We start from the raw sequence: 54870 nt of genomic DNA on the forward strand, positions 1-54870 counted from the left end.
CTGATGTTCACCGAGCGCCTGGCCGCTGAGCTTGGCGCTGCAGGCTTCACCATCGTCTCCGGCCTCGCCCGCGGCGTCGACGCGGCCGCCCACAAAGGCGCACTCGCGACGGGCACCGTCGCCGTACTCGCCGGCGGTCTCGATCACCCTTACCCGCCGCAGAACCTCAGACTGCATGAAGCCATCTGCGAACAGGGCGCCGTGATCACCGAAGCGCCGCTCGGCACGATCGCACGCGCCCGCGACTTTCCGCGCCGCAACGCGATCATCTCCGGCGTCTCGCGCGGCGTTGTCGTGATCGAAGCCGCCTTGCGTTCAGGCTCGCTCATCACCGCCCGCGCCGCCGCCGATCAGGGCCGCGATGTCATGGCCGCGCCCGGCTCGCCGCTCGACGTGCGCGCCCGCGGCTCGAACGCGCTCATCAAGCAAGGCGCCACACTCATCGAAAGCGCCGAGGACGTGATCGCAGCCCTCGGCGAGGTCACGCCCGCGCGGCCGCTTTCGGCGGGGCCCCTGTTCGACGACGCCCTAGAAACGCCGCCCCCGTCCAGCAAACTTCAAAAGCAAATCCTCGATCTGCTTTCGCCCACACCCGTGCACGTCAATGATCTGGCGCGCTTGTTGGAGGCGCCCACCGGCGCGGTCGCCGCCGCGCTGACGGAATTGGAACTCAATGGCCGCGCCGCCTCGCTCCCCGGCGGCTACGCTGCATCGTCGGGCTCGGCGTTTTCCTGAGCTTGGCGTTCGGCTTCGCGCGCGGCCTCCTCCAACAACTGGCCCAGCTTGCCCAGACCCATGGCGCGGGCCATATGCGCCAGCTGGGCGGCGACATCGCGGACATACCCCGCCACGTCCTGGGGCGAGATTTCATCCAGCCGCCCGTGATTGTTGTCTGACATTAGAATCCCCGCCAAACACAACCATGCTAGGTTGTCTATCGCACCTTACAGTTGCAATCGCTACAGATTCGCCGATTGTTGCAAGGGTCTAAATTTGAAGGGAAAATTAGGGCCATCGGCGCATAAGCGGGCGCTGCGCCATATCCGGGCGCGTTGACACGAGCCGGGTCGCCCCCCAGTTTCCGGCCCCGCTTCGGCCCTCAAAGCCACGAGAAATTCCGCCACACATGAACGTCGTCGTCGTCGAATCCCCGGCTAAGGCCAAGACAATCAACAAATATTTGGGCTCGGACTATAAGGTCCTGGCCTCGTACGGCCATATCCGCGACCTGCCGCCTAAGGACGGTTCGGTGAAGCCGGACGAAGACTTCGCCATGGATTGGGAGATCGATCCAAAGTCCCGCCAGCGGGTCAAAGACATCGCCGACGCGCTCAAGACCGCCGACAATCTCATCCTCGCCACCGACCCGGATCGCGAAGGCGAAGCCATCTCCTGGCACGTGCTTGAGGCCCTCAATCAAAAGAAGGCGCTGAAGGGCAAGACGGTAAAGCGCGTCACCTTCAACGCCATCACCAAGCCCGCCGTGCAAGCCGCGATGGCCGCCCCGCGCGACATCGACATGGAGCTGGTGGACGCCTACCTCGCCCGCCGTGCGCTCGACTATCTCGTCGGCTTCGGCCTCTCGCCGGTGCTCTGGCGCAAACTCCCGGGCTCACGCTCAGCCGGCCGCGTGCAATCGGTGGCGCTGCGCATCATTGTCGACCGCGAAGTCGAGATCGAGCGCTTCAAGCCGCAAGAATATTGGTCCGTTGATGCGGCGCTCCAGAGCCCGCGCGGCGAAAGTTTCAGCGCGCGCCTCTCGGCGTTCCAAGGCAAAAAGCTAAAGCGCCTCGACATCGAAAACCAAGCGACGGCCTTCGCCGCGCGCGACGCGATCAAGGCCGGCAAGTTCATTGTCAGCGCGGTGGAAGCCAAGCCGACTAAGCGTAATCCGCCGCCGCCGTTCACGACATCGACGATGCAGCAGGAAGCCGCGCGCAAGCTTGGCTTCAACGCCTCGCGCACGATGCAAACCGCGCAGCGTCTCTACGAAGCCGGCCACATCACCTACATGCGGACCGACGGCGTCAGCATGGACGAAGGCGCGATCCGCGACTTGCGCACCGCAATCGGCAAACAGATGGGCAATAATTACGTGCCCGCCGAGCCGCGCAAATACGCATCGAAGATCAAGAATGCGCAGGAAGCGCACGAAGCGATCCGCCCGACCGATCCGTCGAACACGCCGCAACAGCTCAGCCTCGATGGCGATCAAGCGAAGCTCTATGACCTGATTTGGAAGCGCGCCGTCGCCTCTCAGATGGAAGCGGCCTCGCTCGAACGCACCAGCGTCGATTTCACCGAGCCGACGGGCAAGGTCGAACTCCGCGCCACCGGCCAAGTCATTCTCTTCGACGGCTTCTTGAAGCTCTACCAAGAAGGCCGCGACGACGAGGAAGACGAAGAAAACCGCCGCTTGCCGCAGCTTAAGCAAGGCGAGAGCGTCAAGGTCGAGGACGTGAAGGCTGACCAGCACTTCACCGAACCGCCGCCGCGTTACTCGGAAGCCTCGCTCGTCAAGAAACTCGAAGAACTCGGCATCGGCCGGCCTTCGACCTACGCGGCCATCCTCGAAAAGCTGCGCGAGCGCAATTACGTCACGATGGATAAGAACCGCTTCATCCCGGATGATCGCGGCCGCATCGTCATCGCCTTCCTCGAAAATTTCTTCGGCAAGTATGTCGAATACGATTTCACCGCCGACCTCGAAGAGAAGCTCGACGAAGTCAGCGCCGGCGAACTCAATTGGAAAGCGCTGATGCGCGACTTCTGGAAAGATTTCAGCGGCGCCATCGCCGACACCGGCGATCTGCGCATCACGCAAGTGCTCGACACGCTGAACGAGGTGATGGGCCCGCATATCTTCCCCGCGAAGGAAGACGGCTCCGATCCGCGCACCTGCCCGCTCTGCGGCGTGGGCCAGCTTTCGCTGCGCCTCGGCAAGTTCGGCGCCTTCGTCGGCTGCTCGAACTACAACGGCGATCCGCCGTGCAAATACACGCGCCAACTCGCAGGCAGTGAAGACGCCGAGCAAGCTATTCCGTCCGACGGTCTCATCATTGGCGAAGGCCCCAACGGCCCGGTGGTGTTGAAGAACGGTCGCTTCGGCGCCTATTTCGAAACGCCGAATCCGAACGATCCCGACAAGCCCAAGCGCGCCAGCGTGCCGAAGGGCCGCGCGCCGACGGACGTCGATCTCGAAACCGCGATCAAATTGCTCTCGCTGCCGCGCGAAATCGGCATGCACCCGAGCGAAAACGAAATGATCGTCGCCAATATCGGCCGCTTCGGCCCGTACATCAAAATGGGCAATCTCTATGTGAATCTGCCCGGCGCCGACGACGTGCACGAAATTCAAATGAATCGCGCCGTCGCTTTGATCGAAGAAAAGAAAGCCGGCGGCGGCAAAGGCCGCTTCGGCCGCGCAGCGCCCGCGCCATTGAAGGAGCTTGGCGAAAGCCCCGTCACCGGCAAGCCGGTGCGCGTGCTGAGCGGCCGCTACGGCCCCTACATCAATGACGGCGAAACCAACGCCAACGTGCCGAAGGAAAAGAAGCCCGAAGACGTCACCTTCGACGAAGCCCTCGCCCTCCTAGCCGCCCGCGCCGAAGCCGGCGGCGGCAAAAAGAAAAAGAAAGCGCCAGCGAAGAAAGCCGCCGCGCCAAAGGAAGCCGCGCCTAAGAAGGTAGCCGCCAAGAAGGCGGCGGCTCCGAAGAAAGCGGCCGCGAAAAAGCCGGCGGCTAAGAAGGCTGCGAAGAAGGCGTGACACTGATCTCCCTTCTCCCGCATGGGCGGGAGAAGGTGGTCCGCCGTAGCTTGGCGAAGGCGGACCGGATGAGGGTGGGACTTCGAGATGAGCCCAATCCTGCAACCTCACCCCCTCACCCGCTCGAACAAGTTCGAGCGACCTCTCCCCCTCGCGGTGGAGAGGTGACACACTGAGATTCATGGCGTCCAAAAGTGCTCGCCTCTTTCAGGTCTTTGCGCTCTGGGCGGCTTTGTTCGTCCTATTCGGCGTGAGTGCTGGATTTGTCGGGGCAGACTGGCCCATCCTGATCCCATTGATCGGCGCATTTGTTCATTCGCTGATCGTCGCCACTAGCAAACGATAACATGCCCAAACGCCCACCCACCTTCCCTGAGCCCCTGACCCGCGAGCGCGTGCTCGAGGCGATCCGCAAATCTGGCGGCAAGGCGCAGAAACGCGACATCGCGCATGAATTGGGCATTGGCCCCGAGCAGAAGAAAGAGCTCCGCCACATCCTGCGCGAGCTGGAAGAAGAAGGCGCGCTCGGGCGCACCGGGCGTAAATCCTACGCCGACGCGAACGCGCTGCCTGAATCCGGCGTGATGGATATTGTCGATCGCGATCCGGACGGCGAATTGCTCGCGCGCATGCGGGGCCCAGAGGGCTATTTCGGCCCGATGATCCGCCTCGCCCCCGGCGAAGCGCGCCGCATGAAAGGCGAAGCCGCGATCGGTGTGGGTGATCGCGTACTGGCCCGCATCGCACGCGAAGAGAGCGGCGAATTCGTCGCCCGCGTCGTCAAGCGCCTCGGTCAAAGCGCGCACCGCATCTTGGGCGTCTATCGCGCCAACAAGGACCCGCGCGCCAAATTTGGCGGTGGCCGCGTCGAACCCGCCGACCGTAAAGCGCGCTACCCGCTGCTGATCGAACAGCAGCATGTCGGCGAAGCCGAAGACGGCGACCTCGTCTTCGTCGAACTGGCGCCCGAACGCGGCCGCGCGCATGGGCCGAAGCGCGGCATCGTCAAAGAGGTCATCGGCCGTGAAAGCGATCCGCGCGCCGCCTCGATCCTGGCCATGCACACGCACGGCATCAGCGAAGGCTTCTCACCGGACGAGGAAGCGCAAGCCAAGGCGGCGCAAAAGCCCACGCTCAAGGGTCGCACCGATCTGCGCGACGTTCCGCTCATCACCATCGACCCCGAAGACGCGCGCGATCACGACGACGCCGTCTATGCCGCGCCCGATACGGACGAGAAGAACAAAGGCGGCTGGCGCGTCTGGGTCGCCATCGCCGACGTCGCCGCTTACGTACAGCCCGGCTCGCCGCTCGATCGCGGCGCTTGGCGGCGGTCGAACTCCACCTATTTCCCCGATCGCGTGGCGCCCATGCTGCCGGAATCGCTGTCGGCCGATCTCTGCTCGCTGCGTGAGAGCGAGGAACGCGCCTGCTTGGCCGTGGAGATGATCTTCAACCGCGACGGCCAAAAGATCCGCCACAAATTCGTGCGCGGCCTGATGCGCTCGGCGGCGAAGCTCTCGTACGAACAAGCGCAAGCCGCGATCGACGGCAAACCGAACGACAAAACAGGCCCACTACTTGAGACGATCCTGAAGCCGCTGTGGGCGGCCTATGCGTGCGTGTGGGCTGGCCGGCAAAAGCGCCAACCGCTCGAGATCGACGCACCCGAGCACAAGATCATCTTCAAGGACGGCAAGGTCGCCGGCGTGAAGCGGCGCGAGCGCTTCGATGCGCACAAGCTCATCGAAGAATTCATGATCCAGGCCAACGTCTGCGCGGCCGAGACCTTGGAGCAGAAGAACCGCCCGCAAATCTACCGCGTCCACGATCGCCCGAGCGACGAGAAGATCGCCTCGCTTTCGGACTTCCTGCCTACTGTCGAGATGAGCTGGACCAAAGGCCAAAACGTCACCGCCGCGCGCTTCAACCGCATTCTACATCTGGCCGAGACGTCGCCGAACAAGGACATCATCAACGAGGTCGTGCTGCGCACCCAATCGCAGGCCGTGTATTCACCCGACAATATCGGCCATTTCGGCCTCAACCTCGCGCGCTATTCTCACTTCACCTCGCCCATCCGCCGCTACGCTGACGTCACCATCCACCGCGCGCTGATCCGCGCGCTGAAGCTGGGCGATGATGGCGCGACGGATAAGGAAGAGGCGCGCTACGTCGAGACGGCCGAGCACATCAGCGAAATGGAGCGCAAATCCATGGCGGCCGAGCGCGACGCCACGGCGCGCTATATCTCCGCCTTCCTCGCCGATCGCGTCGGCAACACATTCGAAGGCCGCGTCACCGGCGTCACCCGCTTTGGCCTCTTCATTCGCTTGGACGAAACCCAAGCGGACGGCCTCGCGCCCATCTCCACGCTCGGCAATGAACGCTGGGTGCACGACGAAGCCGCGCACGCGCTCGTTGGCGAACAAACCGGTCAACGCTTCCCGCTCGGCATGCGTGTCGAAGTGCGTCTGGATGAAGCGACGCCAATCAGCGGCGGCTTGTTGTTTAGCGTGCTCAGCGATCCGCTCGAAGCGATCCCCGGTTGGCGCAAATCACGCATGAGCCGCCAAGGCCGCGGCGGCGGTGGCGGGTTTCGCGATCGTGATACCAAACGCGGCAAGCGGCGGCGCTAATCCGGTTATGGAGGTTGAGCATGTCGATTGAGCGTTGCGCGATCACGTGCATAAGCGCCCTCGTTCTATTTGGCTGCGAGCAATCCTCACCGCCAACGGCGCAAACGCCATCCACGCCCGTAGTCTTGGAACCGACAATCGTACCTGGGCAGCCCGATGGCTTCACAGATATCGACGACACCCCGCTGACGCGCGCAGAGGTTATCGGCATGTGGGGCCTTAGAGCGGGTTGCGGACAGCCGTACGTCTTCAGTGAGGACGGCACTTTCGCCGACTACGCCGGCGCGAGCGGCAATTGGTCGATTGAAAACGACGTGCTCACTCTTACGTACGCCAACAGAATATCCGCGCAGCCCGTGAACCAATTGAACGACAATACCTTTGCTGCCGGTGATCCCAACGGCCTTATGGTCATGTATCAGCGGTGCTGAAAGCGGCGGCGCCGAAGCCGGGAACAGCGGAACAGTCGTGACAACGCAGCGTTGATCCAGGCGAAGGATCAGCCCATGCGCAATCTCGTTTACACCACATTCTTGATCGCCAGCGCCTCCACCGCAGCGTTGGCGCAAGCCGACGACAAACGCCCCGCCGAACCCGCGCCAATCGCCGCAGCGCCGTTCGAAGCGCGCGAAGCTTGGTGCCAGGACTACGTCGCATGGTTCGTCGGCGAAACGCCCGTCGCGCGCCCGGCTCCAGCTGACGTGCGCCCCACGCATCGCCTCGAGGTCGAACTCAATTCCTGCAAGCTCGATCCGCGGGAGTACGAACGCCAAACGCTCGCCGAGTTGCCGCGCCCTGAGCGCGCGGGCTAATCAGTCTTCCTAAACGGCGTGTGCTCGGCCAACACCTCAGCTTCGTTCACGATCGCGGGCGTCTCGGCGTTGAGATAGTGCGCGATCGCGGTGCGCAGGCCCGGATGCGCGATCCAGTGCGCGCTATACGTCGGCGCCGGCACGTAGCCGCGCGCGAGCTTGTGATCGCCCTGGGCGCCGGCTTCGACGCGCGGAAGCTTGAGCTCGATCGCCACGTCGATAGCTTGATAATAGCAGAGCTCGAAATGCAGGAACGGCACGTCGGCGACGCGCCCCCAATAACGCCCATAAAGCGCCTCACCGCCGATCAGGTTGAGCGCCGAGGCGATCGGCGCGCCGTCACATTCGGCGACGAAGAGCACGCACTTGTCGCCCATGCGTTCGCCAAGCAAATCGAAGAATTGGCGATTGAGATAGGGCGAGCCCCATTTGCGCGAGCCCGTGTCCATGTAGCAGCGGAAGAAGAAGTCCCAGTCGTGGGCTTTGATGTCGTCGCCTTGCAGGCGCTTGATGCGCACGCCTTCGCTGGCGCGTTCGCGCTCGCGCCGGATCGTCTTGCGCTTCTGCGAGGAGAGGTCGGCGAGGAAATCGGCGAAGCTGGAATAGTCACGGTTGAACCAATGATATTGCAGCCCGACGCGCGTCAGATAGCCGAGCGGGGCGAGGCGCTGGCACTGCGCTTCGCTGGCAAACGTGGCGTGCACGGACGACGCGCCGGCGCGCTGAGCAAGCCCGATCGCGCCCTGCGCGAGCGCTACTTCAACGGCGGCGTCGCGCGCGAAGATGCGCCGGCCCGGCACCGGCGTGAACGGCACGGCGCATTGCAGTTTGGGATAATAGGCGCCGCCAGCGCGATGCAACGCATCGGCCCAGGCATGGTCGAACACGTATTCGCCGTAGGAATGATCCTTGGCGTAAAGCGGCATGGCGCCGACGATCGCGCCGCCCGCCTCGCGCGCGATCAAATGCGCAGGCTGCCAGCCGCTGGCTGCCGTAGCGCAGCCGCTCTCTTCAAGCGCTTGCAGAAAATCCCAGCAGAGGAATGGATCAAACGGTGCTTCGGCTGGATTGGCCAAGCCGTCCCAGACAGCGCGCTCGATATTGGCGAGGTCGCCAATTACGGAGATCGAAAGCGCGTCCGTGCCGTCCATTCAACTATTCTAATTCAAAAATCCCATCGACTTCGACTGCGAAATCCAGTGGCAAATTGGCGACGCCCACGGCCGAACGCGAATGCCGGCCCGCGTCGCCGAACACAGCGACCATGACGTCCGAGCACCCATTCACGACCTGCGGGATTGGGCTGAAATCGGCCGTCACATTGACGAAGCCGCTCAGCTTCACCACGCGCTTGACCCGATCCAAATCGCCGCCGCACGCCGCCTTCACCTGCGCCAGCAGATTGAGCGCACAGAGCCGCGCGGCCGCCTGGCCTTCCTCGACCTCGATCGCGTCGCCCAGCTTGCCCTTGATGCCGCCGCTCGCGTCGACCGAGACTTGGCCGGACACATATACGAGGTTGCCGGAAACGACGTACGGCACATAGGAGGCCACCGGCGCCGGCGGCGTCGGCAGCGTGATGCCCAATTCCTGCAAGCGCGCGTCAACCCGGCCCATCTGATGCTCCCTCAGTGCGTTACATCTCTACTAGCGGCACCAACCTCACTCGTCATCCCAATCCGCTTTCAGCGCCCGGCCGGTTTGCACGGCGTCCTTGCCAAACTTGCTTCGCGCCTTGGCGATGGCCGCCTCGGCGGCGGCGCGTTTGGGGGTTTCGGTGTCGAGCATGTCGCCTTTGTCGGCGGCGGCCGCGTCGCTGAAATCGGAGAGGCCGACGCCGATCAGCCGATACTTGGTGCGGCCATCCGCATCGCCCGCCAGCAGTTCGCGGGCGGTTTCGAAGATGCGGTGCGCGAGCAATGTCGGCTCCGGCAATTGGCGGCGGCGGGTGATGATCTTGAAGCGCGCATCTTTGAGCTTCAGCGTCAACGTGCGGCCCGCGGTTTCGCTGGCGCGGCAGCGCGCGGCGACCTTCTCGCAGAGCGGCCAGAGAATGTCTTCGAGCGCTTCGATGGCCGATATGTCCTCGAAGAACGTGGTCTCCGACGAGATGCTTTTGCGTTCGCCGTGCGGATCGACCACGCGCGGATCATCGGCCATCGAGAGCGCAAAGAGATGCGCGCCCCAATCGCCGTAAAGCGCACGCATGCGCTGCGGGCCGACGAGCCGAATGTCGCCGATCTTCTTCAGGCCATTGCGTTCGAGCGCGGTCGCGCCCGCGGGGCCAACACCGGGCAGCGTGGAGACGGCTCGGCTCTCGAGGAAGGCAAGCGCCTCGCCGCGCCCGATCACGGAGAAGCCGCGCGGCTTGTCGAGATCGCTCGCGGTCTTGGCCAGGAATTTATTGAAGCTGAGCCCGATCGAGACGGTGAGCCGGCGTTCTTCCCAGATTCTGTTCTGCAGCTTGATCAAGGATTGCGCGGGCGAGCCGCCATGCAGCGCTTCGGTGCCGCTTAAGTCCATAAACGCTTCGTCGATGGAGAGCGGCTGCACCTGCGGCGTCAGATCTTCCATCATGCGGCGGATGATGCGGCCTTCCTCGACATATTTGCGCATCTCGCCATGCACGACTTTGGCTTGCGGGCAGAGCTTCAGCGCCTTGAACATCGGCATGGCCGAACGCACGCCATAGGCGCGCGCGACATAGCAGCAGGTGGAAACAACCCCACGCTTGCCACCGCCGACGATGACCGGATGCGCCTCCAGGCTTGGATCGTCGCGTTTTTCGATCGAGGCGTAGAACGCGTCGCAATCGAGGTGGGCGATGGAGAGCTGGTTGAGTTCGGCATGCTCCACCGGCAAATCCCCGCCGCAGACGCAGCGTGCGCCTTCGATGACGCGCGCGCAGGCGCGGCAGAGCATCATCTCAGGCCGCTTCCTCCGGCGTGAACAGCCAGGCGGCGCCCCGCACGCCTGAGCTATCGCCGTGCATGTTCTTGACCACTTTCGTTTTCACCACATCCGAGAACACATGCGCGATCAGCTTGCCGCGCACACTTGGATATAGGCGCTCGACGTTCGAAACGCCGCCGCCGAACACGATCACGTCGGGATCGATGATGTCGATCACCACCGCGAGACAGCGCGCGATCTTGTCGGCGAGGTGATCGAGCGCGACGATCGCTTTGGCATCACCAGCCTGCGCGGCTTCGTCGGCCTCGCGCGCGCTCATGCCGGCCCAGCGCTTGAAGCCGGTGCCGGAGACCCATTGCTCCAGGCATTGCCAGCGGCCGCACCAATCACGCACGGGCGTTTCGTCGGCCCGGGCCCAAGGCAAGGGCGTGTGACCCCATTCGCCGCCGACGCCGTTGACGCCTTCGATGGTCTTGCGATCGACAACAACGCCGCCGCCGCAGCCGGTGCCAAAGATCGCGCCAAACACCACGCGTCCACCAGCGGCCGCGCCGTCCACGGCCTCCGAGAGCGCGAAGCAATTGGCGTCGTTCTCCACGCGCACAGGCCGCGCGAGCGCAACCTTCAAGTCCTCCAGAAAGGGCTTGCCGTTGAGCCAGGTCGAGTTGGAATTGCGCACCATGCCGGTGATGGGCGACAGCGAGCCGGGCATGGCCACGCCCACCGCGCCGGCGCGCTTGCCTGTTTCCTGTTCGATTCGCGCCGTCAAATCGGCCACCGCACGCACCGCGTCCGAGTAATTCCCAGGATTTGGCACGCGCTGGCGGACAAGGATTTCGCCATTGGAATCAAGCAGCGCCCCCTCGATCTTGGTGCCGCCGAAATCCACGCCTAGCCGCATACTGCAATCCTTAAGGTCTTCTTAACAATACTGGCGAGATTGCTGGTATTGCGATGGGTTGTTAAGGCCTCGGCGCTATAAGGCCGTTCTTCAGCCTATCTGGGCTCTCGGGGCCGCAAAAGCGAAGCGGGTAAATGGCCAAAACGGTTCTCATCGTCGAAGACAGCGAACTCAATATGAGGCTGTTCAACGATCTGCTGGAAGCCTTTGGCTACCGCACCGTCAAGACCAAAGACGGTCGCCAAGCCTTGCCGCTCGCGCGCGAACACAAGCCCGACCTCATCATCATGGATATCCAGCTGCCGGAAATCTCCGGCCTGGAAATCACCGATCGCCTGAAGAAGGACGAGGCGCTGAAGCACATTCCGGTCGTGGCGGTGACGGCGTTCGCGATGCGCGGCGACGAGCAGAAAATCCTCGCGGCCGGTTGCGACGCCTACCTTTCCAAGCCGATCTCGGTGACCACCTTCCTCGAAACCATCCGCAAGTTCATCGGCTAGGAGGCTCGCTTTGAGCGCGCGCATCCTCGTTGTCGACGACCTGGAAGCGAACCGACGCTTGCTCGAAGCGAAGCTGACGGCGGATTATTATGAAGTGCTGATGGCGCAGCGCGGCGAAGAAGCTGTGCAATTGGCCAAGCGCGAACGCCCTGACCTCATTCTGCTCGACGTGATGATGCCCGGCGGCATCGACGGCTACGAAGCCTGCCGTCGCCTCAAGGCGATGCCTGAAACGCGGCACATTCCCGTTGTGATTCTCACCACGCTGGACGATCGCGACAGCAAAGTGCGCGGGCTTCAAGCGGGCGCGGAAGAGTTTCTGACCAAGCCGATTGATGACGTGCAGCTGATGGCGCGGGTGAAAAGCCTGCTGAGCTTGAAAGTCGTCACCGACGAATTGCGCGCGCGCGAGGCGAACGGACGCCGCCTCGGCGTGATCGAGGAAGAACTGCGCCCCGATCCGCTGGAGCAATTGCGGCTGAGCGCCGGCAACGTGTTGATCGTTGATGACAATCCAACCCAAATCAAAGCCATGCAGGCCGCACTCGGAATCGAGCATCGCGTCAGCCTGCTGGGCGAGGAAGCCCCGGCTGGCCCGCCGGACCTCGTCGTGGTTTCGGTGGCGGCCAAAGGCTTTGACGGCTTCCGCGTGATCGCGCGCATGCGCTCGGGCGAGCCGACGCGGCATCTGCCTATACTGGCGATCGTCGATGCGGATGAGCGCAAGCGCGCCGTCCGCGCACTGGAGCTGGGCGCCCACGACATCATCACCCGGCCAATCGACGAGGAAGAGATCATCGCGCGCGCGCGCACCTTGATGCGACGCAAACGCTACATGGATGCGCTACGCTCGCGCCTGGACCAAAGCCTCGAACTGGCGATCACCGATCAGCTCACCAATCTCTACAATCGTCGCTTCATGAACGCGCAACTCGGCCCGCTGGTGCAACGCGCGCAATGCGGCGGCGATGCGGTGTCCGTGATGGTGATCGACATCGACCACTTCAAACAATGCAACGACACCTATGGCCATGACGTCGGCGACGCGGTGTTGCGCGAATTCGCCGTGCGGCTCGCGACCAATACGCGGCCGTCTGATTTCGCCTGCCGCATGGGCGGGGAAGAATTCATTGTCATCATGCCACGCACCGCAGGCGACATCGCCTGCCTTGCCGCCGAGCGCCTGCGCCGACACATCTGCGCCGCGCCCTTTGGCGTCCCAGGCGTGCCCATGCCGCTCGACATCACGGTCTCCATCGGCGTCGCCTGCGCCGAGCGCAACGACGACACCGCCGACACCGTCGTCAAACGCGCCGATGAAGCGCTCTATGAAGCCAAGCGCGCCGGGCGCAACCGCGTAATCGGCCGCACTGGCGCGCAAGCCGCTTGATCACTGATCCAGGTTCCAGGTGAAGACGCCGAAATTGTCGGTCTGCATCTGCACGAACTGGCGGACCTCCTGGCCGGCGGCGCAGCGGTCGGAATTGCTGCTCCAGAAATTGAACGGCCCGGGATAAACCACGCACAGCGGGAAATCGCCGGCCCAAAATCGCGTGCTGTCGTTCACGACTTCCGCATAAGCGTAGAAATAGCCATTGGCGGTTTCGGCTAGGTCGCTGCAGGCGCGCGACTGCACCGTGAACCAGCCCTGGTTGTAGAATTGCCGCTGGTTGACCGGCTGATACGAGATCGAGACGTTGGCGGGGTCGTTAGTGTTGTTGCAGACCCTGATCGTGATGACCTGCCCGCCACCGCCCTTCTGCGCAAACGCCGGGGCCGGCCCCAGGCCGAATGCCAGACAGAAAACAAATAAAACCAAGCGCTTGATCATCAGCCGTGCTCCCACCCGTCCTCGCTCGGCTAAGACAGCACGCCGCGTTCGGCGCCGACACCCCCAATCGCCTGCCTTTCCAAGCCTTCCTATGTTACGATCACGCCATTGGAGATCAGATGAGTTTCGTAGACGCGACCGACGCGCCAGAGCGCAATATCGGCCAGATCAAATTGTACGACCGCGCCACGGCCTTCGCGGGCATGGCCAAGGCTGGCCGCCTCGCCGCCGAATGCTTGGACATGCTGGTGGGGGAAGTGCGCGAGGGCGTCACCACGGGCCGCATTGACGACCTCGCCCGCGAATTCGTGCTCGATCATGGCGCATTGCCGGCTTGCGTCGGCTATCGCGGCTATCGCCACACCGTGTGCACCTCGCTCAACCATGTCGTGTGCCACGGCATTCCGGGCGATCGGGTGCTGCGCTCGGGCGACATTCTGAACATCGACGTCACCGTGATCGTCGATGGCTGGCATGGCGACACGAGCCGCATGTACGGCGTCGGCGAAGTGCCGCGTAAGGCCCAGCGGCTGATGGACGTGACTTATGAATCGTTGATGCGCGGTCTTGCCGTGATCAAGCCGGGGATGAAGCTCGGCGATCTCGGCCACGCGATCCAATCCTATGCCGAAAGCGAACGCTGCTCGATCGTGCGCGAATTCTGCGGCCACGGACTTGGCCGTGTCTTCCACGACGCGCCGAACATTCTGCATTTCGGCAAACCCGGCCAAGGCGAGGAAATTCGCCCCGGCATGCTCTTCACTGTGGAGCCGATGCTGAACCTCGGTTCGCCCTCCGTGAAAGTGTTGGGCGATGGTTGGACGGCGGTGACGAAGGACAAGTCGCTCTCGGCGCAATACGAGCACTCCATCGGGGTGACCGACGACGGCATCGAGATTTTCACGAAGTCTCCCGCTGGGCTCGATCAACCGCACGCGCTGACGGCCTGACCGATGGCGGGCGGGGGCAAATCGAAAGCCGATCCGCCACGCGCCGTCGAAGACAGCGAACTCTTCCCGTTTCAGCTCGATGGCCCACCGATTAAGGTCGCGCGCCCCGCCGCCGCGGGCAGGAAGCCCACGCCGGACAAGCCGCACTATCACGACCACCGCGCGCGTCTGCGGCAACGCTTCGATGAGGCCGGCGCCGGCGCGCTGGCGGATTACGAGTTGCTCGAGCTCATGCTGTTCCGCACTACTCCGCGCCAAGACACAAAACCTCTCGCCAAGGCGCTGTTAGCGAAATTCGGAAGCCTATCAGCTGTGCTTGCGGCCCCTGTGCAGCGTATCGCTGAGGTGAAGGGCGCGGGCCCATCGGTCGCGCAGGATCTGAAGATCGCCCAAGCGATTATGGAGCGTGCATCAAGGGCCGACCTGGCAAAGCGCACCGTAATTACCTCTTGGTCGCAGTTGGTGAATTATTGCCGCTTGAGCATGGCGCACGAGCCGCGCGAGCAATTCCGGGTTCTCTTCCTCGATTCCAAGAACCAGCTCATCGCAGATGAGATCATGAATGAAGGCACCGTCGATCACGCGCCCGTTTACCCGCGTGAGGTCGCACGCCGCGCGCTCGAACTCTCGGCGGCGTCGCTGATCCTGGTGCACAATCATCCAAGCGGCGATCCCAAGCCGTCAGCGGCCGATCTGGCGATTACTCGCGAAATCGTAGCGGCGGCCGAGGTGATCAGCGTCAATGTGCACGACCACCTCATTATCGGCCGTGACGGCGTGGCGAGCTTTAAGAACCTCGGCCTGATCTAACCCTTCGCAATTCAATACTTGCCGCCCCCGCGCGAGCCCATACAGTGCTGTCTGGAACGAGGGCGAACGCCCCGCCGAGCGGGAGGGACATGCATGACCGACGCCACAGCGCCGGCCTTTCAGGGGTACGCGACCAAGGGCTACCGCGCCTATGTCTTAGGCGCCCTGTTGGTGGTCTACACCTTCAATTTCATCGACCGCGTGGTCATTGGCATCATCCAGGAACCGATCAAAGCCGAATTTGGCTTGAGCGATTTCCAACTCGGCCTGCTCGGCGGCCCCGCTTTCGCGATCCTCTACACATTGCTCGGCATTCCGATCGCGCGTTTCGCGGAGCGGCACAATCGCATGACCATTCTCGCCGTTTGCCTCGGCCTCTGGAGCGCAATGACGGCGGCGTGCGGCTTCGCGATCAATTACGCCACGTTGTTTGCGGCGAGGGTTGGCGTTTCCATCGGCGAAGCGGGCTGCACGCCCCCGGCGAATTCCGTGATCTCGGATTATTTCCCGTCCGATCGCCGCGCCTCGGCGCTTTCGATCTATGCGCTGGGCATTCCGATTGGCTCGATGATCGCCGCCGTCGGCGGCGGTTGGATCGCGACACACGTGGGCTGGCGCGAGGCGTTTATCTGGCTGGGGGTGCCTGGCGTGCTGCTTGCGGTGATCGTAAAGCTCACGGTGAAGGAACCGCCGCGCGCGACCGCAAAGGCTGAGGCGCCGAGTTTCGTGTCCGCCGTGGCCGCGCTCGCGAAGAAGCCGACCTTCTGGCACGTGGCCTTTGGTTCGGCGCTGGCCAGCTTCGTCGGCTACGGCGTCGGCCAGTATCTGACCAGCTTCATGATCCGCACGCACGGCTTCTCACTGTTCGAAGCCGCCACCATCATTGGCGTTGTGCTCGGTCTCTGCGCCGCCATCGGCACGTTCACTAGCGGCTTCCTCGCCGACCGTATTTCCAAGCGCCATCCGAACGCGCTGGCGTGGCTGCCGGCGCTGGGCTTCTTTATCGCCACACCGCTCTATCTGCTTTCGTTCGTCCTGCCGAACATCTGGATCGCCATGCCGGCGCTGATGATCGCGGCGATCGCCCATTATTTCTATCTCGGGCCGATGTACGCCGTGACCCAAGGGGTTGTTGAGGCGCGCATGCGCGCGACCGCCGTGGCCGTGCTGCTCTTCGTCGTCAACCTGATCGGCTACGGCATGGGCCCGCCCGTAATCGGCGCGCTCTCGGATTTCCTGGCGAACGGCCAATTGGCCAGCGCCGGGCTCACCACCGAAGCCTGCGCCACGTTGACCGGCAACGCCTCCTGCACGGCCGCCGTGGAAGTGGGCCTGCGCTGGGCGATGATGATCGGTGTCTGCGGGTATCTGTGGGCCGCGCTGCATTTCCTGCTATCAGCCCGGACCTTGCGCCGCGACTGGGTGGCGTGACGGGACCGCCCTTGGGCGTTAGAAGGCGCCCATGATTCCGCGTTACGCCCGCCCCGACATGGTGGCCATTTGGGAGCCCGAGAGCCGCTACGGCATCTGGCTCGAGATCGAAACCCTCGCCATGGAGGCGATGGCGGAGCTCGGCACCATTCCGAAGAGCGCGGCCGACGAATACCGCGCCAAGGGCAAGTTCGACGTCGCGCGCATCGATGAGATCGAGCGCGAGGTGAAACACGACGTGATCGCGTTCCTCACCAGCGTGGCGGAGCACGTGGGACCAGAATCGCGCTTTGCCCATCAAGGCATGACGTCGAGCGACGTACTGGACACCTGCTTGGCCGTGCAGCTGGCGCGCGCGAGTGATCTGCTCATCGCTGGCTGCGAACGTGTGATGGCGGCGCTGAAGCAGCGCGCGTTCGAGCACAAGACGACGCCGACAATCGGCCGCTCGCACGGCATCCATGCCGAGCCGACGACGTTTGGTTTGAAGCTCGCCGGCCATTACGCTGAGTTCGCACGCAATCGGGAACGCTTGAAAGCGGCGAAGGCGGAGATCGCCACCTGCGCGATCTCAGGCGCCGTCGGCACATTCGCGCAGATCGATCCGCGCGTTGAGGCTTATGTCGCTGAGAAGCTCGGCCTCGCCATCGAGCCGGTTTCAACCCAAGTGATCCCGCGCGATCGTCACGCGGCGTTCTTTGCGGCGCTCGGGGTTGTCGCCAGCGGCATCGAGCGCCTGGCGACGGAAGTCCGCCATCTGCAGCGCACCGAAGTGTTAGAAGCGGAAGAATTCTTCGAGCCCGGCCAAAAGGGTTCGTCGGCGATGCCGCACAAGCGCAACCCGGTGCTGACGGAAAACCTCTGCGGCCTCGCGCGCTTGGTGCGCAGCGCGGTGACGCCGGCGATGGAGAACGTGGCGCTTTGGCATGAGCGGGATATTTCGCACTCGTCCGTCGAACGCGGCATCGGCCCAGACGCCACCATCCATCTCGATTTCGCGTTGCACCGCATGGCGATGGTGATCGAAAAGCTGGTCGTTTATCCCGAGAACATGGCGCGCAATCTGGCGCTGCTCGGCGGCTTGCACAATTCGCAACGCGTGATGCTGGCGCTGACGCAAGCGGGGGTCACGCGCGAAGACGCCTACCGTCTCGTGCAGCGCAACGCGATGGCCGTGTGGCAAAGCCCGCCGCCGCGCCCCGCCACCGCGCTGATCGACCGCCTGAAAGCCGATGCCGAAATCACCGCGAAGCTCGACATGAACACGATCGACGCCTGCTTCGACGACGCCCATCATTTCGCCCGCGTCGATGCGATCTTCCAGCGCGTCTTCGGCTGATCGTTCCGGCGCTTCAACGCTCCGCGTCCCCGCTTGCGCGTTTGCGCGAAGCATTGGAAGCCTTGGCCATCCAGATTCCAGAAGGGGATGGGCGATGAGCGAATTCGAGCCGGAAAATGACGAATGGGATGAAGAGGTCATGCTGGACCTCCGTCGCTTTGCTTTTGAACAGGCGCTGACCGCGCACGTCCATAAGCGCGATTCAAAGGTCGATCTCGGCGAAGTCTTCAAAGACGCCGACCGCATCGTGAACTACACGATCGGGCACCTGAACCCCTGAGGCTACATTTCTCGCCGCGCCCGCCACAGGAGCGCGGCGAGAACGCCTTTGACGCGCGGCAACAGGACCAGCGCGAGCACCAGAGCAAACAGCAAGGCGGGCGCGAGCATCAGTTCGGCGTACTCTCCCGCGTGCATCGCGAGCGCCAGGATCGGCGGCATGCCGATCAAACCAATCAGCATCACCGTCACGTAGGGCGCGACGTCGGCGGTTTCCGAGCGCGAAAAATCGGCCCCGCAGGCAGGGCATGTCTCGTTGAGTTTGAGGTAGGCGCGAAACAAGGTCCGCGCACCGCATGCGGGGCAGCGCAAGCGCACGCCGCGCCAGAACGTCAGCAGGACGGAGGCCCGCCCCGCTTCGGCGCTCACTGCCCAGCTTTCACCGACGCGCGCGCCTCGTTCAACGCCTCTTCCATCTTGGCGCGGACCTGGTGGTCCGACAGCTGGACGGCGTGCAAGTCGAGATCGGCGCGAATTTTGCGGAAGAGGTCTTCCACGCCCGCTTCCTCAAGGTCGGCCATCACGACGGACTTGGCGTAAGCTTCCGCCTCTTCACCGCTCAGGCCGATGAGATTGGCCGCCCAAAGACCCACGATCTTGGCCCGGCGGGCTTGCGCCTTGAATTCCTGCTCTTGGTCGAGCTGGAACTTCTTCTCTTCCGCGCGCTCACGATCGTTAAATTGGCTCATTTTCCGCCTTTCAGGGTAGTTGCTGGCATGAATAGTGAGCCCCGCGCAGCCAATCAACCGCATCTGGGCGCCTGCGCCAATTGTGGGCGCCCCGCTTTGCCCTTAAGTTCTGGACTTTAGAGGCCGCCGGGCGATTCCGCGGCCTTGGAGGCATTTCCGGGCAATATCCGGTTACCGCCTCAGGAGGGCGCGCATCATGTCCCGTCGCAAGAAGATTTACGAAGGCAAAGCCAAGATTCTGTTCGAGGGCCCCGAGCCGGGCACCCTGATCCAGTATTTCAAAGACGACGCGACGGCCTTCAACGCGCAGAAGAAAGCGATCCTTGAGGGCAAGGGCGTCATCAACAACCAGATCTCCGGGTTCATCATGCAGAACCTGAACGCGATCGGTGTGCCGACCCATTACATCAAGACGCTCAATATGCGCGAACAGCTCATTCGCGACGTTGAGATCATTCCGCTCGAAGTGGTCTGCCGCAACGTGGCGGCCGGCTCGCTCTCCACGCGATTGGGCATCGAGGAAGGGACGCCGCTGCCGCGCTCGATCATCGAATTCTATTACAAGAAGGATGAACTCGGCGATCCGATGGTCGCTGAAGAGCACATCACCGCGTTCAATTGGGCCTCGACCCAAGAGATCGACGACATCATGGCGCTGACGCTGCGCATCAATGATTATCTGTTCGGCATGTTCGGCGCCGTCGGCATCAAGCTCGTCGATTTCAAGCTCGAGTTTGGCCGCCTCTATGAGGGCGATATGGTGCGCACCGTGGTGGCCGACGAAATCAGCCCCGACAGCGCGCGCCTGTGGGACGTGCAGACCAACGAGAAAATGGACAAGGACCGTTTCCGCCGCGATCTCGGCAACGTCACCGAGGCGTATGTGGAAGTCGCACGCCGCCTGGGCATCGTGAAACAAGCGGCCGCTGGCGGCGAGAGTGTCCACTGAGTTTGAAGAATTGAACGAACCCGCCTCGCCGGTTTGCTATGCCGGCGAGAGCGGCGCGAGGGGGACTAGTATGAAAGCGATCGTGACCGTCGGCCTGAAGCCGGGCGTGCTGGACGTGCAAGGCAAGGCCGTCGCCGGCGCGCTGAAGGAGCTGGGCTTTGGCGGCGTGCACGACGCACGCGTGGGCAAGCGCATTGAGATTGAACTCGATGGCGACCTCGACCCCGCCACCGCCGAAGCGCAGGTGAAAGAGATGTGCGAGAAGCTGCTCGCCAACACGGTGATCGAAAGCTACCGCGTGGAAATCGCGCGCTAGGCTCCCGCCACGACAAGCTTGTAAGCGTACAATGAAGCTCTAGGCTTTCCTCAAAACATAAGAGGAAACGCCAATGCTGACCTGGGGTGACGATTATCCGATCCACCAGACGCCGGAGCCGATTGCGTTCTCCGGCAGCGACCGCAATTTCTACGATCGCTATTTCTTCAACGGCTATAGCGCCGACGGCTCGGTGTTCTTGGCGGCCGCGCTGGGCGTCTATCCGCATCTCGATGTGATCGACGCGGCCTTCTGCCTGCTCGTGGATGGCAAGCAGCACAATGTGCGCGCCTCGCGACGGCTGAACAGCGAGCGCATGGATTTGCGCGTGGGGCCGATCGAGGTGCGCGTGATCGAGCCGTTGCAGAAGCTCGGGCTGCGCGTCAGCGACAATGACGGCGGCGTGCGCGCCGATTTGGTGTTCGACGCCCGCCATCGGCCGATCGAGGAGCCGCGATTCACCCGCCGCGTCGGGCCGCGCATGTTCATGGATTACACGCGCATGACGCAAAACGGCGCCTGGAGCGGCGAGGTTTCGTTGCAGGGGCAGAAACTCGATGTGGCCGGCGCGCTGGGGACGCGGGATCGCTCGTGGGGCATTCGCCCCGTGGGCGCGGCGGACTCGCAGCCCGCGCCGGCGCCATTTCAATTCTTCTGGCTCTGGGCGCCATTCAATTTCGGCGACCGGGCGGTGTTCTTCCACACGAATGACGATGAGGCTGGGCGGGCTTGGAATAGGCGCGCCGTGGTGGATGTGATTGGCGCGTCGCGCACCGAATTCGAGGCGCCGCAAACAGAGCTGATCTACCGCTCCGGCTCGCGACGGCTGCAGAAGACGCGCGTGCGCTTGGCCGAGAATGGACCGGAGTTGAGCATTGAGCCGACCGGTGCGCACTTCTACATGAGCGGGCTTGGCTACACGCATCCGACGTGGGGGCATGGCCGCGACCATGGCGAGTTTGAGACCGCATACGATGTGATCGATACGCGTGAGGTCGACGATAGTGCACCGGGGCAAATACACATCCAGGCACTCGCCCGCGCCACGCTCAATGATGGCGGCAAGACCTATTCCGGCGCGGGTGTGCTGGAGCAATTCCTGATTGGCCCCCATGCGCCCAGCGGATTCACCAGCATGCTGGATGGCGCCCCATGACCACGCCATCACACCCCGACGCTTTCACGCACGCCTGGCTCGAACAAAAACTAGGCGCGCCAGCCGGTTCGCTTGCTGGCTTCAGCGCCAAATCGATCGGCACCGGACAAATGAGCCTGAGCTTCCGCGTAAGACTCGATTGGAAAGGCGGCGAAGGCCCCGCTTCGATCGTTGCCAAATGTCCCTCCGCCGACGCCGGTACGCGCGCCATAGCGGCCGCACTCGGGTCGTACGCGCTGGAATTAGGCTGGTATCGCGAGTTGGCCGACAAGATTGGCGTCGCTTGCCCAAAATGCCTGCATCTCGAAGCCAATGCAGATGAGAGCGAATTCGTATTGTTGTTGCAGGATTTGGCGCCGGCGCAGCAAGGCGACCAACTTGCGGGCGCGTCGGTGGCGCAGATTGAGGCGGCGCTGAAGCAAGCAGCGAGACTGCATGCGCCGTATTGGGGCGATCCGCGGCTAGACGATATCGCCTGGCTGCAGCCGAAGCCCCAGGTTGACGCGATGGTTAGGCAAATGCTCGCGCCGCTCTACGCGCAATTCCGGGAACGTTATGCGGCGCGGATCGCCCCGGACCTGCTTGCCTTGGGCGGCGAACTGGTCGCGCGGACGGCGACTTATTTCGAGACCAGTCCCAAAGCGCGCACCATCCAGCACCGCGATCTGCGCATCGACAACATTCTGTTCTCTCCAGATGGCGGCGCATACGTTGTCGATTGGCAGACGCTCGGGCTGGGCGCGGGCGCTTCCGATGTCGCCTATTTGATCGGCACAAGCGTCGCTGACGCGGGCGTCCGCGCGCAGGAGGAAGAGCGCTTGGTGCGCTTCTATGTCGACGAGCTGCGCACACTGGGCGCGGATGCAGACTTCGAAGAGGTGTGGCGCGAATACCGGCTCTACGCGTTTGCTGGAGTCATCATGGCCATCATCGCGTCCATGAACGTGGAGCGCACCGAGCGCGGCGACGAGATGTTCGCGGTCATGTTCGAGCGCCCCGCGCGACAAGCGCTGCATCTCGACAGCCTATCGATGATCTAGCCCTCGCCGAAATCGGCGTCCCCGTCATGATCAGCGTCGCCAAGCGGAATGATCGGGCCGCCGTCACGCGATCGTCGTCGGCGAGTTGGTTCTCGCATCGAAACCAGCGCGATTAGCACCAAAGCGCCTATGCCAATCGCCACCGCGAATGCGCCGGTCGGAAGCATAAAGCATATATAGGGACGCCGGACCGGCAGCGCAGGCCGGGCGCCGCCTGAGGCAGCGCCCGGTTGTAACGATTATTCCGCGGTGGGCGCTTGGCTGGAAAGCGGACGCGCCATCACTTCGGTGATGTTGACGCGCGCTTCTTGATGACCGCCAAACGCCGTCCCGGCGGTGCGCTCGCGCACGCGGGTTGTGAGCGCCGTATAGACGTCGTCCGGCAACGCGACGTAGCCGACTTCGCGCGCCAAGCGACTGGCGTTCGCCACGTAATACTGCGCGAAGCGCTGGACTTGTGGCCGGCGCAAGGCTTCCGCGTTGATATAAACGAAGATCGGCCGCGTCAGCGGGTAGCTGCCATTGGCAATGGTCTCCGCCGTCGGCGCCACACCGTCGATAGTCAGCGCCGCGAGGCGTTGTTGGTTCTGTTCGTAATACGCAAAGCCGAAATATCCGATCGCATTCGGGTTGCCGACAACACCCTGAACCGTGACGTTGTCATCCTCAGTCGGCGTGTAATCCGTGCGCGAGCTCTTCGCGGTGCCGACGACAGCTTCGGTAAAGAAGTCGAACGTTCCCGACGCGGTGCCGGCGCCAAACAATTGCAGCGTTTGATCCGGCCAAGACGGGTTCACTTGACGCCAATTGGTGACCACCCGCTCCGCAGCCGGCTCCCACATACGGCGCAATTCCGCGATAGTGACGCTGCGTACGGGGTTCGACGGATGGACCACGACGGTCAAACCATCGAAGGCGACCGGCAATTCCACGTACTCGACGCCGGCCGCGGCGCAGGCGGCCATCTCCTCAGCGAGGATCGGGCGCGACGCGCCCTGCACTTGCGTTTCGCCACGGCAGAATTTGCGGAACCCGCCGCCCGTTCCGCTTTCCCCAACGGTGACGCGCGCGGCGCCAGTCTGCGAGGTGCTGAAGGCTTCAGCCACCGCCTCCGAAAGCGGGAAGACGGTCGAGGAGCCGTCGATTTGGATCGATTCCGACGAGGAGCCGCCCGCCGGCGCTTGGTTTTCGCCGCTGCCGCATGCGGCGAGCGCGACAGCCGCCACGGCCAGCGCGGCGCGCCTCAAGACCTTCGTGTTCATGTTCGTCACCTTTTGTCCTCGGTTCGGCGCTCTGGACCGGCCCTCCGGTCCGCTTGAGACGGGCGAACGTGATTCCGCCGCTTGGCGGTCGGCGCGCTTTTGGCTCGGTTTTGTGACAGGCCTGTTACATTAACGACATTAGTCGCCGCCGCCACCGTCGCCGCCGCCATTATCACCGCTTTCGGCTTGACCATCGGGGTCGCGCCGGTCGCCGCCGACCGCCGGGATCATCGCGCCGGCTTCGCCCCTGGCGACCGTGTCGCGCACGCTCTTTGCGTTGACGCGCTGAAGGATCGCCACCAACCCCGCCGTGATAGCGATGGCGCCGAAGATCGCGATCAGAATCCATGTGGCCATGGACGCTCCTTAGCACATTCGGCCAAGAAACCACGACGGACTGCCTCGGAACGCCCGCAGGCCGTCTCTGACGCCTTTAAAACGACGGCGACGCAGCTTATGGAAGCCTCATGAAATCAGCCGTCATCGTCTTTCCGGGGTCCAATTGCGACCGCGACGCCGCACGCGCCCTTGAGCGCATCACCGGCAAGCCTGCCTCCATGGTCTGGCATAAGGACACCGCGCTGCCTGAGGGCCTCGACCTCGTTGTGCTGCCGGGCGGCTTCTCCTACGGCGACTATCTCCGCTCAGGCGCGATGGCCGCCAAGAGCCCGGTGATGCGCGCAGTGATCGCGCACGCGGAACGGGGCGGCCTTGTACTCGGCATCTGCAACGGCTTTCAGGTGCTGACCGAAACGCGCTTGTTGCCAGGCGCGCTCGCCCGCAATGCAGGCCTGAAATTCGCCTGCAAGGACGTGCCGCTGGCCATCGCCAACGGCAACACCGCGTTCACACGCGCTTATCGTGAGACGCGCGAAACGGAGATCCCGATCGCGCACGGGGACGGCCGCTTCGTCGCCGATGACGCCACCCTCGACCGGATCGAGGGTGAAGGCCGCGTCGTGTTTCGCTATCTCGATAATCCCAACGGCTCAGCCCGTGATATCGCTGGCATCATCAATGACCGCGGAAACGTCATGGGCATGATGCCTCACCCGGAACGCGCCTCTGACCCCGTGCTTGGGCGGATTGGCGGGCGCGCCGTGTTCGAAAGCCTGATGGAAGCGGCATGAGCACGAAGAAAACGCCAGCCGCCCCGGCGTCGGGTTTCGATGCCGAGGTCGATGCAGCGCGCAAGCGCCTGGAATCCGCTCTGAACCAAGAAGACGGGTTTGACGATCTCGCGGCGCTGCAGGCGCTCGCGCCCATCCTCGAACAGAAGATTTCCTCGCGCCGCTTGGCGTTCGCGCTCGGCGAGGAGGACGACGAGGAGACTCAGATCGCCGTCATCCACGTGCACACCGACGAGGAACTCGGTTTCATCTTCGCTGATGAGGGCGAGTATGTGTTCGAGTCCAACCACCCTGACTATTTCGACGATTTCGTCGATGACGACGCCGAGCGCTTTGTCGAGCGTCTCTATGAGACCCTGCGCGCCGACCTTCCAAAATACGAAGTCGAGAACAAGGGCTGAGAACAAGTCCAGGCCCCAAAAGAAAGGGCCCCCCGCGCTTCCGCGGAGGGCCTCTCAAGGGGCTATGGATTAGATCAGCGGATCGTCGCGACCTCCGCTTGCGCGCGGACATTCGCGTCCTCTTCGCGCAGCGCCGCCATGGTGCTTTGCATGCGCGGATCGGAGAGTAGCGCGTTGATCCGCGCCAGGGCTTCCACGCTCTCGGAGGAAGCGCCGAACAGGCGCTCAAACGCCTTGAACGGATTTTCCGCCGCCGGGAAGTAGCGCAATTGCACACGTTCGTCATCGCCGATGCCGGCCAGAGCGCGGGCGCGCGCCACGGCGACCGAGAAGCCGCCGAGGTGGTCGACCAGGCCGCGCTCGAGCGCTTGCTGGCCCGTCCACACCCGACCGCCTGCAACCGCACGCGCTTGCTCTGGCGTCATCTCGCGGCCCTCGGCGACGAGGCCGATGAAAGTCGCATAGGTGCGATCGATAAAGCCTGCAAACGCGGCGCGCTCGGCTTGGTTGAATGGCCGCTCGCTGGTGAACATTTCCACCATCGGCGAACCGACTGTGATCGTCTCCGTATTGGTCGAGAAATAATGCTCAAGGGCCGGGCCAATGATCAGCTTGCCGCCGAACACGCCGATCGAGCCGGTAATGGTCGACGGCGAGGCGACGATCTCGTCCGCATGGGTGGCGACGTAATAACCGCCCGACGCGGCGACATCGCCCATTGAGATCACAACCCGCTTGCCGCGTTCCTGCGCCGTACGCAACGCCGCCAGGATCTGGTCCGAGGCGACCACAGAACCGCCCGGGCTCGACACGCGGAAGACAATCGCGGCGACATCCTCATCCTCGGACGCGTCCAGGAGCGCGCGCGCAATGCGGTCGCTGTTCATGGTCTCGTCGTCACCGAAGAAGCCGTCTTCCGGCGGACCCGAGACGATCGCGCCTTCGCCCTGCACCACCGCGATCACACGACCACCGGTTTGCGGGCGCGGACGATACTCGTGGATGTCGACGATCTGAGCGTCCTCGTTGTCGGCTCGCGCCAAGGCGGCGCGCTCCGCCTCTTCAGGACGGCCAAACTGGTCAATGAGACTCAGTTCGCGCGCACGTTGGGCGGTGAACGGTGTGGTTTCCACTGCGGTGCGGGCTTGCGCCGGCGTGATGCCGCGGTCGGCGGCGATGTTGGCCAGCATGTTGTCATAAATGCCGTTCATCAACGACAGCGTCGCCTCACGGTGGGCGGGTGTGAAATCACGCTGTGTGATCGTGTTGGGCGCGTTCTTGTAATCCTCACGCTGCTCGAACTGCGCCTGCATGTGGTAGCGCTGGAGCGTGCCGGCGAGGAACGTCACCTCCGCCGAGAGCCCCATCGGCATGAACTCGCTGGCTTCCTGCAGCCAGACCTCGTCGGCGTCGGCGACGGCCATGTAGCCCGGCATCGACATGCGAACGCCGTCGGTTTGCAGGTGCGCGATCACGAATTTTCCGGATTGACGGAAACTGGCGATCGCGGCGCGCAGCTCTTCTGCTTGCGCTGCGGACATGCCCGTCGTGTTGCCGCGGATGAAGAGCCCCTTCACGGCATCGTCTGTGCGCGCGGATTCGATCCGCGCGAGGATCTCAAGCAACGCATTGCCGCCGCCAAGGGCCGCAAAAGGGTTGGCGGGGCGCTGGTCGGTCATCTCTTCGCGGAGATCCAGCGACAACACCATGTGTGAGGGTTGCGCCGGAGGCGCCGTCATCGACGACAGCGCCCCGATCAGGATGAACGGGCCTATGAACAAGAAGAGCAAAAGGCCGACGAGAACGCCGCCGACGGTGATCAAAAACTGCTTCACGAGACGCTACTCCACCCCTTGGCTCGGGTTTATCGATAAATGATATGGGCAAATCGAGAAGGCAAGCGGATTTTATCGAAAAATGATAAATGACACCCCTGGCTACCGCCGTCGATTTTTCTAGCGCGTTGCTGCCGCTGCTTATTTCCGGCCCCGTGAGGCTGCTGCATTATGCACGTCTGGAGAGGGTGCGCCGATGCCGGATTCCCGCAGGTCGCCAGCGTTCGCGACCGACGACTGGATGTTTGAACAGCAGGTGCGGGCCGAGCTTGAGGCCGAAGCCTGGCGTCGGCTGCGTGTGCAATCGCGCCAGCCTCTGCCGCCGCCCGCCGATGCCGCGCCGGCCCAAACGCCGGTCGAAAGTCCGCACCGGACCGGCAGCACGATCCTCAAGGCGTTAGTGCGCTTTACCATGGGCGCGGCGGCTTCGTATCTCGCCTTCATCGCTGCGCTGGATAGTCAGCTGGGCGAGTTCGAAGCCTGGCTTGCGGTCGGCGCGGCGTTCATCGTCACGCTAGCGCTTTCGATGTTCAGCCCGCTACGCGGCGCAGTGCACGCCATGGCGGAAACGATGCGCTGGGTTCTTGTGGTCGCGCTCGGCGTCGGCGGCCTTTGGATGTTCTTTCAGCTGAGCGCTTAGCGCTTCGGTCCGAACAACATCGCCCGCAAGCCGCCGTCCGCGAAGAGCGTATAGCCGACGCGATGCACCTCATCCCACACACGGCGGAACGGCAATTGCCAACGCGGCAGGATCGGGCGGTCAGTCTGTTTCTCGATCCACGAACGCTTGCGCGAGACGCCTGTGTCACGAGTGGTCGCCACCGGCTGCAGGCCCACGATCATCGGCGTCAGCGTGCGCACGCGCAAATGCATCAGGTGGCCCTGATCGCAGGCCCAATCGATCATGCGGACGGCCGGAATGAGATGTTTCAGCATCCGCTCGCCGGCGCGACGATTGATCATGTAGCAAGTGGTGCCAGCGTGGCGGGCGACGAACGAACAGAGCCTTACGCCATCGCCGTAATCACGGCGCGTCACCATCGGGCCCGGGTGACGCGCGTGCAGCTTCAGAATGTCCCATTCATTTGGATCATTTAGGGCATGCGTCACGAAGGGGATGAAGTCCGGGCCAAAAGCGGCGTCATCCTCGAAGATCAGGCCAAACGGCTTGTCCTGCGCGAGGAAGGCCTGGATCGCGTAATAGTGGCTCAGATAGCAGCCGATGTCGGCGGGCGTGGGATTGCGGTGGTGGCGGCGCATCCACTTTTTTACATCGACCAGCCGACGCATCTCGGGCTCGTCCATGTTGAGCTTGCGGCCCTCCACGGCTGAGAAGCGCGTGTAGTCGAGCCCCGCCGCTTTGAGATACGCTGACACGGTCTCCAATCGATCGGTGCTGCGATCGAGGTTGATGACTTGGGTGAACACCTGCGCGTTGAAGCGCTGCGCAACGTCCTCAGCCAAGGCCTACGCCTCCAAGTGGCGCGGTGATGAAGCGCTCGCCGAAGCCCTCGATCAACGGCCGCGCTTCGCGGATCGCAGCTTGCACTTCGGGCAATTGCAGGGAGGCGGTGTGTTGGGCCTCGGTATCCCAGACCTCTGTGATCCAGATGGCGTTCTCGTCCGTCGGATCCGCGGCGATGATGAATGAACGGCAACCGGGCATGGATTGCGCGCCGGCGAGCAAAAGACGCACGAGCGCGCCACGCTGGCCGGGCTTGGCGATCATCTTGCCGATCAGGCCGTACATGCCTTCCTCCGAACCACAGGCCGCCAGCGCCGTGCTTGCACACAGGCCAAAAGCGGCCCCCATCACGGATCTGCGGTGAAGCGTCATTTTGGCAGCGTCATCGGGATTCGCCGCGAGAAGATGATGGTCGGAGTAGCAAGATTCGAACTTACGACCCCCACGTCCCGAACGTGGTGCTCTACCAGGCTGAGCTATACTCCGAGGAGGCGGGCTTATAGCGGCAGGTTCGGGTCAACGCAACGCCGCCCGTCGCGCCCGACCTGAACAAAGTTGGCTGCCCTGCCTGGCCCCCATTGCATCGGCGGGCGGGCGCCTCTATCTAGCCGCTTCGCCGGTTTTGGGGTGTCGCCAAGCGGTAAGGCAGCGGTTTTTGGTACCGCCATTCCTAGGTTCGATCCCTAGCACCCCAGCCAGCCTTCGCTCGACGAAGGCTGCTCCCCGGAACCAACACAAGACGCTGAGTTTCGCGGCATCAACGCACATGCGCACGCGCGCAGCACTAAGTCGCTTGCCAAGCGCCCCTGTTCGCGGCTCTAGAGCCTGACGGAGCGAAGAATCGATGACGACGAGAAAGTCCTACATTCCAGGTGATTTCCAATTGCGCGTGGGCCGCTCGGCGACAGGCCTTGGCCTCTACGCGGATAGCCCGATCCCGAAGGGCGCGTGCATCATCGAATATACGGGCGTCGAGATCACGAAAGAGCAGGAAGAAAAGAGCCGCTCCAAGTACCTGTTCGAAATCAATTCCAAAAAGACGATTGATGGCGCGCCGCGTTGGAATACCGCGCGCTACATCAACCATTCATGCCGCGCCAATTGCGAACCCAACATTCATAAGGGCCGCGTGTTCATCCATGCCCTGCGCAACATCAAGCCGGGCGAAGAGCTGAACTACGATTACGGCAAGAACTACTTCAATCAGTACCTGAAGGACATTTGCGCTTGTCCGAAGTGCGCAGCCAAGCGCACCGCGGCGGCCGCACAGAAGGCGACAGTGAAAAAGGTCGTCGCAAAAAAGAAGACGCCGGCGAAGAAGAAGGCCGCCAAGAAGGCGGCCGGCTCGAAGCGCGCGAAGGCGGCTTAGATCTCTTTCACATCGACGCCCTTGGCTTTGCCAAGGATCACGACATGCGCCAGGCCGATGAAGAGGCCGTGCTCCACCACGCCTGCGATCTGCTGCAGCAGCGCGGCGAGCGCCGTCGCATCCGGAATGCGCTTGGCGTGCGCATCGATGATGTAATTGCCGCCATCGGTGATAACGGGCTCGTTGGCTTTGCCCGCCACGCGCAGCGCGACGTCAACACCCTCACAGCCCGCCGCCTGCAGCGCCTCCTTAATGCGCTGCGCCGTCAACGCAAAGCCAAAGCGGGTGACTTCGACTGGCAGCGGAAACGCGCCCAGCGTTTCGACCCATTTGGTGTCGTCCGCAATCACGACCATGCGCTTTGACGCGGCCGCGACAATCTTCTCACGCAGCAATGCCCCGCCGCCGCCTTTGATCAAACGGAACTGCGGATCGATCTCATCGGCGCCGTCCACATCGACGTCGATGGAGGCCACTTGACTAATCTCAATCAACGGCACGCCCACCTGCTCAGCCAGATTGCGCGTCGCTTCCGACGTCGGCACGCCTTTCACGCGCAATCCTTGGCGCACCTTGTCGCCCAGCAGACGCACGAAATGCGCCGAGGTCGAGCCCGTGCCGAGGCCGACGACCATGCCATCCTTGATGTAGGCGAGTGCTGCTTGCGCGGCGTTGAACTTGGCGAGGTCTGAATCGCTCATTTCGTGTCCTTCGCCTTCTGCTTCTTCGCGCGGTTCTTGTCGGCCCAGCCGTCGATGTTCACTTGGCGCGAACGGCCGACGCCGAGCGCGCCGTCAGGCACGTCTTTGGTGATGACGCTTCCAGTGCCGGTGTAAGCGCCTTTCCCGATGGTGACGGGCGCGACGAGGGCTGTGTCGGAGCCGATGAAGGCGTCCTCGCCGATCGTGGTGCGATATTTGTCGAAGCCGTCGTAATTGCAGGTGATCGTGCCGCAGCCGAGATTGGCGCGCGCGCCGACATCGGCGTCGCCCACGTAGGTGAGATGGCTCGCCTGCGCCTTCGGGCCGAACGTGGCGTTCTTGATCTCCACGAAATTGCCGATCTTCACTTGAGCGCCAAGCTTGGTGCCGGGACGCAAGCGGGCGGACGGGCCGATCTGCGCGCCCTCACCGATCTCCGCGCCTTCGATGTGGCAGAACGCCTTGATACGTGCGCCTTTGCCGATTTTGACGCCCGGGCCGAAATACACACTTGGTTCGATCACCACGTCGTTGGCGATTTCGGTGTCGTGACTGAAAAAGACGGTGTTGGGATCGATTAGCGTGACGCCAGATTCCATCGCGGCGCGGCGGCGACGGCGCTGGAACGCAGCTTCCGCTTCGGAGAGTTCCACGCGTGAGTTGACGCCGAGCACTTCGGTTTCGTCGCCTTCAACGATGTGCGTGAAGAAGCCCGCCGAGCGACCGAGGCCGACGACGTCGGTCAGATAATATTCGCCTTTGGCGTTCTCGTTCTTCACCATCGAGAGCAATTGGAAGAGCGCCTTGGCGTCCGCGCAGAGCACGCCGGAATTGCAGAGATTGATGGCGCGCTCTTCCGGTGTCGCGTCCTTCTCTTCAACGATGCGCTGCAAGCGGCCTTCGGCATCGGTGATGAGGCGGCCATAGCCGAACGGGTTTGGCGCGGTGAAGCCGAGCACGGCCATGCCGCCTTTCGCTTCACGCAGCGCGAACATCGCAGCGAGGCTTTCGGATTTCACCAAAGGCGCGTCCGCGTAGAGTACGACGACATCGCCGTCAAAGCCGGCGAGCGCTTGTTCAGCCGCGCGCACCGCGTGCGCGGTGCCAAGCGGCGGATCCTGTATCGCCACGGAACTCTCGCCGACGATACTCGCAGCGTGTGCGCGGACTTGGGGCGAATGCGACCCGGTGACGACGATCACCCGCTCCGCGCCCAAGCCCCGCGCCGAAGCGATGGCCCAATCTAGCATCGGCCGGCCGCCAACCGGATGCAGCACTTTCGGCAGGTCGGATTTCATCCGCGTGCCCTGGCCCGCCGCCAAAATCACCGCCGCCCGCGCTCGGCTCATCTGCTTTTACCCAATTGCTCGAATCCAGTGGGGGTTTTAGCCCGAACACTCAGTTTGGGGCCATCCATGACCATCGGCGAATTGGCCGACGCGACCATTGTTTTCGATCTGGACGGCACGCTGGTGGACAGCGCGCCGGATTTGGTGCGCGCTCTCAACGCCACGCTGGACCTTGAGGGCTTGCCGCACACCAAGCTGGAGCATGTCCGCCGCATGGTTGGCCGTGGCGCGCGGGCGATGATCGAGCGCGCGGCTGAGTTCCATGGCGTAAACTTTGGGCCGGATCGGCTGGATCAGCTGATGGGCGCCTTCGTGGAGATCTACCGCGCCGACATTGCTTCAGCGACTCGGCCCTATCCTGGCATCATCGAAGCGCTCGGCCAGCTCGCGAGCATGGGCGCGAAACTCTCCGTCTGCACGAACAAGCGCACCGAACTCTCCCATCAATTGCTCGATGCGCTCGATCTCAGCAAATGGTTCTCAGCGGTGGTCGGCGCGGACGCCGTAACGGACAGGAAGCCCCATCCCGAACATTATCGGGCCGCCGTGGCGCGAGCCGGCGGCACGGTGCGCCGTTCGGTCATGATTGGCGACACCTCTATCGATGTCGGCGCGGCGCGCGCAGCGGGCGCGCCGGTCGTCGTCGTGGGGTTTGGCTATTGCGACGCCGACGCCGATCAGCTCGGCGCCGACGCCATCTTGGATCGCTATTCGGACCTCACACCAATCTGCCGCCGCCTTTTGGCGGCGCGCCCCTGACCAGCAGACACGTGCGCTTACGCGGCCCCCACCAGACCGCGACGGCTAGGGGACGAGCGATCATCGTCCTTGTCTGCACGCTTCGTCGGGAACCCATTGACCATGTCGCTGCGCACGTCTGTGCGCGCTGAGCGCATGGCGGCAACGAAGCCCGCATCCACGAGCTTAACTTCAACATTATAGCCGCGATCGCGCCAATATTCCTCGATCCTCTGCTTCAGGCGCCGTGCGCCATCGACATTGCAGAAATCGTGATCCATTCCGCTTCTACCTCAGAGTGTCTGTGGTCCGGATGCTCAGCCCGGGCCTTATCGCGCGAATAAACGCTCCGCGCCTTGCGTCAGCCCCACTAACGCTTCGCCCGTGAAGCCCAGCATCTCCATCAAGCGAGGCGTCGATATGGCGAGGTCGGGGCGCGCGAGCAATCCAGTTCACGTCTTACTGAACGATGTGTCGCGCCGGCGCGGGGTCAAGGGCGGTCGAGAGATGGCTGTGAATTGGGGAAAACGGAGCACAATCAAAGCCTGAGCGACGAGGCCTAAAACGCCCGGGATAAGCCGGCCTTGCGTAACCGCGCGGGAGCTATGCGCGGCGCGCCCGCGCAAGCCGCTCATTTCCCATCGCGTCGCGCCGCCACCAGGGCGCCGATATAGGCCTCCATGAGACGGACCAATTCGTCCTCAAGCCGGCCCGGATCAAGAGCAAGTTCCTGTTCGGCGGCCGCCGCGCGCAACAAACTGACAGCGGCGTGTGTCAGCACGAACGCGGATTCGGACGTGAGTTCGAGTTGGAGCCGTGCTCTGCCGGCGATGGCGGCCAAAAAGGCCTCGTGGTGCCGCGCCAGCACGCTATCGCCGCCCCGCAAGAACATGGCGTCGAGCAGGGCCTGGCGTGTGGTCGGGGACCCTTCGAAACCATGCATCAGCGCCTGAACGATCGATCGCACACTGCTGACGTCGGGCTTCCGGATAATGGTCTCGGCGATGGCGTCACGAACCGCCCCCGCACGGCGCTGCGCGAGCGCCGCCAGGATGTCCTGCTTGCTGGCGAAATATTGGTAGACCGTGCCGATGCTGACCCCGGCCCGCTGGGCGACATGGTTGGTAGTCAGCTTCTCGACCCCGTCGGCTTCCAGAAGTTGAAAGGCGGCGTCGAGAATGGCGTCGACGGTGCCCTCAGCGCGCGCCTGGCGCGGTGTTCTACGTGATTTGTCAGACACTTAAACGCCCCTCCCGTGGGGCCACCGGGTTTCCCCGCAAAGCGAGTAGCCCAAATGTGAGCTTTGCTTACATTGTGGACGAACGCGCGAGCCAAGGAAGCACGATGATTTCGATCGAACAGGTCCGGGCCAAAGTCGCCTCGCAAAAGACCCAGCTCCCGGCGATTTATGGCGGCATCGATTTCGACCGCGATCCGGAACGCTTCACGCACGACCCGAAGGACGCCGTGGTGCAAGATCGTGCGCCAAATGGCGTGGCCGTCACCCATGAGGATCTGGAGCGGGTGCGCGCCTATACCATGCTGGGCGATGTGGTCGCCGACGCCTACGCGATGCTGATGCCGCAATATGGCTTCCGTAAGCTCATTTCGATGCTGCAGGAGGCCTGCGACCATGGTGTGGAGCATGTTCAGGACGCCCCGCCAGAACTCGTGGCGCTGATCCGCGCGATGGAGCAAACACCGGCCTGGGTCGACATGGATTTGGTGCGCGAAGGTGCGCGGCTTGAGCGCAACGCGACCGCGCATTTGGCGCCCTATGCCGTGCGCGGCGCCTTCATCGCCACCTTCCTCAACAAATATTCCGCGCTGCCGATGGCGCTGACCGGCACGCTCAGCAACGAAAGCGCCGCGCGCCGCGTCAACGAAACGGCGACGTTCTTCGCCACAACAACCTTGCCCGGCGCGCTCGAACGCCACGGCGAGGGCTTCAAGGCCGCCGCCATGGTGCGCCTCATGCACTCGATGGTGCGCTTCAACGCCATTCGTTCAGGCCGCTGGGATGCGAACGTCTATGGCGTGCCGATCCCGCAAGTGGATCAAATGCCGGCGGGCCTGATCCCCGTATTTTTGATGGCGTTCAAAATGATCAAGGAGGGCCGGCGCACCTTCAATGCGGAAGAGCGTGCGCGCGTCGAAGTCAGCCGCTATCGCTGCTTCTTGCTCGGCTTGCCGGAGGACCTCCTCGCAGACACGCCCGAAGGCATTGTGCGAATGATGACGGCGCGCAATTCGACGCTGCGGCGGGGCTATGACGATTCCACCTGCGGCGAATTGGTGCGGGCCACCCTCTCCGCCTATCTGCCGCCCGACAAATCGTTCGCCAACAGAGTGCATAATTCGATCGAACGCAGCTTCGCGAAGACCTTCTTCCTCAGGGAATTCCTGAAGGGGGATCGCAAAATCGCCGCGCAGATGGGCGTCGAGGTCACGCCGCGCGATCAAGCGATATTCGTGCTTGGCGCGCTCGGCATCACGACGCGCATGACCGCGTACAAACTGGCCGATCAAGTGCCCGGCTTACGCCACGTCGCGGATAAGGTGCTGGTCAAGCGCGTGCGCAGTCTGCTGAAGCGCTATGGCCATGCCGAGTTCACGTCCGACGCGTCGCAATACAGGCCGACACACGGCGTCGCCAAGGCTGCTTAGGCAGCGGCCGGCGCCGCGTCGAATTCCGCCTTCCAGCCAGCGACAAGTTCGCGCGTGTCCTGATCCCAGGGATGGAAACCTGGGCGATACCAAGCCAGATATGTCTTCCAGCCGCGGCTGAAGATGCCCGGCTTCTTCCAGACGAAATCTTTTACCGCCTTCAGCGCGGCCTCCGGGGCGTAGCCGTCCGCCTCCAGCAGGCGCGCCGCGTATCGGGTAATATTGCGGGTAAAGAAGTACGTGATGATCGCCATCGAAAGTGTACGGCGGAGATAGCGCTGCAGCGGCGACCAATGCTTGGTCACTTCCATGAACACATCATAGGCGACGGCCTTATGCTCCGTCTCTTCCATGGCGTGCCAGCGCCACATGCGCTCGATGTCGGGCTCAACCTCTTCAAACACGTTCTGGTGCAGCGCGTGCATCTCCGCCATCATCGCGGTGAAGTGTTCCAGCGCGATGGTCGCGATTAGCATCCGCATCGGCCCGCGCGAGCGCGAGAAAGCGATGCGCTCTTGGATCTCGGCCTCGATTTCCGCGACTGGATATTTGCTGCGGTCGATTAGCTGATTGAGCGTGTGATGTTCACGCGAATGGATCGCTTCCTGCGCGATGAAGCCGCGCACATCGTCAAGGAGCTTGCCGCTAAGCTGCCCGCGATAATTCTTAACCGCATCGATAAAGAGACGCTCGCCATCAGGGAATGTGAGCGACATTGCGTTGAACACCGCGGTGCCCACCGGATCGCCGCCAAGCCAATGGCCCTTGCGCGCGCTTTCCACGTCGAAGCGAATATCGCGGGGTGCGATGGTGACGGTGTCGGGTGTGCGCTTGTCGGTCATGGCGAGCCTCCATAGCCTTTGGCTCTTGTTTGCTCTCGGGCAAGAAATCGGCTTTACTGATAAAAATGTCAATACCTGAAGTTCGTAAGATTCCGCGCGTACGTCGCTCGCCGGAGGCCGCCCGGGAGAACATCCTCGCCGCGGCCGAGCGGCTCTTGGTGAGGCAAGGCCCGCAGGCGTTGAAATTGGCGGATGTCGCGGTCGAAGCCGGCGTCGCCAACGCGTCGGTGCTGCACCATTTCGGATCTATCGACGACGTGCAGACCGCCCTCATGGAGCGCATGGTGGCGGAGCTCGTCGCTCGCATCCTCGCGATCAGCGAAGCCAACACCGAACCCTCGCCCGCTGGCGCGCAGGCGCTCTTCGACGCCTTCGAAGCGCCTGGCGTGGCGCGATTGGCGGCGTGGCTGGAAATGACCGGCGAGGCCACGCGCATGACCACGGTGCGCGACGCCGTTCAGACAGTCGTGGCGCGTCTCTCCGATCGCCCAGGTTTTACGGCCGAGCAGGCCGAGGACTTGATCATGGTGAGCGTCGTGCTCGCCATGGGCGTCGGCCTGTTTGGCCGCACCTTTTCCAGGCTGATGAGCAAGCCCGCCGGCCACACGCGTGCGCTGGCGATGCAGATGCTCGCCTCGCACGCCGCGCGCCGCGCGACGGACTAGGCGTACCTGAATTCCGCACCATCCAGATCAATGGCGGGAATCTCTTCCTTCTCGCGCCAATAATCCTGCGTGTGCTGCCATTCGGGCTTGGCGCCCCGCTTGGGCAAGAGATGCATGCTGCGCATCAGATAGCCCGGATTAAAATTCTCCGGATCGATCCAAGGCGAAAGCGCCATACCTTCATCCGCCGCCGGGATCACTGGCTCAACGCGATGCACGCCCTTTTCGTCCATGTGGTTCAACAGCCTGCAAACGAAATCGCCCAGCAGATCGACACGCAACGTCCAACTGGCGCGGAAATAGCCGAACACCCAGACCATATTGGGCACGCCTGTGAACATCATGCCGCGATAAGTCACAGTGTCGGCGAAATTGACCGGCTCGCCGTCGACGCTGAACGGAATGTCGCCAAGAACGCTCAGATTGAAGCCCGTCGCCGTGATGATCACGTCGGCTTTCAATTCTTTGCCGCTCTTCAGCAGCACACCGCCTTCGGTGAAGCGATCAATTTCGTCTGTCACCATGGTCGCCTTGCCGGCGGCGATGCCTTGGAACAGATCGCCATCGGGCACAAACGCGATACGTTGGCGCCATGGCCGATAGCGCGGCGTGAAATGCGTCATATCGTAATCGGGGCCAAGAAAGGCGCGAACGCCCGTCAGCAATTCCTCTTTAAGTGTTTCCGGCTCCTCGAACGACCGCCGTGTGAATTGGTCCTGATCGAACAGGATTTTTTTGCGCGCGATTTCGTGAATCCAAGTCTCGTCCACGTCGATCTGGCGCAGCAACTCAACCAATTCGTTGATATTGCGGCCGGGAATGAAATAAGTCGGCGAGCGTTGTAGCACAGTCACGTGTTTGCATTCGCCGGCGATGGCCGGAACAACGGTCGCGGTCGTAGCGCCCGAGCCAATCACCAGCACCTCCTTGCCAGCTAGATCGGCGTCCTCCGGCCAAGTCTGCGGGTGAATGATCCGGCCCTTGTAGTCTTTCAGACCCGGCCAGTCGGGGGTGTAGCCTTCGGCATGACGGTAATAGCCTTGGCACATCCAAAGAAAATTGCAGGTGAACACGCGTCGCTCGCCGGTGTCCAAACGCTCAATTTCCAGAGTCCACAAATTGGTTTTGCGCGAGAACGCGGCCGACGTGATTTTGTGCTCGTAGAGGATGTGCTTCGCGAGGTCGTTCTCCTCGATGACCTCTTCCATGTAGTCGAGAATCTCGCGCGCTGAGGCGATCGGCGGTCCAAGCCATGGCTTGAAGCGATAGCCGAACGTGTAGAGATCGCTGTCGGAGCGCACGCCCGGATAGGTGTGCATGCGCCATGTGCCGCCGAAACTCTCCAGCGCTTCCAGCACGGCAAAGCTCTTGCCCGGGCACTGGTGCTTCAGATGATACGCCGCGCCGACACCGGAAATGCCGGCGCCAACGATGAGAACGTCAAAATGGTCGTGGCTCATAACGCCATCCCTGCCGTAACGACAGCGAACGCAGGTGTCCGCCCGCTATTGCGTCAGCGACTTCGCGCCTGCGTCCTTGCGCGAGATCAATCGCGGTCTAACCGATGCGCTTTGCCGCATTCGCGAAAGCCGCCACGGCACGATCAATTTCCTCGCGCGTGTGCGCCGCCGACACCTGGGTGCGGATGCGCGCCTTTCCCTTCGGCACCACCGGGTAGGAGAAAGCGATCACGTAAACGCCGTCCTGCAACAGCGCTTCAGCCAGCGCGCCGGCCTTCTTCGCGTCGTAGAGCATGACCGGAATGATGGGATGCTCGCCCGGCAATAGATCGAAGCCAGCTTGCGTTAGCCCCTCGCGGAAGCGGCGCATGTTGTCACGCAGCTGCGCGCGCAGATCGTCGCCAGCGGCCGCAATTTCCACCGCCTTACGCGCGCCCGAGACGATGGACGGCGGGACAGTGTTGGAGAAGAGATACGGCCGCGAACGCTGGCGCAGGATTTCGACGATTTCCTTCTTGCCGCTGGTGAAGCCGCCGCTGGCGCCGCCGAGCGCTTTGCCGAGCGTGCTCGTGAGAACATCGATCCGGTCGATGCACTTGCAGTGCTCAGCCGTGCCGCGCCCTCCTGGGCCGACGATACCAGTGGAATGGCTATCGTCGACGTGCACCAAAGCATTGTAGCGCTCGGCCAGATCGCAAATCTTGTCGAGCTGGGCGATGACGCCGTCCATCGAGAAGACGCCGTCGGTGGAGATGAGCTTGAAGCGCGCACCGGCAGCGTCGGCGGCTTTGAGCTGCGCTTCGAGATCAGCGAGGTCATTGTTCTTGTAGCGATAGCGTTGCGCTTTGCAGAGGCGGATGCCGTCGATGATCGAGGCGTGGTTCAGTTCGTCGGAGATGATCGCATCTTCGGCGCCGAGCAGCGTTTCGAACAGGCCGCCATTGGCATCGAAGCATGAGGGATAGAGGATTGTGTCCTCCATCTTCAGCCAGGCCGAAAGCTCCGCTTCCAACGCCTTGTGGTTTTCCTGCGTGCCGCAGATGAAGCGCACCGAGGCCATGCCGTAGCCCCAACGCTCCAGCCCCTCGCGCGCCGCCGCCTGCACGCGTTTGTCTTGCGCGAGGCCCAGATAATTGTTGGCGCAGAGATTGAGCAGATGCTGGCCGGACGCGGCCTCCACCTCCGAGCCTTGCGGCGTCGAGATGATGCGCTCGTTCTTGTAGAATCCCGCTTCGCGAATGCCGTCGAGCTCACGCTGCAGATGCTGTTGAAACGCGCTGTACATGGCTCAATCCCAATTCAGAATGATCTTGCCGGACTTGCCGGCAATCATGGTCTCGAAGCCTTCTTCGAACTCCTGATACGGCAGGCGGTGCGTGATGATGGGTGAGAGATCCAAACCGGATTGGATCATCACCGTCATTTTGTACCAGGTCTCGAAGATTTCGCGCCCGTATATGCCTTTGATCGTCAGCATGTTGAAGACGACCTTATTCCAATCCACGTGCATCTCGCCCGACGGAATGCCCAGCATCGAAATCTTTGCGCCGTGGCTCATATTGTCGATCATGTCTTTCAGCGCATTCGGCGCGCCGGACATTTCGAGACCGACGTCAAAGCCTTCGGTCATGCCGAGGTCTTTCTGCACGTCGCTCAGGGTTTCGCGCGAGACGTTCACGGTGCGCGTGGCGCCCAGCTTCTTGGCCAGATCCAAGCGATAATCGTTGATGTCGGTGATAACGACGTGGCGCGCGCCGCAATGGCGGGCGATGGCGGCCGTCATGGCGCCGATCGGGCCTGCGCCGGTGATAAGTACGTCCTCGCCGACCATATCCCATTGCAGTGCGGTGTGCGTGGCGTTGCCGAAGGGATCGAAGATGGCGGCGACGTCGAGATCGATGCCGTCGGCGTGATGCCAGACATTGGCGTTCGGGATCACGATATATTCCGCGAAGGCGCCGTCGCGATTGACGCCGACGCCGCTCGTGTGCGGACAGAGGTGACGCCGGCCGGCCATACAATTGCGGCAACGGCCGCAGACGATGTGACCTTCGCCCGAGACAATCATGCCGGGCTTGTAGTCGTTGACGTTCTCGCCGACCTCGACGATCTCGCCGACGAATTCGTGGCCGACCACCATCGGGATCGGGATCGTCTTCTGCGCCCACTCGTCCCATTTGTAGATGTGCACATCAGTGCCGCAGATGGCGGTGCGCTTGACGCGAATTTTCACATCGTTCGGGCCAGCCTCGGGCTCCGGCACGTCCTCCAGCCAAAGGCCCCGCTTCGCCTCGCGCTTGACCAACGCTTTCATTCAACCTCTCCCGTCTGCGCATGCCGCTCCGAAGCGCCCGCGCCGGTCTATTTCACTGAGCGCCGCTCTAGCGCCGCCGCCGGTGTTTGAACACCTCGGAACGACTGGCGCATGCATGGGAAAGGGGTTCGGAATGGTGGGCGCGACAGGGATTGAACCTGTGACCCCTCCCGTGTGAAGGGAGTGCTCTCCCGCTGAGCTACGCGCCCGGACCGAGGTCCGGAAAACCCGGGGCCCGAAGGGCGCGGACCATGATGCGACGCCCGCCCTGCGTCAAGCGGCCCTGTGCGCCTGGGCTTGACCTTTCCGGGCTTTGCGCGCCATTTGCGAATAATTCGCAAGTTTTGGCTGGGAGTCCCCTGATGTTCAATTTGAGCCGCCGCGCCTTCGCGCTGGGCGCGTCCGCCACCGCGCTCGCCGCCTGTAATCCGAGCACCGGTGGCGGCGAAGAGAATTTCGTGAACATCTATTCGGCCCGCCACTACGACGCCGACCGCCTGCTTTACAACGCCTTCGAAGAAGCGACCGGCATCGCCGTACGCGTATTGCCGGCCAATGCCGAGCAATTGCTGGAGCGCCTGCGCGCCGAGGGCGACGCAACCGAAGCGGACCTCGTGGTCGCGGCCGACGCCGGCAATCTCTGGCGCATCAAGGATGCGGGCCTGCTGCAGAACGTGACGACGCCCGCGCTCGAAGCGGGCGTGCCTGCGCGCCTGCGCGACCCCGAAGGCGCCTATTGGGGCTTCACCAAGCGCGCGCGCGTGATTGTTTATCGCAAGGACGCGGTTCAACCCGAGGAAGTCGCCTCGTACGACAATCTCGCCGACGCGCGCTTCCGCGGTCAGATCGTGGCGCGCAGCTCGACCAACGTCTATCAACTCTCAACCCTGGCCTCGCGCATCGAGAGATTGGGCGCCGGGAATGCGCGAGCTTGGGCGGCGGGCGTGCGCGCCAATTTCGCGCGTGACCCGCAAGGCAGCGACACTGACCAGATCAAGGCGGTGGCTGCGGGCGAGGCGCAGGCGACGCTCTGCAACCATTATTACTACTTCCGCCTGCTGCAATCAGACGATCCAGCCGACCGCGCCGTCGCCGAAAAGATCGGCATGGTCTTCCCCGACCAGGCCGGCGCTGGGACGCACGTCAACATCTCCGGCGCAGGCGTGACGCTGCACGCCAAGCGCCGCGACAAGGCGGTGCAATTGCTCGAATACCTCGTCAGCGACGCCGCCCAGACCATGTTGGCGCCGTTGAATGTCGAATACCCCATCCGTCCGGAAATTCCGGCGGCGCCCGGCCTCGCGGCGCTCGGCGCCTTCAAGGAAGAGGAAATCCCGCTCGACGCCTTGGGTCGCCATCAGGCCGAGGCGGCGCGCATTTTTGAAGAAGTCGGTTGGCGCTGAGGCCAACCGCGTTAGAAGCGGCGGGCGCATGAGCACGTCGGACGCGATCACCACACCACAAGCGCGAGCGCTACGCCTGGACGGCGTGGCGCTCGCAGCCGCTTTGGCGACCCTGCTCTGCGTTGCGCCGGTGCTTGTCGTTCTCGTGCTCGCAGTTTTTGGCGCCGGCGAAACCGTGACATTCGGCGCCAATCTCACCCGCGATGGCGCGATCGGCACGCTCACTCTGATGCTCGCCGGCGGCGGCGGCGCGATCATCCTGGGCGCAGGCGCTGCATGGCTGGTCAGCTTGTGCAGATTTCCGGGGCGCGGCGTGTTCGAGTGGCTGCTCGTGATCCCGCTCGCGGCGCCCTCTTACGTCCTCGCTTATTCTTATACGAGCCTCACCTGGGCCGGCGGCCTCATCCCTTATCGGATCGAGGGCTTTTGGGGCGCTGCGTTCATTTATGCGGTCGGCCTTTATCCATACGTCTATCTGGCCGCACGCGCGGCTTTTGTGAGCCAGTCTTCTTGCGCCATCGAGGCCGCGCGAATGTTGGGCGCAACACCGCGCGCCGTGTTTTGGCGCGTGGCGCTGCCGCTCGCGCGCCCCGGCATCGCCGCGGGCGGTGCGCTAGCCTGCATGGAGATCGCCGCCGATTACGGCGCGGCGCAACATTTCGGCCTGACCACGCTTTCCACGGCCATCTTCCGCGCCTGGTACGCGCACGGCAGTTCGCAGGCCGCGCTGCAGATCGCGGCTGTGCTGCTCCTGGCGGCGGTGGCGTTCCTCATCATCGAGCGTTACGCGCGTGGCCGCGCGGCCTTCGGCGGCGGCTCGAGCCGATGGCGGCCGCTGCCACGCTATGAATTGAACGCCCTCGCGGGAACCGGCGCATTGTTGTTTTGCACCGCATTGATTGTACTGGGCGCCATTGCGCCGCTTGCTTGGCTGGCGCGGCTCGCTCTGTTGCACGCCAATGTCGAGGACGTGGCTGGCCCCTTCCTCAATTCCATCACGCTCTCAGCCGGCGGCGCCCTGCTAACGCTGGCGCTTGCAGCGGCGATCGCCGTCGCAGCCCGGCGCATCGGCGCATTCGGCAGGACTTCACTGCTCGCCGCCAGCATTGGCTACGCGGCGCCTGGTGCGGTGATCGCCATGGGCATGCTGGCGTTGTTTGGTCTAGCGCGCGAAGCGGGCTGGGTTGGCGGATTCGGCGCCGGCGTCGCCCTCGTGGCCCTAATGTGGACCTACGCCGCGCGCTTCGCCTCGGCCGGCATCCAACCGATCGACGCAGGCCTCGCGCGGCTCTCCAAAGGCCTGGATGCGTCAGCGCGGACGCTTGGCGCGGGACCGTGGCGGCGCTTTATGCGCGTCGATCTGCCAATCGCCGCGCCGAGTCTCGCGGCGGCGGCGCTGATCTTGTTCGTGGAGATTCTGAAGGAATTGCCCGCCACCCTCATCTTGCGCCCGTTTGATTTCGACACGCTTGCGGTAAAGGCAAGCACCTACGCGAGCGACGAGCGATTGCTCGAAGCGGCGACGCCATCGTTGCTCATCTTCGTGGCCGGTCTCGCGCCCATTCTGCTGCTGACGCGCAGTATCGCCAAAACGCGGGCGGGCGCACATGAGTAGCGTAACATTGAGGAACGTGCGTCGCGCCTATGCCGGCGTCGCGGCGCTGGACGATGTTTCAATCACCGCCCCTGAAGCAAAGGTCCTGGCGCTGCTTGGGCCATCGGGCTCGGGCAAATCGACCATCATGCGCCTGATCGCCGGGCTGGAGCCCGTCGATGCGGGCGAAGTGCGCATCGGAACTGAGATCGTCTCAGCCGTGGGGCGCACACTCCCCGCCGAAGCGCGTCGCATCGGCATGGTTTTTCAGGATTATGCCCTGTTTCCGCACTTAACGGCCGGCGCGAACGTGGCGTTCGGTCTGGACAAGCTGCCCCGTGCTGAGCGTGAGGAGCGCGCGCTCCGCTGGCTCGATCGCGTAGGATTGAAGCATCGCGCCCACGCCTATCCGCACGAACTCTCGGGCGGCGAACAGCAGCGCGTCGCACTTGCGCGCGCGCTTGCGCCTGCGCCGCGCGCGGTGTTGCTGGATGAGCCCTTCTCGGGCCTTGATCCCGTCCTCCGCGCCGAACTGCGCGACGCCACGCTGGCGACCCTCGCTGAAACAAAAACTACGACTCTGTTCGTCACGCATGACGCGGAAGATGCGCTGCAAGTGGCCGATCGCCTGGCGATTCTGAAGGGCGGCCGGGTGTTGCAGGAAGCGCCTCCGCGCGAGGCCTATGACAATCCGGCGACGCTGCACGTCGCCGCCGCACTTGGCCCGATCAACACCTTCCGCGGCCGGGTAAGCGCCGGCGCGGTACACACACCCTTCGGCGCCGTGGCCGCGCCGCGGCTCGGCGAGGGCGCCGAGGCGGATGTCGTGGTGCGCGCGGAAGCGATCCTTCTCCGCCCCGGCGCCGCAGCGCGCGTACGCGATGTGCGCCCGCACGGTGCGCATGACCTCGTACGCATTGAAGCGCAGGGCGTGGTTTGGCGCGCGTTGGCGCCCGCGCGTATCGCGCTGAGCGAAACCGTCGATGTTGAACTGGCGCCGTCGGGCGCGTTCACATTCGCGCTCTAGCGCTTCTTGTCCTTTTCAGCTTCCGCCAACACCTTCTGCATGATCTCGAGGTGTTTGGTCGAATCTGGCTCGGGCTCTTTTTCCGGCGGTCGCGTTGGCGGCGACGTCACTTCGGCGACTTTCACGGGTTCCGGCGGCGCCGGCTGTTCTTCGATGGGCCTGCGGACCACGAAGCGGCGACGTTGCAGGCGGCACTGCGCGAGCAAACGCAGACGCGTCTTCCAAGCCTCCGCCTCCCAAGCCAGTTCGCGCGCAGCCGCCACGCTGAGTTTCGCGGCGTCGGCAAGCTTTTCACCGAGTCCCAGGAAACTCGTGCGGGCGAGCGCCAAGAACTCATCGGTGATGTCCTCGTCGCTTTCGACGACGAGCCCCGCTTCTGTAAGGAATTTCACGATATCGCCGTGCGGGCGGATATGCGGCTCGGCGAAGGATGCGGCGAACGCGGTTGCGAATTCCGCCGCCTTGAACCCGACATAAGTCTCGATGACCGCGCACGCGCCCGGTTTCAGTCCCTTCATGATCTGCTGCGCCAGATGCGGCGGATAGGAAGTGTAGGCAAAATCGTCGGTGCTCACGATGCCGTCATAGGCGCTCGGCGGCAACGTGAAGGCTTCGAGATCGACACGGGCGCTGTTTACGCGATCCGCGAAGACCGCACTCTTAATACCGTGCTTGAGGGTGTCGATCACTTCCTCACGCCACTCGAAGACCTCGATCCGTCCAGGATGCTTCTCCGCGATCGCCGCGATCGGCCCCACAAGCCCCGGACCAAGCAGCGCTAGAACGCCGCCGGCCGGCAAACCCAGGCGCGCCGGCTCAAGCCCGTCAGCGCCATCTTCGCCAGGCCGAAGGCGGCCCGGCCCCCAGAGCAATTGCAGCGCCGCGAGCCGCGGCGGTGTCTGAAACTCAAAGAGTTCCTCCTCGACACCCTCGCTCGAATTCTCGTTGGCGGCGGCAGCGTCCGCCTCAAGCGCCGCGAGCGCCGCCTCTTCGTCAAAATATTCCCCCTCCCACCAGGCGCGGAAGCGCGCCTTGGCGAGCGCGAGTTTGCGCTTGTCGAACAGGGATTTAGCAGCAGCCGCAGCCATAGCGGCGGCGAGCCTAAGGCAATCCCGTTAACGATTTGCTTGAACGACGGGCAGAAGCGGGGGCGCGCCGGACGGCAAAGGCGCGGTGGGGTCGCGCAGGAAGGCAAGGATGTCCTCGTACACCACCTCGCGCTGATTATCCCGCAGTAGCCAGTGCCAGCCGTTCTCATAATACGCCGTGCGCGCACTGCGTGGCAGACGCCGCGCCGTCGCCAGCGCCGAATTGCGGGGAATGATCTGATCGTTGGCGCCGTAGAGGAACAACACGTTGCCATCCATATTGGCGGCGCGCTCCGAAGCGGTCTCCATCAGACCCACAAGTCCGTACACGGCGTCAATTCGCGTCCGCCAAATCATGTGCGGCGCGCGGCCCGCTTGCAGCAGCGCCTCGCGATTGTCTGAGGCTATGCGCGTGCGCACAACGTTGCGCGGCGGCGTCACTGCACGCCACGGGAATGTGTGCGCGCCTAACCAGAGCGTGACGGCGTAGGCATCCGGCAGGGTCGACCACCCCCATACGGCGGGCGCGACCAGGATCACCCGATCAACCTGCGGCGCATGCGGATCGCCGAATGTCGCGATCGTCGTCGCAGCGCCCATACTGTCGCCGATCACGCCGATCGTTGCACCCGGATGCGTGCGCCGTGCAACAGCCACCGCCGTGCGCAGATCCTCCGTCATCAGACGTTCGCCAGGCCAAACCCCGCGTTGCGGCGAACGCCCAAAGCCGCGCGCATCATAAGCATAAACGGCAACGCCGCGCGCCGCGAACCATGGACCTGCAAGGTAATAGGTGTTCGCGTAATCATTCATGCCATGCAGCGCGATCAGCACCGCGCTTGGCTCCCGCCCCTCGGGAAGCCAGGCGGTCAAGCCGAGCGGGGCGCCATCGAATGAATAGAAGCGTTCCTGGGCGACATCAAAATGCGGTCCGTGAAACTCGGCGAGCGGTGATTGCGCCTGCTGCACCGTTGGGACGCACGCCGCCAGTACAATCAGAACAAGGCCAACGAGACTCTGCGCCGCAATTCCGGCAACACATCTTCCTCGAACCACGGATTGCGTTTGAGCCATGCGCTATTCCGCCAAGAAGGATGCGGCAAAGGCATGACATCAGACGGATAGTCGCGCCAGGCGCGCACCGTCTCGCCCAATGTCCGTTTCACCGCAGCCCCTAAATGATAACGCTGCGCGTACGTTCCGACCAGAAGCGTCAAGCGCACGTTCTTCAACAGCGGGAGCAAGCGCGGTCGCCACAGCGGCGCGCATTCCCGTCGCGGCGGCAGATCTGCACCATTGACGGTTCCCGGAAAGCAGAAGCCCATCGCCGCCACCGCGATCGCGCGCCTGTCGTAGAAGCGATCCCGATCCATCTCGAGCCAGGCCCTTAGCCGATCGCCGGACGCGTCGTTCCAGGGGACGCCCGTTTCGTGCACCCGCCGACCTGGCGCTTGACCGGCGATAAGGATGCGCGCGTCAGGATGCACCCAGACCACCGGGCGCGGCTCATGCGGCAACGCCCCCGCGCACGCCCTGCATGCGGCGATTTCGGATACAAGAGATTTCAGCGCCTTCGACACGCCTACGCACTACAAGGCTTTCCGCTCAGGTCCAGTGTCTCAGGCGCCTGAAGTATCGGTGCGGTAACGCAACCGCACGGCCGGAATGACGCCCACGTCGATCTCCATGTGCGCACATTCGAACCCCGGAACCCGGACCCGCCGATGCACATCGCCCGCGCGGCGCAACACGCCGAGCATCGACGCGCCGATCTTATTATCTTTCAGCGCCTCGCGCGCGGCGGCGAGGTCTTCGTCGCTCGCCGGATGCGGCGCGAAGTGCGCGATAATCTTAGGTGTGATCCCGAGTTCGATCTCAAATTCCCGCAACTCGTAGCCCGCTCGCCGCAGCGCAGGCAAAGCCGCCAGGAAGGCCGACATGGTCTGATCGAGCTTTTCCGCGCCAAACGCCTTTAGCTCGGCGAATTTCTCACCGGGCAAGGCCGCGATGCCCTTCGCGTGCTCAACCAAGGACTTTTGCGTCGGCTTAGCGTCGTGCTTCGGCGTCGTCACGCGTCACCCTCCGTTCAACGCCGATGCGCTCAGTCAAGATCGAGCGTCGCGACATAGTCTGCGCCATCGAGCGTTCGGAATATCATCGCATACACAGGCGCGATTTCCGCGCCCATCTCCTTTGCGAGCGCCGCGATGGCCGCTTTCGCCTTGGCGTCGCCGGCGAGCTCGGCATCCTCACCGAAGCCGAGAAAAGCAAGCGGCGTTCCGTCTCGCACGGGCCAGACAAAGGGATTGTAGGTGGCGAAGCCCGGCGTGCGCTGCTCCACCTCCTTGGCCAAATCCTCCGACGGCTCCACGTCAAAGCTTAAATCATGCAAGCTGTAGCCGCCGTCAGCGACGGCCTTGGCGGCATTGCCGTCAGCGACACAACGCGCGCAGATCGCGCCCGGCTCAGGCGGATGCGCATAGATCGGACCTGTATACTTCCACACGCAGGCGCGTCCGCATGCCGCGCACGTTTCCTCGGATTGTTCGAAACAGCCGTGCTCGTAGGCCCCCGGGTGAAAGCGAAAGAACGGCGCGTCGCTCATATTCCGCTATTTGCCCTGCTTCATCATTTCACGCGCAATGATCACCCGTTGGATTTCGCTGGTGCCCTCATACAACCTGAAAATCCGCACATCGCGATAGAAGCGCTCGATGCCGTAATCGGCGACATAGCCGGAGCCGCCGAATATCTGCACGGCGCGGTCGGCCACGCGACCTACCATTTCAGAGCAGAACAGCTTCGCCGCCGCCGCATCCATCACCACGTCTTCGCCACGATCGCGCTTACGCGCCGCCTCCAGCACCATCGCGCGTCCGGCGTTCGCTTCGGCGCGGCAATCCGCAAGCATTGCCTGGATCATCTGGAAGCTAGCAATGGCTTGGCCGAATTGCTTGCGCTCGGCCGCATAACGCACACATTCCTCGATCAGGCGCTCGGCGACGCCGACGCACACGGCGGAGATGTGCAGCCGTCCGCGGTCAAGCACTTGCATGGCGATACGAAAGCCCTGCCCCTCTTCGCCCAGCCGATTGTCCACGGGTACTTTGACGTTATCGAAATTCACGTCGTGGATATGAGCCCCCTGTTGACCCATCTTCTTCTCGGGCTTGCCGACAGACACACCCGGAAGATCGCGCGGCACGAGGAACGATGAAACCCCACCTCCGCCTTTGACGTCCTGGTTGGTGCGCGCCATGACCGTGAACAACGACGCCCGCGCCGCGTTGGTGATGTAGCGCTTCGAACCATTGAGCAGATAATGGTCGCCGCGGAACTCCGCCTTCGTGCGCACTGCGCCAGAATCAGAGCCTGCCTCGGGCTCGGTCAGCGCAAACGAAGTGACAATCTCGCCGGATGCAATGGCGGGCAGATACTTCGCCTTCTGCTCGGGCGTGCCGAACATCACGAGCCCTTGGCTGCCGATGCCCACATTCGTGCCGAACGCCGAGCGAAACGCCGGCGAGCAACGGCAGAACTCGAACATGGTGCGGCATTCCTCCTCCATGCTGAGACCGAGGCCGCCGAACTCTTCAGGGATGGATATGCCGAACAGCCCAAGCTCGCGCATCTCCGCCAGCGCCTCGTCCGGAATCGCGTCATCCTCTGAAACCTTGGCTTCCAGCGGAATGAGGCGCTCGTTGACGAAACGGCGCACACCATCGAGCAGAAGATCAAACGTGTCGCTCATTGAGGCGCTTCCCCACAAATTTGTCGTTGCGAAATAGGACCAAGGCGCTGCGGCGTGCACGGCACCGCCCGCGTCGTGGTGTGACGGATACGCACATCGCCGACGAGGTCGTCAATCTCGGCGACCGCCGCGCGCATATCCGCGACGTCAACGCGCCAGGGACGTGTCACGGCCCGCGTATCCTCCAGATCAACCTGCCAGATGCCGAGATAGATGGCCTCGCCCGCGCGCACTTCGAAGGCCGGACGTTCAGGGCCAATGACCACACCGTCTGCGTAATAATTGACGCGCGCGTCGCGGATGATCGCATAGACGCTATCGAGTGCGTACACGCCGGGGCGCACGCGGGCAGTGATGAATTCGCCCGGTATGCCCCGTATGCGGATAGAGTTGGAATTGGTTTCGACGTTCAAGCTGCGCTCATCGTCATAATCGGCGAAGCGCCCGCGCTCGTCGAGCATCCGCCAGAGCATATCATAGCGCGGCGTATCGATATTCGGGGCCTTGGCGATGCCAATCACGACATAGGCATCCTCTGCGCTCCCCGCGACAAAGCGGCGATCCGTCCCGGGCGTGGCGCATTGCGCCAACGCCAACATCGATAATATCGCGAAGATCAACCGCATGTCCCAGCCCTTGCCGGCGCGGTTCTAGCATGCCAGCACCGACGCCGCACTAGGAGTGGACTATGAACGACGTCGCCGAACCTTACGGCAAGCCGATTGTGTTGAGCGAGGGTCCTTTCGCCGGCTGGACGACATGGGGCGGGGGCGCTGATCCGTTCGAGACCCACATCGGCCCACTCTGCTTCAAGGTGGAGACGGACGGCCGCGTGCGCACGGGATTCCAGCCGCTTCGCCATCATTTGAACGGCGGCGGCGCGATCCATGGCGGCGCCTTGATGAGTTTTGCCGACTTCTCCCTTTTTGCGATCGCCCACGACGCATTGCAGGGCGCTCACGCAGTCACGCTGACATGCAACAGTGAATTCATTGGCGCGGGCGACCTGAACGGCATCGTCGAAGGGACGGGCGAAGTGCTGCGCAATGCGCGCTCGGTCGTTTTCGTACGCGGTGTGATTACACAAGCTTCACGCCCGCTACTTGCATTTTCCGGCACGCTCAAGAAAATCAATCCAGGCTCGCGCGCATAAGCGGGCATTGGGGTATTCGACATGCGCTCGCCTGAACCGGCGTTCGATCTCCGCGCTGCTTTAAGCGAAGAATTGCGTGCAGCGCTTGAGGAGTACGAGGCGGCCGACGGAGATCCCGCTGGCGTGCATCGTTGCCGTGTGCGGGTAAAGCGCGCGCGCGCACTCGCGCGGATCGGGCGCTCCTGCGCACCAGGATTGTCGGCGGTTTTCAACGATTCAGCACGCGCCGTGATGCGTCAACTGGCAGCCACCCGCGACCTTGCGGCGCTCTCCGAAGCGGCGCGGCACTTGGCCGGCAAACAAAGCAAAAGCCGAGCTGCGGCGCTCTCCGCGGTGGCTGAACGCCTCGACAGCGAGCGCGACGCACTGCCGGCGGTCGACGCGCCCGCGATGCGCGCGGCGTTGAAGGATTTGCTGGCGCTTGCGCAGGTTTGGCCGGAGGCTTCGGCTGGGCAAATCCGACGCGGCGCCAAGCGTGTGCTGCGCCGGGCCCGCCTGGCGCGGCGGCGCGGCCGTGGTTCGGATGACCCAGCGCGGCGCCACGAGTGGCGAAAGCGCGAAAAGGATCGCTTCTATGCAGCGTTGCTGTTAGGGGCCGCTTGGCCGACCAAGCGTCGCCGCAAAATCTCCGAGAGGCTCGCCAATGTGCTGGGCGAAGAGCGGGATGCGCTCTTGTTGCTTGAGCGTGTGGCGGCTCAGCCCTCGCTCGCGGGCGATGATCGCGCCGCCGAACGCGCCGTGAAGGCGCTCATGCGGCGGCGCGCGAAACTGGGGAAAAAGGCTGACGATCTCGGCAAGCGACTCCACGCCAATCACGCCTAACTCACGCCGCCACCTTGCCTGCCGCACGCGCCGCGAACGCTTCACGCCAACGCTTTAAATTGGGCAAATCGTCCCCCGGACGCCAGCGATTCATTTTGGCGAAATCGACGCCACAGCACGCGGTAATGTCCGCGATAGTGAAGCGCTCGCCGGCGACCCAAGGCCGGGTCGCCAGTTCGCTGTCCAGCCATTTGGCCATGCGCATGGCCTGCCCCTGATTATAGCTTGCGACCTCCGCATTTTGGTCACGCTCAACCGCCGCCAGCACCGGGTTGCCATGCCGCACCCACATCATCAGCGGCATGGAGAACAGAAGCTCCATGCGTCGGTCCCACATCTCCACAAAGGCGCGCTCGAACGCATCGCGTCCCATCAAATTTGGCTCAGGGCGCAACGCCTCGATGTAGGAGCAAATCGCCCGGCTCTCCGTGAGCGTGCGCCCATCATCCAATTCCAACGTGGGAATCTGTGAGAGCGGGCTCTTCTTTTTGAAAGCGTCGGTGCGATGCTCGCCCTCTTGCAGATTGAGCGTAACGATCTCGATATCGCTCACGCCCTTCTCCGCCAGAAACATCATCACCCGGCGAGGATTGGGCGCGTAAGGCGCGATATAGAGCTTCATCCTAGCCTCCGAACAATTGGGCCGGCAGCGCCGCAACAATGGCGGCGGTCATCAACGTCGCCATGAAGCCGGGCAACAACGCTTTCCAGGCGAGATTTAGAATTTCCGACCGTCGCTCCGGCATCAGCACGGTCATGCCCCCCGTCATAATCCCGACCGAGGCCACATTGGCGAAACCGCAGATGGCGTAGGTAAGAATCATACGCGTGCGCTCGCTCATCGCCTCGGCGGGAACGGCGCCGAGATCGATGAAGGCGATAAACTCGGTTAGAAAAAGTTTCACGCCGAGAATGTTGCCGCTGGCGTGCGCTTCTTCCCAGGGGATGCCAATGGCGTAGGCCACCGGCGCGAATAGGTAGCCAAAGAGAGATTGTAGCGTGATCGGCTCGCCGTTCAGCGGCGGCGCGAGACCCAGCAAATTGTTCACGATGCCGACAAACGCGACAAAAACGATAATGAAGGCGGCGACATTCACCGCCACCATCACGCCGTCCTGAACGCCGCGCGTAATGGCGTCCATCGCGTTTTCGTATTTGAGCGTGACGTCGTAATCGAGCGCGGTCGACGTCTTCTCTTCAGGGATCATGATCCGCGCCAACAAGATGCCGGCCGGCGCGGAAATAATCGACGCCACCAACACGTGACCTGCCGCGTTCGGCAGCACCGGCCCCAGGATGACGGCGTAAGCCACCATGGTTGAGCCGGCGACTGTCGCCAGCCCCACCACCATCATCAGAAAGATTTCGGAGCGCGACAGTCGGTCGAGGTAGGCCCGGATCACGATCGGGCTTTCCACCATGCCCATGAAGATGTTCGCCGCGACGGCGAGCGCCGAGGCCCCGCCCAATCCCATCGTCTTTTCGAACAGCAGACCGAACAGGCGCGTGATCCACTCGAGGACCCGCCAATGCCACAGCAGCGCTGAAAGCGCCGAGATCACCAGGATGAGCGGCAGCACGCGGAAGCCGAAGATGAACGGCAATTGGCCGCCCTCGGGAATGGTCGCGAACGGCGACTGTCCGCCGCCCAGATATCCGAAGACGAATTGGGCGCCGCGGTCGCTGGCGTCAGCCAAACCGTCCACCGCGGCGGTCACCCCACTCAGCACGGCCTGCGAGTTCGGGATGGCGAACAGCAACAACACCAAGCCCGCCTGCACCGCGATCGCGCCAAGCGTCAGAAAGATCGGAAATCGCCGCTTGTTCTCCGACAGAAGCCAACAGATCAGAATGATTAGCGCGACCGCAATCAGACTGCGCGCGTTTTCCAGCGTGTAAATCAAGCCCATCCCCCAAAACGGCGGTGACGCTAATGCGACAAGCCGGCCCCTGCAATCGCGGGGCGCCGCGCTTGACCGTCCGCCCTGTAATCTTCATCAGAGCTGCTCATTTTGAGGGATCCCATGTCCGACATTCGCTTTGATGGCCAAGTCGTTATTGTCACCGGCGCCGGCGGCGGCCTCGGCCGCAGTCACGCGCTCGACTTCGCCCGACGCGGCGCGAAAGTGGTGGTCAACGACCTCGGCGGTTCAGTCGATGGCTCAGGGGGATCTTCGGCGGCTGCCGAGGCGGTCGTGGCCGAGATCAAAGCCGCAGGCGGCGAAGCCATATCGGACGGGGCGTCCGTCACCAACGACGCCGGCGTCGCGGCGATGGTGGAGCGCACCATGTCCGCCTGGGGCCGGATCGACGTGCTGATCTGCAACGCCGGCATTCTGCGCGACAAGAGCTTCTCCAAGATGGAGTTGGCCGATTTTACCGCCGTGATGGACGTGCACTTGATGGGCACAGTGAAGCCGCTCAAGGCTGTCTGGGAGATCATGCGCGCCCAAAATTACGGCCGCGTGGTCGTGACCACGTCATCAAGCGGCCTCTACGGCAATTTCGGCCAAAGCAATTACGGCGCGGCCAAGCTCTCGCTGATTGGCCTCATGAACACGCTCCGGCTCGAAGGCGCGAAAAACAACATCCACATCAACGCCATTTCGCCGGTGGCGGCGACGCGCATGACAGAAAACCTCATGCCGAAGGAAATGTTGGAGAAGCTGGCGCCGGAATACGTGACTCCAGGCGTCGTCTACCTGGCCTGCAAAGAGGCCCCGAATGGCTCGATCTTGACCGCGGGCGCGGGCGTTTTCGCCATAGCCAACATCTACGAGACCGAAGGCGCGAACCTTGGAACGGCGGCGACAGCGGAAACTGTCCGCGACCAATGGGCCAAAATTGCGGACCCTGCGGGGGCGGAAGCCTACGTGGGCGGCCACGGGCAAACGCAAAAATTCCTCAAAAAATTAGCGGAATAGCCCTCTTTCACGGTGGTCCAGACGCTGTGGCCTCGCGGTAACGCGGCACGCAGCGCAAGGCTCGCATCCCCTTTTTGGGGTGTGTCAGACCGGCCGATAGGTTAACAAGCCGGCCGATGGGAATGGTTCTTCTCCTCCTGGGGCAGACCATCGTGATCGCGTTGGGCGCCGTTTTCTTTTGGCGCCGGCATAAAGCGCTCCGCGATGAAGTCGCAGCTTTGACCCGTACGGTGGCCGCGCTTGAGGCGCGCGCACTGGCCGCGCCCGTGCGGAAGGCACGACGCGCGGAATCCGGCGTTGTCACCCCTGTGACCGAGATCAGCACCGCCCCTGCGCTTACGCAATTGGACACGCCAATAGCCCGGGCAGGCCGCGCGTGGTCCAAGACCGCGCGTCCCGAGGCGGAGGGCAATATCCGTCCGGCCTATCTGGCGATCGCCAGCTTGGCCCCTGCGCTCGCGGTTTTCTTCGGCGTGGACCTGAGCCTCGCGATCGCCTTCGGGATGGCGATGGCCGCGGCAATGCTGCTCATCGCCCTGCGTCCGCATTGGACGGACGCTGCGTGGGCCGGCGTCGCCGGCGCAGCGCT

60 protein-coding genes and 3 tRNA genes (1 of these 63 only partly in view) are annotated in these 54870 nt (G+C 63.3%); 31 read left to right on the forward strand and 32 right to left on the reverse strand.

From position 1 onward, the window contains the following. Nucleotides 1-735: DNA-processing protein DprA (locus VF769_RS05535; protein ID WP_331007380.1), on the forward strand; the 735-nt coding region annotated here is incomplete at its 5' end. Here VF769_RS05535 and VF769_RS05540 read toward each other — a convergent pair. Next, nucleotides 702-899 carry a hypothetical protein gene (locus tag VF769_RS05540; protein WP_331007381.1) on the reverse strand — a complete coding sequence of 66 codons (198 nt, stop codon included), beginning with the start codon at nucleotides 897-899 and terminating at the stop codon, nucleotides 702-704. The genes VF769_RS05535 and VF769_RS05540 overlap by 34 nt on opposite strands. Nucleotides 900-1126: 227 nt before the next feature. Between VF769_RS05540 and topA the strand changes: the two genes are divergently transcribed. The 4 genes from topA (at nucleotide 1127) to VF769_RS05560 (ending at nucleotide 7217) form a co-directional block, all read left to right on the forward strand. Beyond that, nucleotides 1127-3766: a type I DNA topoisomerase gene (gene topA, locus VF769_RS05545; protein ID WP_331007382.1), complete on the forward strand. Its 2640-nt coding sequence runs from the start codon at nucleotides 1127-1129 to the stop codon at nucleotides 3764-3766. A 347-nt stretch (nucleotides 3767-4113) separates the two neighbouring features. Then, a complete protein-coding gene (rnr, locus tag VF769_RS05550; RefSeq protein ID WP_331007383.1) occupies nucleotides 4114-6405 on the forward strand; it encodes a ribonuclease R in 2292 nt (763 codons plus the stop codon). Between the two features lie 20 nt (nucleotides 6406-6425). Then, nucleotides 6426-6836, forward strand: coding sequence for a lipocalin family protein (locus VF769_RS05555; RefSeq protein ID WP_331007384.1), 411 nt, complete (start codon nucleotides 6426-6428; stop codon nucleotides 6834-6836). A 75-nt stretch (nucleotides 6837-6911) separates the two neighbouring features. Beyond that, nucleotides 6912-7217, forward strand: coding sequence for a hypothetical protein (locus tag VF769_RS05560; RefSeq protein WP_331007385.1), 306 nt, complete (start codon nucleotides 6912-6914; stop codon nucleotides 7215-7217). Here the strand turns inward: VF769_RS05560 and VF769_RS05565 are convergent. From VF769_RS05565 to VF769_RS05580, 4 genes are read right to left on the reverse strand one after another with little or no spacing between them, the layout of a single operon-like run. Continuing rightward, nucleotides 7214-8368 carry a GNAT family N-acetyltransferase gene (locus VF769_RS05565; RefSeq protein ID WP_331007386.1) on the reverse strand — a complete coding sequence of 385 codons (1155 nt, stop codon included), beginning with the start codon at nucleotides 8366-8368 and terminating at the stop codon, nucleotides 7214-7216. The two genes, VF769_RS05560 and VF769_RS05565, sit on opposite strands and share 4 nt — an antisense overlap. Before the next feature lie 4 nt (nucleotides 8369-8372). Then, nucleotides 8373-8834: a RidA family protein gene (locus VF769_RS05570; RefSeq protein WP_331007387.1), complete on the reverse strand. Its 462-nt coding sequence runs from the start codon at nucleotides 8832-8834 to the stop codon at nucleotides 8373-8375. Between the two features lie 45 nt (nucleotides 8835-8879). Beyond that, nucleotides 8880-10142 carry a DNA polymerase IV gene (locus VF769_RS05575; RefSeq protein ID WP_331007388.1) on the reverse strand — a complete coding sequence of 421 codons (1263 nt, stop codon included), beginning with the start codon at nucleotides 10140-10142 and terminating at the stop codon, nucleotides 8880-8882. A gap of 1 nt (nucleotide 10143) precedes the next feature. Next, nucleotides 10144-11031 carry an ROK family protein gene (locus tag VF769_RS05580; protein ID WP_331007389.1) on the reverse strand — a complete coding sequence of 296 codons (888 nt, stop codon included), beginning with the start codon at nucleotides 11029-11031 and terminating at the stop codon, nucleotides 10144-10146. 134 nt (nucleotides 11032-11165) lie between these two features. Between VF769_RS05580 and VF769_RS05585 the strand changes: the two genes are divergently transcribed. Both VF769_RS05585 and VF769_RS05590 read left to right on the forward strand, forming a co-directional pair. Then, on the forward strand, nucleotides 11166-11531 hold the full coding sequence (locus VF769_RS05585) for a response regulator (protein WP_331007390.1): 366 nt from the start codon (nucleotides 11166-11168) through the stop codon (nucleotides 11529-11531). Nucleotides 11532-11541: 10 nt separating this feature from the next. After that, complete coding sequence (locus tag VF769_RS05590; protein ID WP_331007391.1) at nucleotides 11542-12921, forward strand: PleD family two-component system response regulator; 1380 nt, start codon at nucleotides 11542-11544, stop codon at nucleotides 12919-12921. Here the strand turns inward: VF769_RS05590 and VF769_RS05595 are convergent, their stop codons facing one another. Next, complete coding sequence (locus VF769_RS05595) at nucleotides 12922-13362, reverse strand: DUF1036 domain-containing protein (protein ID WP_331007392.1); 441 nt, start codon at nucleotides 13360-13362, stop codon at nucleotides 12922-12924. A 119-nt stretch (nucleotides 13363-13481) separates the two neighbouring features. On the opposite strand from VF769_RS05595, the gene map reads away from it, so the two are divergent. The 5 genes from map to VF769_RS05620 all read left to right on the forward strand — a co-directional run bounded on the left by map (nucleotide 13482) and on the right by VF769_RS05620 (nucleotide 18172). Next, a complete protein-coding gene (map, locus tag VF769_RS05600; protein WP_333783617.1) occupies nucleotides 13482-14312 on the forward strand; it encodes a type I methionyl aminopeptidase in 831 nt (276 codons plus the stop codon). 3 nt (nucleotides 14313-14315) lie between these two features. Continuing rightward, nucleotides 14316-15122, forward strand: a complete 807-nt coding sequence (gene radC / locus VF769_RS05605; protein ID WP_331007393.1) for a RadC family protein — start codon at nucleotides 14316-14318, stop codon at nucleotides 15120-15122. A gap of 93 nt (nucleotides 15123-15215) precedes the next feature. Then, nucleotides 15216-16553 (forward strand): MFS transporter, encoded by a 1338-nt coding sequence (locus VF769_RS05610; RefSeq protein WP_331007394.1) that lies wholly within the window; start codon nucleotides 15216-15218, stop codon nucleotides 16551-16553. 31 nt (nucleotides 16554-16584) lie between these two features. Further along, nucleotides 16585-17892 (forward strand): adenylosuccinate lyase, encoded by a 1308-nt coding sequence (gene purB / locus VF769_RS05615; protein WP_331007395.1) that lies wholly within the window; start codon nucleotides 16585-16587, stop codon nucleotides 17890-17892. Between the two features lie 94 nt (nucleotides 17893-17986). After that, nucleotides 17987-18172, forward strand: a complete 186-nt coding sequence (locus VF769_RS05620) for a hypothetical protein (protein WP_331007396.1) — start codon at nucleotides 17987-17989, stop codon at nucleotides 18170-18172. Between the two features lie 2 nt (nucleotides 18173-18174). On the opposite strand, the gene VF769_RS05625 is transcribed toward VF769_RS05620, so the two are convergent. Continuing rightward, nucleotides 18175-18540, reverse strand: coding sequence for a DUF983 domain-containing protein (locus VF769_RS05625; protein ID WP_331007397.1), 366 nt, complete (start codon nucleotides 18538-18540; stop codon nucleotides 18175-18177). Continuing rightward, complete coding sequence (locus VF769_RS05630; protein ID WP_331007398.1) at nucleotides 18537-18860, reverse strand: DUF1476 domain-containing protein; 324 nt, start codon at nucleotides 18858-18860, stop codon at nucleotides 18537-18539. The genes VF769_RS05625 and VF769_RS05630 overlap by 4 nt, the downstream gene beginning before the upstream one ends. Before the next feature lie 193 nt (nucleotides 18861-19053). Here VF769_RS05630 and purC point away from each other — a divergent pair, with 193 nt between their 5' ends. From purC to VF769_RS05650, 4 genes are all read left to right on the forward strand, one after another. Continuing rightward, nucleotides 19054-19809: a phosphoribosylaminoimidazolesuccinocarboxamide synthase gene (gene purC / locus VF769_RS05635; protein ID WP_349258099.1), complete on the forward strand. Its 756-nt coding sequence runs from the start codon at nucleotides 19054-19056 to the stop codon at nucleotides 19807-19809. 70 nt (nucleotides 19810-19879) lie between these two features. Further along, entirely contained in the window at nucleotides 19880-20125 is a 246-nt protein-coding gene (purS, locus tag VF769_RS05640; RefSeq protein ID WP_331007399.1) for a phosphoribosylformylglycinamidine synthase subunit PurS, read from the forward strand. Between the two features lie 73 nt (nucleotides 20126-20198). Then, on the forward strand, nucleotides 20199-21281 hold the full coding sequence (locus VF769_RS05645) for a hypothetical protein (protein ID WP_331007400.1): 1083 nt from the start codon (nucleotides 20199-20201) through the stop codon (nucleotides 21279-21281). Then, a complete protein-coding gene (locus VF769_RS05650) occupies nucleotides 21278-22321 on the forward strand; it encodes a phosphotransferase (RefSeq protein WP_331007401.1) in 1044 nt (347 codons plus the stop codon). Before VF769_RS05645 ends, VF769_RS05650 begins: the two co-directional genes overlap by 4 nt. A 239-nt stretch (nucleotides 22322-22560) precedes the next feature. Here the strand turns inward: VF769_RS05650 and VF769_RS05655 are convergent, their stop codons facing one another. Both VF769_RS05655 and VF769_RS05660 read right to left on the reverse strand, forming a co-directional pair. Continuing rightward, nucleotides 22561-23583 carry a PstS family phosphate ABC transporter substrate-binding protein gene (locus tag VF769_RS05655; RefSeq protein ID WP_331007402.1) on the reverse strand — a complete coding sequence of 341 codons (1023 nt, stop codon included), beginning with the start codon at nucleotides 23581-23583 and terminating at the stop codon, nucleotides 22561-22563. Nucleotides 23584-23721: 138 nt separating this feature from the next. Beyond that, on the reverse strand, nucleotides 23722-23940 hold the full coding sequence (locus VF769_RS05660; protein WP_331007403.1) for a hypothetical protein: 219 nt from the start codon (nucleotides 23938-23940) through the stop codon (nucleotides 23722-23724). 110 nt (nucleotides 23941-24050) lie between these two features. Between VF769_RS05660 and purQ the strand changes: the two genes are divergently transcribed. Beyond that, nucleotides 24051-24713 (forward strand): phosphoribosylformylglycinamidine synthase subunit PurQ, encoded by a 663-nt coding sequence (gene purQ, locus VF769_RS05665; protein ID WP_331007404.1) that lies wholly within the window; start codon nucleotides 24051-24053, stop codon nucleotides 24711-24713. Continuing rightward, nucleotides 24710-25114, forward strand: a complete 405-nt coding sequence (locus VF769_RS05670) for a hypothetical protein (RefSeq protein WP_331007405.1) — start codon at nucleotides 24710-24712, stop codon at nucleotides 25112-25114. The genes purQ and VF769_RS05670 overlap by 4 nt, the downstream gene beginning before the upstream one ends. Nucleotides 25115-25188: 74 nt before the next feature. Here the strand turns inward: VF769_RS05670 and sppA are convergent, their stop codons facing one another. Beyond that, the gene (sppA, locus tag VF769_RS05675; protein WP_331007406.1) at nucleotides 25189-26949 is read right to left on the reverse strand and encodes a signal peptide peptidase SppA; all 1761 of its coding nucleotides are present in this window, start codon (nucleotides 26947-26949) and stop codon (nucleotides 25189-25191) included. A 196-nt stretch (nucleotides 26950-27145) separates the two neighbouring features. Between sppA and VF769_RS05680 the strand changes: the two genes are divergently transcribed. Continuing rightward, nucleotides 27146-27589: a hypothetical protein gene (locus VF769_RS05680; protein WP_331007407.1), complete on the forward strand. Its 444-nt coding sequence runs from the start codon at nucleotides 27146-27148 to the stop codon at nucleotides 27587-27589. Here VF769_RS05680 and VF769_RS05685 read toward each other — a convergent pair. From VF769_RS05685 to VF769_RS05695, 3 genes are all read right to left on the reverse strand, one after another. Further along, nucleotides 27586-28413, reverse strand: coding sequence for a glycosyltransferase family 25 protein (locus VF769_RS05685; protein ID WP_331007408.1), 828 nt, complete (start codon nucleotides 28411-28413; stop codon nucleotides 27586-27588). The two genes, VF769_RS05680 and VF769_RS05685, sit on opposite strands and share 4 nt — an antisense overlap. Further along, on the reverse strand, nucleotides 28406-28699 hold the full coding sequence (locus VF769_RS05690) for a putative quinol monooxygenase (protein ID WP_331007409.1): 294 nt from the start codon (nucleotides 28697-28699) through the stop codon (nucleotides 28406-28408). The genes VF769_RS05685 and VF769_RS05690 overlap by 8 nt, the downstream gene beginning before the upstream one ends. A 124-nt stretch (nucleotides 28700-28823) precedes the next feature. Beyond that, a tRNA-Pro gene (locus VF769_RS05695) sits at nucleotides 28824-28900 on the reverse strand. Nucleotides 28901-29037: 137 nt separating this feature from the next. Between VF769_RS05695 and VF769_RS05700 the strand changes: the two genes are divergently transcribed. Together VF769_RS05700 and VF769_RS05705 are read left to right on the forward strand one after the other, a co-directional pair. Further along, nucleotides 29038-29112 (forward strand) — tRNA-Gln (locus tag VF769_RS05700). 146 nt (nucleotides 29113-29258) lie between these two features. Further along, nucleotides 29259-29783: an SET domain-containing protein gene (locus tag VF769_RS05705; protein ID WP_331007410.1), complete on the forward strand. Its 525-nt coding sequence runs from the start codon at nucleotides 29259-29261 to the stop codon at nucleotides 29781-29783. On the opposite strand, the gene rpiA is transcribed toward VF769_RS05705, so the two are convergent. Both rpiA and glmU read right to left on the reverse strand, forming a co-directional pair. Next, complete coding sequence (gene rpiA, locus VF769_RS05710; RefSeq protein WP_331007411.1) at nucleotides 29780-30484, reverse strand: ribose-5-phosphate isomerase RpiA; 705 nt, start codon at nucleotides 30482-30484, stop codon at nucleotides 29780-29782. The two genes, VF769_RS05705 and rpiA, sit on opposite strands and share 4 nt — an antisense overlap. Beyond that, nucleotides 30481-31833: a bifunctional UDP-N-acetylglucosamine diphosphorylase/glucosamine-1-phosphate N-acetyltransferase GlmU gene (gene glmU / locus VF769_RS05715; protein WP_331007412.1), complete on the reverse strand. Its 1353-nt coding sequence runs from the start codon at nucleotides 31831-31833 to the stop codon at nucleotides 30481-30483. Before glmU ends, rpiA begins: the two co-directional genes overlap by 4 nt. Nucleotides 31834-31899: 66 nt before the next feature. Between glmU and gph the strand changes: the two genes are divergently transcribed. After that, the gene (gene gph, locus VF769_RS05720; protein WP_331007413.1) at nucleotides 31900-32592 is read left to right on the forward strand and encodes a phosphoglycolate phosphatase; all 693 of its coding nucleotides are present in this window, start codon (nucleotides 31900-31902) and stop codon (nucleotides 32590-32592) included. Nucleotides 32593-32609: 17 nt separating this feature from the next. Here gph and VF769_RS05725 read toward each other — a convergent pair whose 3' ends face one another. Together VF769_RS05725 and VF769_RS05730 are read right to left on the reverse strand one after the other, a co-directional pair. Then, a complete protein-coding gene (locus VF769_RS05725) occupies nucleotides 32610-32852 on the reverse strand; it encodes a hypothetical protein (protein ID WP_331007414.1) in 243 nt (80 codons plus the stop codon). A gap of 350 nt (nucleotides 32853-33202) precedes the next feature. After that, nucleotides 33203-33811 carry a TetR/AcrR family transcriptional regulator gene (locus VF769_RS05730; RefSeq protein WP_331007415.1) on the reverse strand — a complete coding sequence of 203 codons (609 nt, stop codon included), beginning with the start codon at nucleotides 33809-33811 and terminating at the stop codon, nucleotides 33203-33205. A 104-nt stretch (nucleotides 33812-33915) separates the two neighbouring features. On the opposite strand from VF769_RS05730, the gene VF769_RS05735 reads away from it, so the two are divergent. Next, nucleotides 33916-35238: an oxygenase MpaB family protein gene (locus VF769_RS05735; RefSeq protein WP_349258100.1), complete on the forward strand. Its 1323-nt coding sequence runs from the start codon at nucleotides 33916-33918 to the stop codon at nucleotides 35236-35238. Here VF769_RS05735 and VF769_RS05740 read toward each other — a convergent pair. After that, the gene (locus tag VF769_RS05740) at nucleotides 35235-36080 is read right to left on the reverse strand and encodes a metal-dependent hydrolase (protein WP_331007417.1); all 846 of its coding nucleotides are present in this window, start codon (nucleotides 36078-36080) and stop codon (nucleotides 35235-35237) included. The genes VF769_RS05735 and VF769_RS05740 overlap by 4 nt on opposite strands. Nucleotides 36081-36145: 65 nt before the next feature. On the opposite strand from VF769_RS05740, the gene VF769_RS05745 reads away from it, so the two are divergent. Then, nucleotides 36146-36745 (forward strand): helix-turn-helix domain-containing protein, encoded by a 600-nt coding sequence (locus VF769_RS05745; protein WP_331007418.1) that lies wholly within the window; start codon nucleotides 36146-36148, stop codon nucleotides 36743-36745. Here VF769_RS05745 and VF769_RS05750 read toward each other — a convergent pair. The 4 genes from VF769_RS05750 to VF769_RS05765 all read right to left on the reverse strand — a co-directional run bounded on the left by VF769_RS05750 (nucleotide 36742) and on the right by VF769_RS05765 (nucleotide 40728). Next, complete coding sequence (locus VF769_RS05750) at nucleotides 36742-38205, reverse strand: NAD(P)/FAD-dependent oxidoreductase (protein WP_331007419.1); 1464 nt, start codon at nucleotides 38203-38205, stop codon at nucleotides 36742-36744. The two genes, VF769_RS05745 and VF769_RS05750, sit on opposite strands and share 4 nt — an antisense overlap. A 97-nt stretch (nucleotides 38206-38302) precedes the next feature. Then, on the reverse strand, nucleotides 38303-39490 hold the full coding sequence (locus VF769_RS05755) for a glycine C-acetyltransferase (protein WP_331007420.1): 1188 nt from the start codon (nucleotides 39488-39490) through the stop codon (nucleotides 38303-38305). A 3-nt stretch (nucleotides 39491-39493) separates the two neighbouring features. Further along, on the reverse strand, nucleotides 39494-40519 hold the full coding sequence (tdh, locus tag VF769_RS05760; protein WP_331007421.1) for an L-threonine 3-dehydrogenase: 1026 nt from the start codon (nucleotides 40517-40519) through the stop codon (nucleotides 39494-39496). A 134-nt stretch (nucleotides 40520-40653) separates the two neighbouring features. Further along, nucleotides 40654-40728: transfer RNA gene (locus VF769_RS05765), tRNA-Val, on the reverse strand. Between the two features lie 153 nt (nucleotides 40729-40881). Between VF769_RS05765 and VF769_RS05770 the strand changes: the two genes are divergently transcribed. Genes VF769_RS05770 through VF769_RS05780 form a run of 3 tightly spaced genes read left to right on the forward strand, consistent with a single transcriptional unit; the run spans nucleotide 40882 to nucleotide 44543 of the window. Next, nucleotides 40882-41922, forward strand: coding sequence for an extracellular solute-binding protein (locus VF769_RS05770; RefSeq protein WP_331007422.1), 1041 nt, complete (start codon nucleotides 40882-40884; stop codon nucleotides 41920-41922). 28 nt (nucleotides 41923-41950) lie between these two features. After that, nucleotides 41951-43537: an iron ABC transporter permease gene (locus tag VF769_RS05775; protein WP_331007423.1), complete on the forward strand. Its 1587-nt coding sequence runs from the start codon at nucleotides 41951-41953 to the stop codon at nucleotides 43535-43537. Further along, on the forward strand, nucleotides 43530-44543 hold the full coding sequence (locus tag VF769_RS05780) for an ABC transporter ATP-binding protein (RefSeq protein WP_331007424.1): 1014 nt from the start codon (nucleotides 43530-43532) through the stop codon (nucleotides 44541-44543). Before VF769_RS05775 ends, VF769_RS05780 begins: the two co-directional genes overlap by 8 nt. Here the strand turns inward: VF769_RS05780 and VF769_RS05785 are convergent. The 7 genes from VF769_RS05785 to VF769_RS05815 are packed head-to-tail and all read right to left on the reverse strand — an operon-like array spanning nucleotide 44540 to nucleotide 50008. Further along, nucleotides 44540-45631, reverse strand: coding sequence for a hypothetical protein (locus tag VF769_RS05785; RefSeq protein ID WP_331007425.1), 1092 nt, complete (start codon nucleotides 45629-45631; stop codon nucleotides 44540-44542). The two genes, VF769_RS05780 and VF769_RS05785, sit on opposite strands and share 4 nt — an antisense overlap. Before the next feature lie 27 nt (nucleotides 45632-45658). Then, the gene (locus VF769_RS05790; protein WP_331007426.1) at nucleotides 45659-46600 is read right to left on the reverse strand and encodes an alpha/beta fold hydrolase; all 942 of its coding nucleotides are present in this window, start codon (nucleotides 46598-46600) and stop codon (nucleotides 45659-45661) included. Nucleotides 46601-46626: 26 nt separating this feature from the next. Continuing rightward, the gene (locus VF769_RS05795; RefSeq protein WP_331007427.1) at nucleotides 46627-47211 is read right to left on the reverse strand and encodes a uracil-DNA glycosylase family protein; all 585 of its coding nucleotides are present in this window, start codon (nucleotides 47209-47211) and stop codon (nucleotides 46627-46629) included. 39 nt (nucleotides 47212-47250) lie between these two features. Then, the gene (locus VF769_RS05800) at nucleotides 47251-47703 is read right to left on the reverse strand and encodes a hypothetical protein (protein ID WP_331007428.1); all 453 of its coding nucleotides are present in this window, start codon (nucleotides 47701-47703) and stop codon (nucleotides 47251-47253) included. A 29-nt stretch (nucleotides 47704-47732) separates the two neighbouring features. Next, nucleotides 47733-48236, reverse strand: a complete 504-nt coding sequence (locus VF769_RS05805) for a CbrC family protein (RefSeq protein WP_331007429.1) — start codon at nucleotides 48234-48236, stop codon at nucleotides 47733-47735. A 6-nt stretch (nucleotides 48237-48242) separates the two neighbouring features. Continuing rightward, nucleotides 48243-49382 carry an acyl-CoA dehydrogenase family protein gene (locus VF769_RS05810; protein WP_331007430.1) on the reverse strand — a complete coding sequence of 380 codons (1140 nt, stop codon included), beginning with the start codon at nucleotides 49380-49382 and terminating at the stop codon, nucleotides 48243-48245. Further along, nucleotides 49379-50008, reverse strand: coding sequence for a hypothetical protein (locus VF769_RS05815; RefSeq protein WP_331007431.1), 630 nt, complete (start codon nucleotides 50006-50008; stop codon nucleotides 49379-49381). Before VF769_RS05815 ends, VF769_RS05810 begins: the two co-directional genes overlap by 4 nt. Before the next feature lie 62 nt (nucleotides 50009-50070). On the opposite strand from VF769_RS05815, the gene VF769_RS05820 reads away from it, so the two are divergent. Together VF769_RS05820 and VF769_RS05825 are read left to right on the forward strand one after the other, a co-directional pair. Next, a complete protein-coding gene (locus VF769_RS05820) occupies nucleotides 50071-50535 on the forward strand; it encodes a PaaI family thioesterase (RefSeq protein WP_331007432.1) in 465 nt (154 codons plus the stop codon). Nucleotides 50536-50556: 21 nt separating this feature from the next. Next, on the forward strand, nucleotides 50557-51357 hold the full coding sequence (locus tag VF769_RS05825; protein ID WP_331007433.1) for a CHAD domain-containing protein: 801 nt from the start codon (nucleotides 50557-50559) through the stop codon (nucleotides 51355-51357). A 1-nt stretch (nucleotide 51358) separates the two neighbouring features. Here the strand turns inward: VF769_RS05825 and VF769_RS05830 are convergent, their stop codons facing one another. Together VF769_RS05830 and VF769_RS05835 are read right to left on the reverse strand one after the other, a co-directional pair. After that, complete coding sequence (locus tag VF769_RS05830) at nucleotides 51359-51979, reverse strand: glutathione S-transferase family protein (RefSeq protein WP_331007434.1); 621 nt, start codon at nucleotides 51977-51979, stop codon at nucleotides 51359-51361. Nucleotide 51980: 1 nt separating this feature from the next. Further along, nucleotides 51981-53258: a NupC/NupG family nucleoside CNT transporter gene (locus VF769_RS05835; protein WP_349258101.1), complete on the reverse strand. Its 1278-nt coding sequence runs from the start codon at nucleotides 53256-53258 to the stop codon at nucleotides 51981-51983. Nucleotides 53259-53381: 123 nt separating this feature from the next. Here VF769_RS05835 and VF769_RS05840 point away from each other — a divergent pair, with 123 nt between their 5' ends. Both VF769_RS05840 and VF769_RS05845 read left to right on the forward strand, forming a co-directional pair. After that, nucleotides 53382-54281, forward strand: a complete 900-nt coding sequence (locus tag VF769_RS05840) for an SDR family NAD(P)-dependent oxidoreductase (RefSeq protein WP_331007436.1) — start codon at nucleotides 53382-53384, stop codon at nucleotides 54279-54281. A 122-nt stretch (nucleotides 54282-54403) separates the two neighbouring features. Next, nucleotides 54404-54870, forward strand: partial view of a hypothetical protein gene (locus VF769_RS05845; RefSeq protein WP_331007437.1) — the start only. It continues 1510 nt past the right edge of the window; only the first 467 of its 1977 coding nucleotides appear in the window; the start codon lies at nucleotides 54404-54406; its stop codon lies off the right edge, out of view.

This window comes from Vitreimonas sp., from assembly GCF_036392335.1.
Taxonomy (GTDB): Bacteria; Pseudomonadota; Alphaproteobacteria; order Caulobacterales; family Aquidulcibacteraceae; genus Vitreimonas.

Bases quoted from the DNA above. Each gene is read 5' to 3' on its own strand.
- VF769_RS05540 (WP_331007381.1), bottom strand. From the start codon at position 899: ATGTCAGACAACAATCACGGGCGGCTGGATGAAATCTCGCCCCAGGAC.
- topA (WP_331007382.1), top strand. From the start codon at position 1,127: ATGAACGTCGTCGTCGTCGAATCCCCGGCTAAGGCCAAGACAATCAAC.
- rnr (WP_331007383.1), top strand. From the start codon at position 4,114: ATGCCCAAACGCCCACCCACCTTCCCTGAGCCCCTGACCCGCGAGCGC.
- VF769_RS05555 (WP_331007384.1), top strand. From the start codon at position 6,426: ATGTCGATTGAGCGTTGCGCGATCACGTGCATAAGCGCCCTCGTTCTA.
- VF769_RS05560 (WP_331007385.1), top strand. From the start codon at position 6,912: ATGCGCAATCTCGTTTACACCACATTCTTGATCGCCAGCGCCTCCACC.
- VF769_RS05565 (WP_331007386.1), bottom strand. From the start codon at position 8,368: ATGGACGGCACGGACGCGCTTTCGATCTCCGTAATTGGCGACCTCGCC.
- VF769_RS05570 (WP_331007387.1), bottom strand. From the start codon at position 8,834: ATGGGCCGGGTTGACGCGCGCTTGCAGGAATTGGGCATCACGCTGCCG.
- VF769_RS05575 (WP_331007388.1), bottom strand. From the start codon at position 10,142: ATGATGCTCTGCCGCGCCTGCGCGCGCGTCATCGAAGGCGCACGCTGC.
- VF769_RS05580 (WP_331007389.1), bottom strand. From the start codon at position 11,031: ATGCGGCTAGGCGTGGATTTCGGCGGCACCAAGATCGAGGGGGCGCTG.
- VF769_RS05585 (WP_331007390.1), top strand. From the start codon at position 11,166: ATGGCCAAAACGGTTCTCATCGTCGAAGACAGCGAACTCAATATGAGG.
- VF769_RS05595 (WP_331007392.1), bottom strand. From the start codon at position 13,362: ATGATCAAGCGCTTGGTTTTATTTGTTTTCTGTCTGGCATTCGGCCTG.
- map (WP_333783617.1), top strand. From the start codon at position 13,482: ATGAGTTTCGTAGACGCGACCGACGCGCCAGAGCGCAATATCGGCCAG.
- radC (WP_331007393.1), top strand. From the start codon at position 14,316: ATGGCGGGCGGGGGCAAATCGAAAGCCGATCCGCCACGCGCCGTCGAA.
- VF769_RS05610 (WP_331007394.1), top strand. From the start codon at position 15,216: ATGACCGACGCCACAGCGCCGGCCTTTCAGGGGTACGCGACCAAGGGC.
- purB (WP_331007395.1), top strand. From the start codon at position 16,585: ATGATTCCGCGTTACGCCCGCCCCGACATGGTGGCCATTTGGGAGCCC.
- VF769_RS05620 (WP_331007396.1), top strand. From the start codon at position 17,987: ATGAGCGAATTCGAGCCGGAAAATGACGAATGGGATGAAGAGGTCATG.
- VF769_RS05630 (WP_331007398.1), bottom strand. From the start codon at position 18,860: ATGAGCCAATTTAACGATCGTGAGCGCGCGGAAGAGAAGAAGTTCCAG.
- purS (WP_331007399.1), top strand. From the start codon at position 19,880: ATGAAAGCGATCGTGACCGTCGGCCTGAAGCCGGGCGTGCTGGACGTG.
- VF769_RS05645 (WP_331007400.1), top strand. From the start codon at position 20,199: ATGCTGACCTGGGGTGACGATTATCCGATCCACCAGACGCCGGAGCCG.
- VF769_RS05650 (WP_331007401.1), top strand. From the start codon at position 21,278: ATGACCACGCCATCACACCCCGACGCTTTCACGCACGCCTGGCTCGAA.
- VF769_RS05655 (WP_331007402.1), bottom strand. From the start codon at position 23,583: ATGAACACGAAGGTCTTGAGGCGCGCCGCGCTGGCCGTGGCGGCTGTC.
- VF769_RS05660 (WP_331007403.1), bottom strand. From the start codon at position 23,940: ATGGCCACATGGATTCTGATCGCGATCTTCGGCGCCATCGCTATCACG.
- purQ (WP_331007404.1), top strand. From the start codon at position 24,051: ATGAAATCAGCCGTCATCGTCTTTCCGGGGTCCAATTGCGACCGCGAC.
- VF769_RS05670 (WP_331007405.1), top strand. From the start codon at position 24,710: ATGAGCACGAAGAAAACGCCAGCCGCCCCGGCGTCGGGTTTCGATGCC.
- VF769_RS05680 (WP_331007407.1), top strand. From the start codon at position 27,146: ATGCCGGATTCCCGCAGGTCGCCAGCGTTCGCGACCGACGACTGGATG.
- VF769_RS05690 (WP_331007409.1), bottom strand. From the start codon at position 28,699: ATGTACGGCCTGATCGGCAAGATGATCGCCAAGCCCGGCCAGCGTGGC.
- VF769_RS05705 (WP_331007410.1), top strand. From the start codon at position 29,259: ATGACGACGAGAAAGTCCTACATTCCAGGTGATTTCCAATTGCGCGTG.
- rpiA (WP_331007411.1), bottom strand. From the start codon at position 30,484: ATGAGCGATTCAGACCTCGCCAAGTTCAACGCCGCGCAAGCAGCACTC.
- glmU (WP_331007412.1), bottom strand. From the start codon at position 31,833: ATGAGCCGAGCGCGGGCGGCGGTGATTTTGGCGGCGGGCCAGGGCACG.
- gph (WP_331007413.1), top strand. From the start codon at position 31,900: ATGACCATCGGCGAATTGGCCGACGCGACCATTGTTTTCGATCTGGAC.
- VF769_RS05725 (WP_331007414.1), bottom strand. From the start codon at position 32,852: ATGGATCACGATTTCTGCAATGTCGATGGCGCACGGCGCCTGAAGCAG.
- VF769_RS05735 (WP_349258100.1), top strand. From the start codon at position 33,916: ATGATTTCGATCGAACAGGTCCGGGCCAAAGTCGCCTCGCAAAAGACC.
- VF769_RS05740 (WP_331007417.1), bottom strand. From the start codon at position 36,080: ATGACCGACAAGCGCACACCCGACACCGTCACCATCGCACCCCGCGAT.
- VF769_RS05745 (WP_331007418.1), top strand. From the start codon at position 36,146: ATGTCAATACCTGAAGTTCGTAAGATTCCGCGCGTACGTCGCTCGCCG.
- VF769_RS05750 (WP_331007419.1), bottom strand. From the start codon at position 38,205: ATGAGCCACGACCATTTTGACGTTCTCATCGTTGGCGCCGGCATTTCC.
- VF769_RS05755 (WP_331007420.1), bottom strand. From the start codon at position 39,490: ATGTACAGCGCGTTTCAACAGCATCTGCAGCGTGAGCTCGACGGCATT.
- tdh (WP_331007421.1), bottom strand. From the start codon at position 40,519: ATGAAAGCGTTGGTCAAGCGCGAGGCGAAGCGGGGCCTTTGGCTGGAG.
- VF769_RS05770 (WP_331007422.1), top strand. From the start codon at position 40,882: ATGTTCAATTTGAGCCGCCGCGCCTTCGCGCTGGGCGCGTCCGCCACC.
- VF769_RS05775 (WP_331007423.1), top strand. From the start codon at position 41,951: ATGAGCACGTCGGACGCGATCACCACACCACAAGCGCGAGCGCTACGC.
- VF769_RS05780 (WP_331007424.1), top strand. From the start codon at position 43,530: ATGAGTAGCGTAACATTGAGGAACGTGCGTCGCGCCTATGCCGGCGTC.
- VF769_RS05785 (WP_331007425.1), bottom strand. From the start codon at position 45,631: ATGGCTGCGGCTGCTGCTAAATCCCTGTTCGACAAGCGCAAACTCGCG.
- VF769_RS05805 (WP_331007429.1), bottom strand. From the start codon at position 48,236: ATGAGCGACGCGCCGTTCTTTCGCTTTCACCCGGGGGCCTACGAGCAC.
- VF769_RS05810 (WP_331007430.1), bottom strand. From the start codon at position 49,382: ATGAGCGACACGTTTGATCTTCTGCTCGATGGTGTGCGCCGTTTCGTC.
- VF769_RS05815 (WP_331007431.1), bottom strand. From the start codon at position 50,008: ATGCGGTTGATCTTCGCGATATTATCGATGTTGGCGTTGGCGCAATGC.
- VF769_RS05820 (WP_331007432.1), top strand. From the start codon at position 50,071: ATGAACGACGTCGCCGAACCTTACGGCAAGCCGATTGTGTTGAGCGAG.
- VF769_RS05825 (WP_331007433.1), top strand. From the start codon at position 50,557: ATGCGCTCGCCTGAACCGGCGTTCGATCTCCGCGCTGCTTTAAGCGAA.
- VF769_RS05830 (WP_331007434.1), bottom strand. From the start codon at position 51,979: ATGAAGCTCTATATCGCGCCTTACGCGCCCAATCCTCGCCGGGTGATG.
- VF769_RS05840 (WP_331007436.1), top strand. From the start codon at position 53,382: ATGTCCGACATTCGCTTTGATGGCCAAGTCGTTATTGTCACCGGCGCC.